The sequence below is a fragment of the Gluconacetobacter aggeris genome, assembly GCF_014174395.1.
Classification (GTDB): Bacteria; Pseudomonadota; Alphaproteobacteria; order Acetobacterales; family Acetobacteraceae; genus Gluconacetobacter; species Gluconacetobacter aggeris.
Genome location: NZ_JABEQD010000005.1, coordinates 167,901 through 223,465 on the forward strand (window position 1 = coordinate 167,901; position 55,565 = coordinate 223,465).

A 55,565-nucleotide genomic window follows, 5' to 3' on the forward strand; every position below is an offset into this window, starting at 1 on the left:
GGCCATGTCCACGTTGCGGCCCAGCTCGTGCAGGCTGGTCACGCCGTGCTCGCGGATGCCGCAGGGCACGATGCCCTCGAAATGGGCCAGATTCGGCGCCACGTTCAGCGCCACGCCATGCCAGCAGGTCCAGCGCGTAACCCGGACGCCCAGGGCCGCGACCTTGCTTTCGCGCCCGGTGAGGGGATCGACGACCCAGACGCCGATTCTGTCCGCGCGCCGTTCGCCCGTCACGTCGAACCGGCGCAATGTCCGGATCAGCCATTCTTCCAGCGCATGGACATAGGCGCGCAGGTCGCGTGCCGGCACCGTGCCCTGCTGGCTGGTGAGGTCCAGCATTACATAGGCCACCCGCTGGCCCGGACCGTGATAGGTCCATTGCCCGCCCCGGCCGGCGGCATGGGTGGGGAATCCGGAGGGATTGAACAGATCTTCCTGCCGGGCCGATGTGCCGGCCGTGTAGGTGGGGGGATGTTCCAGCAGCCAGACCCGTTCGGGCAGGCTGCCGTCGCGGATTCCCGCCACCTGTCGCTCCATCCCGGCGATCGCGTCGGGGTAGGGAACCGGTACCCGGCTTGAATTCCACAGAATTGTCTTTTCGGTCATTGCCCCTCGAACCTGCATCGTCTATACGGCCTTCCGTCACACGGTATCGCTCAGGCGGTAACCGATGTCACGGTGCGGTCGTGGCGGAATGGTAGACGCGCAAGCTTGAGGTGCTTGTGGGGGCAACCCCGTGGAAGTTCGAGTCTTCTCGACCGCACCAATCGACAGGCCGGCATGGCCGGCAACGATTGGTTCTCAGCTGAAATCAGAGCGAAATGCGACCTCCACCATCTCGGTGGCAGCCCGTCGGCGCGTGCTGTTTTATGGCGCTCTCATGTGGCATGATGGCCGGCCGAAGAGGCCTGGGAGGGGCAGCCTTCTGGCCCATCGTCTTATTTTGCCTCACTTAAGTCATTTTTTTTTACCATTTATCAGTTAGAACGAAATGCGGGCACGGTCGTTGTTTTCATACGCCGCGACCGTTCGTGATGCGTGCGTGTGCTCTGAATTTCAACGATGGATCGAAGGTAACGCTTGTGATCAAACCCTTGCGAAAAGCCGTGCTTCCGGTCGCCGGCCTCGGCACCCGTTTCCTCCCGGCGACCAAGGCCATGCCCAAGGAAATGCTGACGGTCGTCGACAAGCCGCTGATCCAGTATGCCATCGACGAGGCCCGTGCCGCCGGTATCGAGGAATTCTGCCTGATTACCGGCCGGGGCAAGGATTCGCTGATCGATTACTTCGACGTCGCCTTCGAGCTGGAAACGACGCTGCGCGAACGCAACAAGCAGGAAGCGCTGGACGCGCTGGCGCCCAGCAGCATCGCCGCCGGCGCGCTGATTGCCGTTCGCCAGCAGGAGCCGCTTGGCCTGGGTCATGCGATCTGGTGCGCGCGCAGCTTTATCGGTGACGACCCGTTCGCGATTCTGCTGCCCGACGATCTGGTCAAGAGCAGCGTGCCGTGCCTGAAGCAACTGGTGGATGCCTATAACCGGACCGGCGGCAATGTCGTCGCGGTGAGCGAAGTCCCGCGCGAGCATACCAGCCGCTATGGCATCCTGAAGACGGGCAAGGACGATGGCCGTATCGTCGAGGTGACGGGACTGGTCGAGAAGCCCAAGCCCGAGGAAGCGCCGTCCAACCTCTCGATCATCGGGCGCTATGTCCTGACGGCCGACGTCATGAAGCATCTGGCCAAGCTGGAGCGCGGTGCGGGCGGCGAAGTGCAGTTGACGGATGCGATGGCCAAGGTGATCGGGCATGTTCCCTTCCATGGCCTGCGCTATGAGGGTCAGCGTTTCGACTGCGGCAACAAGCTGGGCTATCTGGAGGCGCAGATCGCCATGTCGATCGATCGGCCGGATCTGGGCGATTCGGTGCGTGCGTTCCTGAAGAACTATATCGACGCGTGATGGTGGCGTTCGCGCACGGCTTCGATTCCACGAGCCTGCGCGAATACGATATCAGGGGAATCGTCGGAAAGACCCTGCATCCGCGTGATGCCTATGCGATCGGACGGACGTTCGGCAGCATGGTGGCACGAGCGGGCGGTCGGACGATCGCGGTCGGCTATGATGGCCGGCTATCCTCTCCCGAATTGGAGGCCGCCCTGGTCAGCGGGGCTGTCGCCTCGGGTGTTGAAGTGCTGCGCGTCGGTCTCGGGCCGACGCCGATGCTGTATTTCGCGTCCACCGTCATGGACGCTGACGGCGCGGTCATGGTGACCGGCAGCCATAATCCGCCCGATCATAACGGGTTCAAGATGATATTGGCGGGCCAGCCTTTCTTCGGTTCGCGCATCAGGGAGCTGGGGGATCTCGCGGCATGTGGTGACGTGGTGCCCGAACGTGCCGGCAGCGTGCGGGATGTCGATATCCGGCAGGCCTATGCCGCGCGTCTGGCGCGCGACTGGGATGGTGGCGCGCGCCGGCTGAAGATCGTCTGGGACAATGGCAATGGCGCCGCCGGCGAGGTCCTGGCGGAACTGGTGCGGCAGATCCCCGGTGAGCATACGATCCTGAACGGAGCGATCGACGGCCGCTTTCCGGCCCATCATCCGGACCCGACCATTCCGCGGAACCTTGCCCAATTGACCGCCGCCGTGCGCGACACGGGTGCCGATATCGGCATTGCCTTCGATGGCGATGCCGACCGGATCGGGGTGGTGGACGACAGGGGCGAGATCCTGTGGAGTGACCAGCTTCTGGTGCTTCTGGCGCGCGATGTGCTGCGTGCCCGGCCGGGCAGCACGGTCATTGCCGATGTAAAGGCCAGTCAGGTTCTGTTCGACGAGGTGGGCAGGGCGGGTGGACTGCCGCTGATGTGGCGCAGCGGCCATTCGCCCATCAAGGCCAGGATGGTGGAAACCGGCGCGCCTCTGGCCGGCGAGATGTCGGGCCATATTTTCTTTGCCGACAGATGGTTCGGGTTTGACGACGCGCTGTATGCGGCGGTTCGCGTGCTGGGAATGGTGGCCCGGATGGAAACGACGCTGTCTGCGGCGCGCGAGACTCTGCCCAGGATGGTCAGCACGCCTGAACTGCGTTTCGACTGTCCCGATGCGCGCAAATTCCTGGTGATCGAGGATGTGGCGGCGCGGTTGGCTGAAGAAGGCGCCGACATGTCGACGATTGACGGCGTGCGGGTGAACAGCGCGGATGGATGGTGGCTGCTGCGGGCCTCCAACACCCAGGCCATGCTGGTGGCGCGAGCGGAAAGCGCAACCCAGGAGGGGCTGGAACGACTGAAGGCGGCCCTGACCGCGCAACTGGAACGCGCAGGCGTGGCGGCGCCCGATTTCGCTGGCGAAGGACACTGAGTGGGACGGGTCTCCGGCCTTTGAATATCTCGGCGCAGGCTGGTAACCTGTCTGGCAGCCGGTTTCCGGAGGCTTATGTCGCGTGACCGATGTGCTGCCTTTTCGTTCGTTCCTGGAGCCGGGGCAGTTCGTCCGCCATCCGGATCATCCGGAATGGGGAGTGGGCCAGGTGCAGTCGGCCATTGCCCATCGGGTTACGGTCAATTTCGAGGATCAGGGCAAGGTGCTGATCGATGCGTCGGTCGTCATGCTGACGGTCATTTCCTGAAGGGTAGGCATGGGTACGCCGTTCCTCGATTCTCTCGGCCGGACCGTTACTTACCTGCGGGTTTCCGTCACCGACCGGTGCGACATGCGCTGCGTGTACTGCATGGCGGAAACCATGTCGTTTCTGCCCAAGGCCGAAATCCTGACCTATGCGGAACTGGAGCGGCTCTGCGCCGCTTTCATCCGCAGTGGCGTGACACGGCTGCGCGTCACCGGGGGCGAGCCGCTGGTGCGGCGGGATATCGGCAGTTTTTTCCAGACGATGGGGCAATGGCTGAACCGGACGGGCGGGGACGGCCATCTGGACGAACTGACCGTAACGACCAACGGGTCGCGGCTGGCGGAGCATGCCGACATGCTGGCCCGGTCGGGGGTACGGCGTGTCAATATCAGCCTGGATTCGCTTGATTCTGAAAAATTTCATCGCATCACCCGGCGCGGCAATCTCGATCAGACGCTGGCGGGTGTCCGCGCGGCGCGTGCGGCCGGGCTGGCGATCCGCATCAATACGGTGGCGATGGCCGGGGTGAATGACGACGAGTTCGATACGCTGCTGGCATGGTGCGGCGAAATCGGCGCCGATCTGTGCCTGATCGAGACCATGCCGATGGGCGAGACGGGCGAAGACCGGTCCGATCGGTATCTGCCATTGTCGAGCGTGCGCGCCGACCTTTCGCGGCGCTGGACGCTGGAGCCGCTGGCTGAGCGTACAGGAGGGCCGGCGCGCTACCTGCGGGTGCAGGAGACCGGGCGCAGGTTGGGGCTGATCACCCCGATGACCCATAATTTCTGTGAAAGCTGTAACCGCGTGCGGCTGTCCTGCACCGGGCAACTTTATCCGTGCCTGGGGAACGAAGGGGCAACGGACCTGCGGCAGCCCCTGCGGGACGGGGCCAGTGATGCCGACCTGCTGCGCCTGGTGCAGTCGGCCATCCTGCGCAAGCCGAAGGGGCATGATTTCGTCATCGGACGGCGGGTGGACGACCCTGCCGCCATACGCCGGCATATGAGTGTGACCGGCGGTTAATCCGATTGGGGACATGCCTCCAATCGATCAGAATTATTTTTTATATTCAGTAGATTATTCCATTTTCTTTATCGCATCCTCAAGCGATATCGAAAAGGCGCCGGGCTGCAGGGGCTGGGGTTGGCTGTCTGCCGGGGCCCAGCCGGTCATGATCGCCACGCGTAGCGGGACGGACAGATGCGCATCGTCGGCCTCCGGCGTCAGGCTGGCGAGGGCGGCGGGAAACAGTTCGGGGCGCGGACTCTGCCGGCTGCGCAATCTCAGGGCATTGGTCTCGCCGGCCGCGCGCAAATCGCATAGCAGGGCCATGGATGAGCGATAGGCCAGGGTCAGCGTCTCCACATCCGCGACCGGCAGGGCGAAGCCCGCGCGCTGCAGCAGGGATGCGCAGTCCCTGAGGTCCGGGAAGGGCGATACTCTTGGTGCGGCGCCCCCGGTCAGCGCGCATTCGGCCTCGGTCAGGGCTCGGCGCAGTTCTCCCAGGGTCGGCAGGACGGGGATGCTGGCCAGGAACAGCCCGTCGGGCTTCAGCGCGTGGCGGATCTGCGCCAGCGCGCCGGGCAGGTCGTTGACCCAATGCAGGGACAGGTTGGCGACGACCAGGTCGAAGGTACCGGGGCCGAAGGGCAGCCATTCCTCGTCCGCGCACAGGACCGTTCCGCCGTTCACCTGTGCCATCTTCGGGGAGAGGTCGCACGACACGACGCTGTCGATCCCGCGTGCGCGCAACTGGGCCCCCACCACGCCACGGCCACCGATATCCAGCGCCGCGCTGAAGCGGTAGGTCGTGTCGTCCAGCCGGTCCAGGAGCCTGTCCGCGACTTCCTGCAGGACGGGGGCCACCCTGTGCACCAGCGGGGCGGCGCGATCGCGGTGACGGCGCACGGCGGCACGGTCGAAAATCACGGGATCGTTCATGGGGTGCATGTGCCCTTCCGGATCGGCGATGCCAATGGCACCTTTGCGTGATGGTTGGCACGACAGGCGATGCGGGGGAAACCCGATCAGGACGGGGCGGGGCAGGCGGCCTGCCGCGACGCATGGCCGGGCGTGTGCTCGATATGCTTCTGCCACCCGACTGCCCAGCCTGTCACCAGCCGGTCGACCGCGCCGGCCTGTTGTGCCCGGACTGTTTCCGCTCGATGCGCTTCATTGCCGACCCGTGCTGCGCGCGGTGTGGCCAGCCCTTCGCGGCATCGGCCCCCGGTGGCGCGGGCCGCGTCTGTGCCCCGTGCCTGGATGCGCCGCCGCCGTGGCGATCGGGCCGGGCGGCACTGAGCTATGACGAGTGGTCGCGCCCCCTGATCCTGCGCCTGAAATACGCCGATCGCACCGATCTGGCCCCCCTGCTGGCGCGGCATATGGTGCGTGCCGGTCGCGACCTGCTGGGTGAGGCCGATCTGCTGGTGCCGGTGCCGCTGCACAGGGGCCGCCTGTTCCGCCGCCGCTACAACCAGGCCGGGCTGCTGGCGGGGGCGATCGGCCGGATCGCGCACCTGCCGGTGCTGCCGGATGCGCTGGTTCGCGTGCGGAAGACGCCGGCGCTGGCGCGGCTGGGAGCGGGCGCGCGCCAGGAGGTATTGCGGGGGGCGATCGCCGTGCGGCCGTCGCGCCGGGAGCGTCTTGTCGGCCGGCGGATCGTCCTGATCGATGACGTGATGACGACGGGGGCGACATTGGGCGCCTGTGCGCGGGCTGTGCTGGCGGCCGGCGCGGCATCGGCGGACGTGCTGGTCGCCGCCCGCGCTCCGGACCCGGCGCGGGCCGACGCGAACGGTTGGAGGGCATCTGTCGGGTAACGGTATAGTGCCGGGGCACAAATGCGCTATGTCTTCAAAATCGGTTACTTTCCTTGTTCGAGGATCGGAATGCCCAGCATCGAAGTCTATACCCAGCCAGGCTGCCCCTATTGCGTTCGTGCCGTGCGCCTGCTGCAGCAGAAGGGCGCGCATTTCACCGAAATCCGGGCCCTGCACGGCACGGCCGAGCGGCAGGAGGCCAGGGAGCGGTCTGGCGGCCGGACAACCGTGCCGCAGATCTTCATCAACGGGCAGCATATCGGCGGCTGCGACGACCTGATGGCGCTGGAACAGCGGGGCGAACTCGATCCGCTGCTGCGGGCGGCCTGACGGGGCATCGGGGGGTAGCGTGATCTGCTATCAGCTGCGGTGCGGCGCGGGGCATGAATTCGAAGGCTGGTTTCCCGGCAGTGCCGCGTTCGACGATCAGGCGTGCCGGAACCTTCTGTCCTGTCCGCAATGCGGCACGTCCGATGTCGCGCGTGCCCTGATGGCACCGGCCGTGCGGACCGCGCCGGCCCGCGTGCCGGAGGGGGAGCGGCCGCGCCCCGAGGCAGGGGCGGCCGTTCCCGCCGCGATGATGGCCGCGATGCAGCGCCTGAGACAGTATGTCGAGGAACGATGCGAGAATGTCGGCGCTAAATTCGCCGATGAAGCGTTGAAGATCCATCGCGGGGATGCCGAACAGCGCGGCATCTACGGGCAGGCATCGGAAGAAGAGTGCGATCGCCTGGCCGATGAGGGAGTCGAGATCATGGCCATACCATGGGTTCCGCGTGCCGACGGCTGATCGCACGCAGGGACGGGGACCGGAGCCGGGGGCCGGAAGCAAGATGGAACGCATGCACGACAGAACAAGCCGATGGGCTGGCATGATCCCATTCCCGCAAGGGCGGCGTCATGGATTGCGGCTGTTGGCAGCCCTGGGAGGGCTGGCCCTTCTGGCGTCGAATCCGTGGCCGGCGGGCGCGGCGGAGGTTACCGCGGCGCGGGACGCATCGCCCGTGCTCGGGCAATGGGAAACGCGGGAGCATGACGGCGTCTTCGAGATCAAGCCCTGTGGTGGCGAACTGTGCGGCCGGCTGGTTGGCATGCGCTATACGGGCGAGATTCCGAAGGCCAAGGACGGGACATCGGAATGCGGCCTGCTGATGCTGACCGGATTCGTTCCTGATTCGGACGATGCCGGGCGCTGGAACGGACATATCCTCGATCCCGATAGCGGGAAGGTCTACCAGGCGCAGATCTGGTCGCCCCGCGATGGTGTGCTGAAACTCAGGGGCTATGTGGGCATTCCTCTGTTTGGCGAAACCCACACCTGGGCACGCTATGGCGGCACGATCGGAGCGCGCTGCCAGATGCCGTGAGCCGCCTCTTTCTCAACGGAATTCGTGAGCGACATGAACCCATTCATTTCACGACGCGCCCTGCTGGCCGGGCTGGCCGCGTCGGGCATTCCCCTTGCCGCATCGTGGCCTGCCCGGGCCGCGATCCCGGCCAGGGCGCGGACATTGTGCTATATTGGCGGCTACAACAAACATGCGCCGCCCGGAGGGGCGGGGAATGGGCAGGGTATCGCGCTCTTCGAGATGAACCCGACGACCGGCGCGCTGGCGCCGGTTTCGACCTTCACGGATATTGCCAGCCCGTCCTTCATTACCCTGTCCGCCGACCATCGCTTCCTGTACGCGCTGAGCGAGATCGACGATTTCAACGGCAAGCATGACGGCAGCGTCACCGCGTTTGCGGTCGACCGGCTGTCGGGCGAGCTGACTCGGCTGAATGTCGTGTCGTCGGGCGGGGCGGTGCCGTGCCATCTCAGCGTCCATCATTCCGGGCAGTACGTCCTGGTGGCCAATTATGTCGGTGGCAGCGTGGGCGTCCTGCCCATCCGTCCGGATGGCAGCTTGGGCGAACCGACGGACATCGTACGGAATTCCGGCCCGCGCATGCCGGAACGGGCACAGGACAATCCACCGGGTAATTTCGCGGTCAGCGACCATTCCGGGCCGCATGTGCATATGGTGGCCAGTGACCAGTCGGGGAATTTCGTCCTGGCCTGCGACGCCGGGCTGGACCGGGTCTATGTCTGGACGCTGGATCTGGCGACGGGCAAGCTCAAACCCGCCGCGAAGCCCTTCCTCTCGCTGATGCCCGGATCGGCCCCGCGCCATTTCTCCTTCAGCCACGATGGGCGGACGCTGTACATCCTGTGCGAACAGGATTCCAAGATTGTCGTCGCCGCGTTCGATCCCGCGACCGGCACGATCACCCCGCAGCAGCGGGTCAGCACCGTCACCTCCTATTTCCAGGGCAGCACGCTGGCGGCGGGAATCCTGCTGTCACCCAACGGCCGGTATATCTATGCATCGAACAGGCTGGGGGATTCCCTGGCCGTCTTCCGTGCCGGCCCCGATGGATTGCTGACCCTGGTCGACGAAGTCTGGATGCATGCCGATTACGGGCGGGCCATGATGTTCGACCCGTCCGGCACGTTTCTGTTCTGCGCCAACCAGCGCAGCGATTCCGTCACGTCGTTCCGTGTCGACCCCGAAACCGGCGCGCTGGATTTCACCTGGCACTTCACCGCCGTCGGCAGCCCCACCACCTTCGCGTTCTTCCAGCTTTAACCGGACGCGCCGGAGCCGGGATATTATCCCGGCACGGCCAGGCTGGCGATATAGTTGACGCCGAGGTCGCGGCTTTCGCGCCAGCCGGTCAGGCCGGGTGTCATGCCAGCGATGTCCGATACCCGCAAGCCTGCCTGGCCGGCGAAGGTGCCGAGTTCGGCCGGCGTGATGAATTTCCGCCATTCATGGGTGCCGACGGGTAACAGGCGCAGGATGTATTCCGCGCCGATCTTTGCCGTCGCCAGCGAGCGCAGCGTGCGGTTCAGGGTCGAGACGATGATGATGCCGCCCGGTTCCACCATGTCGGCCAGCAGGCGCAGGAAGGCAGCGGGATCGGCGACATGCTCGATCACTTCCAGCGCCGAGACCGCGTCGAAGCGCGCCCCTTCGGCCCGCAGATCCTCGGCACTGCCGGCGCGATAGGCGAGGCGGCCCGCGCCGGACGGCAGCGGGTGGGCCTGCGCATGGGCGCGCGCGGCCTCGATCGCGGCCTCGGATGCGTCCAGGCCCAGCACGTCATAGCCCATACGGGCCAGCCCCTCGCTGGCCAGGCCGGCGCCGCAGCCGATATCCAGCAGGCGGGTCACGGGCGCGGATTCCCCGGCGCGCGGTGCCGGCAGGTGGCGCCTCGCCCAGTCCAGGCGCAGGCCGTTCATGGCATGCAGGGGCCGCATCGGGCCGGACGGGTCCCACCAGCGATCGGCCAGGGCGCTGAAGCGGGCGATTTCGTCCGGAACGACGGACGGGCCGCCCGAATGGACCGAATCGTTGACCTGCATGGCGTCAGCACCTCCACATCTGGCTTCTCCCGCTGGACGGCGCAGCGGGGGAAGGGTATGTGACGCGCCTTGCAGATAACCGCAATGCCCCGTCCGCTGCCCCAGCGGCCCCAGACGGGCTGGAACGGCCCCCGCGCCGAACTGGAGAGCCCTTTCGATGTCCCGTCATACTCCGCGGATCGTCATGAAATTCGGTGGCACCTCTGTGGCCGACCTCGACCGAATTCGCGCGGTGGCGGAAAAAGTACGCAAGCAGGTCGAGGCGGGATGCGAGGTCGCGGTGGTGGTCTCGGCCATGTCCGGCGTCACCAACCAGTTGGTCGGCTATTGCCAGTCGCTGTCGCCGCTGCACGATGCCCGGGAATATGACGCGGTCGTCGCCACCGGCGAGCAGGTCACCAGCGGCCTGCTGGCCATTGCGCTGCAGACGATCGGGGTCGAGGCCCGGTCCTGGCTGGGGTGGCAGATCCCGCTGCGCACCGATGCGGCGCATGGCAAGGCGCGTATCGGCTCGATCGACGGCGATGCGCTGGTGGAACGCATGCAGGCCGGCCAGGTGCCGATCATCGCCGGCTTCCAGGGCGTGGCCCCCGACGGGCGCATCACGACGCTGGGGCGCGGCGGGTCCGATACCTCGGCCGTCGCCATTGCGGCCGCCATCGGGGCCGACCGGTGTGATATCTATACCGATGTCGACGGGATCTACACGACTGACCCGCGCATTGTTGCGAGGGCACGGAAGCTGGATAAGATCACGTATGAGGAAATGTTGGAGCTGGCGTCGGTCGGGGCGAAAGTCCTGCAGACCCGCAGCGTCGAGCTGGCAATGAAGGAACGGGTGCGCGTGCAGGTGCTGTCGAGCTTCGTCGATGGCCCGGCCCCGTCGGAAGGCAACCTGCCCGGATCATTAGTGGTGGATGAGGACGAGATCGTGGAAAAGGAACTGGTCGCCGGCATAGCCTATTCGCGCGACGAAGCGAAGCTGTCGGTCCGGCGCATTCCGGACCGTCCCGGGATCGCGGCCGCGATCTTCGGCCCGCTGACGGCGGCGAACGTGAATGTCGACATGATCGTGCAGAGTACCGGCGCCGACGGCCTGACGAACATGACCTTCACCACCTCCAGGACCGATCTGGCCCGTGCCATCCAGTCGCTGGAAGCGTCGCGGGATGTCATTCAGTACGGCGAGCTGGTGACGGATGACGACGTGGTGAAGATCAGCGTCGTCGGCATCGGCATGCGTTCGCATGCCGGGGTGGCGAACCTGATGTTCCGTACCCTGTCGGACCGCAACATCAATATTCAGGTCATTTCGACCAGCGAAATCAAGGTCTCGGTGCTGATCGCCGCGGAATATGCCGAACTGGCCGTGCGGGCGCTGCATACGGCCTACGGCCTCGACGCGGCCTGATGGCGATGGAGATACGCGTGACGCAGCCGGTGGGCGACGCGAGGCAGCGGGAAGCGGCCCGCGCCCGCCTGGACCGCCTGTGGGCGCCCGGCACGCAGTTCCTGGGGAGCGAGGTCGCGATCCTGGGTGGCGCCATGTCGTGGGTCAGCGAACGGAACCTGGTCTCGGCCATTTCCAATGCAGGCGGTTTCGGCGTGCTGGCCTGCGGGGCGATGGAGCCCGACCGCCTGGCCGAGGAAATCGCCGCGACCCAGGCGCTGACCAGCCGCCCCTTTGGCGTCAACCTGATCACGATGCATCCGCGCCTGGACGATCTGGTCCAGGTCTGCCTTGCGGCCGGTGTGTCGCATGTCGTGCTGGCCGGCGGGATTCCGCCCGGCCCGGCGATCCGGGCGCTGAAGGATGGCGGGGCGAAGGTCATCGCCTTTACCCCGGCGCTGGTCCTGGCCAAGCGGCTGGTGCGCATGGGCGTCGATGCGCTGGTGATCGAGGGGGCGGAGGCCGGCGGGCATATCGGGCCGGTGTCGCTGACCGTGCTGGCGCAGGAAGTGCTGCCCCATATCCGCTCGGTTCCCGTATTCGTCGCGGGCGGGCTGGGGCGGGGTGAGGCCATCCTGTCCTATCTGGAACAGGGTGCGGCCGGTGCGCAGCTCGGCACGCGTTTTGCCGCCTCGACGGAAAGCATCGCCCATGAGCGTTTCAAGGCGGCCTTCGTGCGGGCCAATGCGCGTGACGCGGTGACGTCGGTCCAGCTTGACGAGCGTTTCCCGGTCATTCCGGTGCGCGGCCTGTCGAACGAGGGTGGGCGGGCGTTCCTGCGCCATCAGGCCGAGACGATTCGCCGCTATCTGGACGGGGAACTGACCAAGGAAGCGGCCCAGCTCGATATCGAACATTTCTGGGCGGGTTCGCTGCGCCGGGCGGTGATCGAGGGCGACGTGGAAAACGGCTCGGTCATGGCTGGCCAGTCGGTCGGCATGATCACGTCGGTTCAGCCTGTGGCCGCCATCATCGCCGAGCTGGTCGAGCAGGCCGTCGATGCCCTGGTGCGACGCGATGAGGCCGCGGGTGAGCCGTGAGTGACGAGGACGCCCGGACGACGCTGAACGATTCCGGTGCCAGGGCCCCCACGGGGGCGGCTGGCGTTGGACCGGCCCTGCGGGCGCGGCGCGAGCAGCTTGGCTGGGCGCTGCCCGACGTCGCGACCTGGCTGCGGATACGCCTGTCGTTTCTCGAGGCGATGGAAGAGGGGCGGGTCAAGGACCTGCCGGGAAATGTCTATACGCTCGGCTTCCTGCGCACCTATGCGCAGGCGCTGGGCCTGGATGCCGACGCGGTGGTCACGCGCTTCAAGGCCGATGCGCGGGACAGCATCGACTGCAAGCCCGAACTTTCCTTTCCGGCCCCGGCATCCACTGGTGCGATACCGGTCGGCGTCATGGTGCTTCTGGGGGGGGTGATCATCGTGCTGGCCTATGTCGGCTGGTACCGGATGACCGACGGGCAATCCGCGCCGCCGCAACCCGTTCCCTCGGTTTTCTCCGCCATTCCGGGCATGACGCGCCAGGCGCCGACCTCGCCGCAGGTCGCCTCGGTTCTGCCGCCGGAACGTGCGCCCATTCCGCCGCGACCGCTGCCGGAGCCGGAGAAATCGGCGATCACCGATGGGGATATTCCCGCGGAGCCCACGCCGGTGCCGGGCAGCCAGGTCGAGCAGGGCGCGTCTCCGGCCGCGCCTGTTGCCGTACCGTCCATGACCCAACCTGCCGCGCCGGGCACGGCGCCGGCCGCCGTGATGCCGGCTCCGGCGCAGGCCCCAGTTCAGGCCCCGGCGGCTGCCGCGCCTGCCGGGCAGATCGTCCTGACCGCCTCGGCCCAGACCTGGGTGCAGGTCAGGGTTGCTGGTGGGCCGGTGATTTACGACCATGTCCTGCAGGCCGGCGAGAGCTGGTCCGCGCCGCGGGACAAGACGGATCTTCTGCTGACGGTCGGCAATGCCGGCGGGCTGGTGGTCAGCGCCGATGGCGTGACGACCCAGCCTCTGGGCAGGAACGGCGCGGTGCGCCGCAATCTGCCGCTGACGCGCGATGCCGTTCGCAGCGGCAGCATCGTGGCTGCGCTGCCTGCGCCGGCGGTGCGCCCGGCCCAGGCGGCGCCCCCGGAGCGGGTGGACGGCGCGGGGCATCCTGCGGCGCCGCTGCCCGCGCCTGCGAAAAGCGGGGAGTAAAAGGGCTGGGACCGGCTGCGGCCGGTCTGGCCAAACCGAACGGTTTTTGGCAGGAAGCATGCACGGAAAGGCGGCGCGCCGTCATGCCGGCGGATAGAACAATGTTATCATCGCCTCATCCGGAGGGCAGACAATGAGCAGCTATCGTCCCTATCAGTATATCGAACGGCGCAAGTCGCGGCAGATCCATGTCGGCAAGGTGGCGGTGGGCGGCGACGCGCCGATTTCCGTCCAGACCATGACCAACACGCTGACGACCGATGCCGAGGCGACGATCGCGCAGATCCGGCGGGCAGAGCTGGCAGGCGTCGATATCGTGCGCGTGTCGTGCCCCGACGAGGAGAGCACCGCCGCGCTGGCGGAGATCGTGCGCGAGGTCAATGTGCCGATCGTTGCCGACATCCATTTCCACTACAAGCGCGCGATCGAGGCCGCACAGGCCGGCGCGGCCTGCCTGCGCATCAATCCGGGCAATATCGGCAGCGCGGAGCGCGTGCGCGAGGTGGTGAAGGCGGCCAAGGATTATGGCTGCTCGATCCGCATCGGCGTGAATGCCGGATCGCTGGAAAAGCATCTTCTGGAAAAATACGGTGAGCCCAACCCGGACGCGCTGGTCGAAAGCGCGCTGGAGCATGCCAAGATCCTGGAAGACCATGATTTCCATGAATTCAAGATCAGCGTGAAGGCATCGGATGTCTTCCTGGCCGTTGCCGCCTATCAGCAACTGGCCGAGGTCTGCGACCATCCGCTGCATATCGGCATCACCGAGGCGGGCAGCAAGCGGGCCGGCACCGTCAAATCCTCGATCGGGCTGGGCAACCTGCTGTGGGCCGGCGTGGGCGACACGATGCGCGTGTCGCTGTCGGCCGAACCCGAGGAGGAAGTGCTGGTCGGCTGGGATATCCTGAAGTCGCTGGGCCTGCGCCATCGCGGCGTGAAGATCATTTCCTGCCCGTCCTGCGCGCGGCAGGGCTTCAACGTGATCCAGACCGTGCAGACGCTGGAAGATCGTCTGGCGCATATCCAGACGCCGCTGACGCTGTCGATCATCGGCTGCGTGGTCAACGGGCCCGGTGAGGCGCTGATGACCGATATCGGCGTGACCGGCGGTGGCTCGGGCCGCCACATGGTCTATGCCGCCGGCCGGCAGGACCATACGATCGCGGCGGATTCGATGATCGACCACATCGTCGACATGGTCGAGAAGAAGGCCGAGATCCTTCGTGCCGAGGAAGAGGCCGCGAAGGCGGCGGAGGCGGTCGTCGCCGCCCAGTAAGGACGCGTCCGGCCGGCAGGGCCGGGCCTGCAAAACCTGCCGTCCTTTACTGTGTTCCGTCCCGTTCGGGACGGAACACATATGAGATCTAGAAACAGGAACATCGATCCGTGAGCAGCCTGCAACCCGTCCGTGGTACCCATGACCTGATCGGCGAGGGGCAGCGGCGCCATGCCCATGTGGTCGATACCGCGCGGCGCATCGCGGGCCTGTATGGTTTCGATGAATGGTCCACCCCGATCTTCGAGGATACGCGGGTCTTTGCGCGCTCGCTGGGCGATACGTCCGACGTGGTGTCGAAGGAGATGTATTCCTTCGAGGACCGGGGCGGCGAATCCCTGACCCTGCGGCCCGAGGGCACGGCGGGCGTGTGCCGCGCCCTGGTGACCAATGGCCTGACCCAGTCCCTGCCGCAGAAAGTGTTCTATGCCGGGCCGATGTTCCGCTACGAGCGCCCGCAGAAGGGACGGTATCGCCAGTTTCACCAGATCGGTGCCGAACTGATCGGCGCGGCCGAACCGCTGGCCGATGCCGAAGTGATCGCGATGGGGCGCGATATCCTGAAGGCGCTGGGCATTGCCGACGATACGGTGGTGGAACTGAACACGCTGGGCGATACGGAGAGCCGCGCCGCGTGGCGTGCCGCGCTGATTGCCTATTTCACCGAATACAAGGACCAGTTGTCCGACGACAGCCGCGCCCGTCTGGAGCGCAATCCGTTGCGCATCCTCGACAGCAAGGCGCCGCAGGACCGGGCGCTGGTGGCCGATGCGCCGCTGATCGGTGCCTTCCTGACCGACGAAGCTCGGACCTTCTGGGACGATCTGCGCTCGGCGCTGGATCTGCTGGGCGTGCCGTTCCGCGAGAATCCGGGCATCGTGCGCGGTCTGGATTATTACGGACACACGACCTTCGAATTCGTGACCGAGAAGCTGGGCACCCAGGGCACGGTGCTGGCCGGCGGCCGCTATGACGGGCTGGTGGCCGAAATGGGCGGCCCGCGCACGCCGGCCATCGGCTGGGCCGGCGGGATCGAACGGCTGGCCCTGCTGCTGGATAGTGCGCCGGCGGCGCCGCGCCCGGTGGCCGTGGTGCCGATGGGCGAAGGTGCTGGCGGCGCGGCGGTGATGCTGTTGCAGGCCCTGCGCGCCCATGGCGTGCGGGCGGAAATCGCCTATCGCGGCAATGCCAAGCGCCGGATGGAGCGGGCGAACCGGATCGGCGCCACCCATGCGGTGCTGATCGGCGATGACGAGGTGGCGCGCGGCGTGGCGCAGGTGAAGGCGCTGGATGAAGGGTCGCAGAACGAGCTGGCGCTGGACGCGGTCGCACCCTATCTGGCCGGGGCGGCTGGCCGCTAAGCCATGAGTCTCGACGACAGGCTGGACCGGATTGTTGGCCGGGCGGAAGAGTTGCAGGACATGCTTGCCCAGGGGCTGGTAGGCGAGGCGTTCAGCAAGGCATCGCGCGAATATGCCGAGCTGGAGCCCATCGTCAGCCGCATCGGTGCGCTGCGCCAGGCGGAGCGGGAGGCGCTTCAGTCCGAATCGCTGCTGGCCGATCCGGAAATGCGCGAACTGGCCGAGGCTGAACTGGGCGAATTGCGCGGCCGGATCGTGGAACTGCGCCAGGATATCCGCATTGCCATGCTGCCGCGCGATGAAGCTGACGAGCGCAGTGCCATCCTGGAAATCCGTCCCGCCGCCGGCGGGGACGAGGCGGCCCTGTTCGCCCGGGAACTGTTCGACGCCTATCGCCGCTATGCCGCCCTGCGCGGCTGGCGTTTCGAGGTGATGGAGTTCGACGAATCGGAACTGGGCGGCCTGCGCGAAGGGATCGCCACCATCGCCGGGCGGGGCGTGTTCGCTCGCCTGAAATACGAATCGGGCGTGCATCGGGTGCAGCGCGTGCCTGCCACCGAGAACCAGGGGCGCATCCATACCTCGACCGTGACGGTCGCCATGCTGCCCGAGGCGGGCGAGGTCGACGTCCAGATCAACGACAGCGACCTGCGCATCGATGTCTACCGGGCTTCGGGCGCCGGTGGGCAGCATGTCAACAAGACCGAGAGCGCGGTGCGCATCACTCATCTGCCGACCGGCGTGGTGGTGGCGATGCAGGAAGAAAAGAGCCAGCACAAGAACCGTGCCAAGGCGATGAAGATCCTGATGTCGCGCCTGTACGAGCGCGAGCGCGCCACCGCCCATGCCAGCCGCGCCGCCGACCGCAAGTCACAGGTCGGCACCGGGGACCGGTCGGAGCGCATCCGGACCTATAATTTCCCGCAGGGGCGGGTGACCGACCACCGGATCAACCTCACGGCCTACAAGATCGACCGGGTGATGCTGGGTGAGCTCGACGAATTCATCGATGCCCTGATCCAGGACGAGCAGGCCAGCCTGCTGGCCGCCGAGGGCCTGTAAACGCGCGCCGGATCGTCACCTGCGCGCGTTTACAGTCAGCTTCTCAAGACGTGGGAACGGAGCAGATCGAGGACCGGCCGGGCTGGCGTTCGACCACCGTTGGGTCGTCCGGGTCGGCGAGGTAGAATTCGGTGAAGTTGCGGGTGCCCAGCGCGTTCAGCGTGCGCCCGTCCGGATGATGCAGCATGCCGCCGCCATTGACCTCGTGCGTTTCCGTCCGCCCGTCGGGCGTGCGTATGGTAATTTCGCCGCACAACGCATAGGTGTGGTTGACGCGCCCGGCCGCGGTCTCGACCTGGACGGCGCGTTGCGGCACCGTTGCATCGAGGCGGATCGTGGCGGCAAGCTGTTCGTCGACATATAGGCGGGAGATCTCGGAAATCTCGTTATCCGCGCGGCCGTCGACGACGGTGAAGGTGCCCGCCCGGGCAGAGCGGGCCGCCGAGGCCAGGACCGCGCCTGCCCCCAGAAATACAAGGATTTTCCATGAACGAGACTGCGGCATCATGGTGCCAGAGTAGGACGGATGTCGCCTGAAATGAAAGAGGACGTGCTGGCCGTGCCGGGAGAGGGTGCCGATCTGCGGACATGCCTCGGCTGGGGCGGGGCGCAATTGCGTGACGCCGGCGTGGACGATCCGCGTCGTGAGGCGCGGCTGCTGATGGCCCATGTCCTCAGGACCGATCTGGCCGGCTTGCTGGCCCGCGAGCGGATCGGCGATTCCGAGCGGATTGCTTTCCTGTCGGCAGTGCGGCGCCGTGCGGCGCGCGAGCCGATGGCGCATATTACCGGCCGGGCCGGATTCTGGTCGCTGGAACTGGAAACCTCGCCCGCGACGCTGATCCCTCGTGCCGACAGCGAAACGCTGATCGAGGCCCTGCTGGATTATCGTCCCGCGCGCGAACAGGTCGGCAGCGTGCTCGACCTGGGAACCGGGACCGGGTGCCTGCTGCTGGCGGCGCTGAGCGAGTATCGCGGGGCATGGGGCGTGGGCGTGGATATCGCGCCCGATGCCGCGCGCCTGGCCGCGCGTAATGCCCGGCAGGCGGGGCTGGATGGACGGTGCGTCATGCTGGCGGCCGACTGGGCATCGTCGATTCGGGGGACGTTCGATGTGGTGTTCAGCAATCCGCCCTATATCCCGCGTGGCGATCTGGCTGGCCTGATGCCCGATGTGCGGGAGTACGAGCCCGCCCGCGCGCTGGATGGCGGCAGGGATGGGCTGGATGCCTACAGGGCACTGACGGAGGCCTTACCCTTGCTTCTGGCGCATGATGGGGTTGCTATTTTCGAGATCGGGATCGGGCAGGAGCATAGCATGCCGTCCCTGGCGCGGCAGTCCGGGCTGGAAATCGTGGATATCCGCGCCGATCTGGGCGGCATTCCGCGTGCTGTACTGATGCGGCATCGGCGAGATGCGTGAAAAACCATTTGGCAGACCGGATATAAGGGCATAGATTGGCGATGGAATGCGGGCGGGGGTTTTTACCTTTCCGAGATGCCGCGTACCGATCCTGAATGCATGAAAACGGAAATGACCGCACGGATGCGTGCAGGGGCCCGGGTCGTTGTATCATGCCGCAGGGTCAGATGCCGGGCTGCATGCCAGGCGCTCAGAATGACAATAGGGGATGGTTGGCCCCGGCGGTCGCAGGCAAATGGCGGCCGTTAACAGGAAAGTGCTGCGACAGCTTATGAACATGAAACGCATGCGGGGCCGGCACCATCGTTCGGGCGGCAGCAATGGCGGAAGTGTACGCCAGCAGAACGGCCAGATCCCCCTCAATCGTAACCATGTGTTCGACAGTAATGGGCCGGATCTGCGGATTCGCGGCACCGCCCAGCAATTGTTTGAAAAATACCTGCAGCTTGGGCGCGATGCCAGCGGCGCGGGCGACCGCGTGATGGCCGAGGCCTATTTCCAGCATGCCGAACATTATTTCCGCATCCTGAACGCCATGACCCAGGCGGCGCAGCAGAACCAGCAGGAACGCCAGGAGCGGCATGCCCGCCAGCGCCCCATGGCGGTGAGCGAAGGGGATGACGCGGCCGAGGAAGGTGCCGAGGAAACGGCTTCTGAAAAAGCCCGTCCGGGATCGGACACGGAACTGGCGCCGGTCGAAGCCTGATTTGTCGCGGGACCGGCGGTCGGCCGCCGGTCCAAGCGCCTATCGTGTCACGGGGCGTCGGCCAGGACGGTGCGAATGGCGCCTGTCAGCCGTGCGAGTTCCGGCTTTGTCACCGTGAAGGCCGGCGTCAGATAGACGATCGAACGGAAGGGGCGCACCCAGACGCCCTGTTCGACCAGCCTGGCCTTCAGGCGGTTCATGTCGTTGATGCGGTCCAGTTCGACCACGCCGATCGCGCCCATGACCCGAACGTCACGCACGGCGGGCAGGTGACGGCAGGGCTCCAGTTCGTCGCGCATCTGGGCCCCGATCGCCGCGACCTGTTCCAGGCGCGGTTCGCGCTCGAACAGGTCCAGCGACGCATTGGCGCAGGCGCAGGCCAGCGGATTGGCCATGAAGGTCGGGCCGTGCATCAGCGCATGCATCGGGTTATCCGACAGGAAGGCCGCGAAGACGTGGCGCCGCGCCACGGTGGCGGCCAGCGGAACCGTCCCGCCCGACAATGCCTTTGAGAGTGTGAGGATGTCCGGTACGATATCGGCCTGCTGGCAGGCGAACATCGTGCCGGTACGACCGAAGCCGGTAAAGATCTCGTCCAGGATCAGCAGGACGCCATGCCGGTCGGCGATGTCGCGCAGGCGCCGCAGGGTTGCGGCGTCATGGAACAGCATGCCGCCCGCGCCCTGGACCAGCGGTTCGACCAGGATCGCGGCCACGCGCCGGCCTTCGGTTTCCATCAATTGTTCCAGCGCGGCGGTGGACTGATCGTCACGCGGCAAGTCGGTGATGAAATGCTGGGGCAGGATGCCGGCGAACAGGCTGTGCATGCCTTCTTCCGGGTCGCACACCGCCATCGTTGCCAGCGTGTCGCCATGATAGCCGCCGCGAAATGCGACCAGGCGGGTGCGCCCCTTCTGGCCCCGGTTCAGCCAGTATTGCATCGCCATCTTGATCGCGACCTCGACCGCGACCGAGCCGGAATCGGAAAAGAAGACGCGCTCCAGATCGCCCGGCAGCAGATCGGCCAGTCGGTGCGCCAGGCGCAGCGCGGGCTCATGCACCAGCCCGCCGAACATGACATGGGGCATGCGCGTGAGCTGCTCGATGGCCGCCTGGCGGATATGCGGGTGATTATAGCCATGGCAGGCAGTCCACCAGGATGCGATGCCATCGACCAGCTCCCGCCCGTCGGCCAGGCGAATCCGGCACCCTTCCGTCGATGTCGCGGGCAAGGGGGGCGAGACCGTCTGCATCTGGGTATAGGGGAGCCAGATATGCGGCAGGCCAGCTTCGAACCAGTCCGGTCCGGTCATGGGCTTTACTCTCCTTGCCGGGACGGCAGACTGGAATTGACCGGGTTCGTGGGGTCCGGCACAAACCATCGCTTCATGACCCGTTTCGATCCATTTTTCCAGACCGCGCTGGAGGGACTGTCCCGCCGGCATCTGCGGCGTGAACTGCGGCCGCTGGAACGCGACGGGCCGGTGATCGTCCGGCGCGACGGCGGGACGCTGCTGAATTTCTCGTCCAACGATTATCTGGGCCTGTCCGTCCATCCGGCCCTGAAGGCGCGGTCCATCGAATGGACGCAGCGTTTCGGCACCGGCAGCGGGGCGTCGCGCCTGGTGACGGGCACCAGCGAACAGCATCGGCTGGTCGAAGAGAAGCTTGCGCGCTTCAAGGGCACCGAGGCGGCGTTGCTGCTGGCATCGGGATGGCAGGCCAATGCCGCGATCCTGCCCGCCCTGTTTCGCCTGTCGATGGAAGCGACAGGCGCGCCGGCGGTGGTCTTTACCGACCGGCTGAACCACGCCAGCCTGCATCACGGCTGCCTGGCGGCCGGTATCCGCCAGATCCGCTTTGCCCATAATGATCTCGGCCATCTGGAGCAGGCGCTGGAGCGCCATGGGGGCCAGAAGGGCCTGCGCTTCATCGTTACCGAAAGCGTGTTCAGCATGGATGGCGACCGTGCCGATATCGCGGCCCTGAAGGCGCTGGCCGATCGGTACGACGCCTTCCTGTATCTGGACGAGGCGCATGCGACCGGGGTGCTGGGGCCGCAGGGCAGGGGCCTCTCCGCCGAAACCGGGGGCGTGGACCTGGTGATGGGCACGTTCAGCAAGGGGCTGGGCGGGTTCGGCGCCTATGTCGCCGGTTCGCGCGCGCTGTGCGACTGGCTGGTCAGCACCTGCTCGGGCTTTATCTATACCACCGCGATGCCGCCCTCCCTGCTGGGGGCGATCGACGCGGCGCTGGACCTGGTGCCGACGATGGATGCCGAGCGTCGGCACCTGGCGGCGCTGGCGGCGCAATTGCGGACGGATCTGGCCCGTCGGGGCTGGTCCACAGGCCTGTCCTCCACGCAGATCGTGCCGGTCATGGTCGGTGATGCGGAACAGGCGCTGGCTCTGGCCCGCACACTGGCCGCGCAGGGGGTGCTGGGCGGTGCGATTCGGCCGCCGACTGTCCCGCCCGGAACGGCCCGCATCCGGCTGGCATTGAGCGCGGCTCATGATGCCGGGATGCTCGACCGTCTGCTGCGGGCGCTCGACGAGGGGGGACGGGAGCATGGCATTGTCCGATGATCCGGCGCCGACGGGGCTGTTCCTGGTCCATGGCTGGGGCTTCACGCCCGATTTCTGGCAACCGACCCTGGCGCGACTGGGTGGGGTCGAGGCGATGGCTCTGGATTTCGGCTTCTTCGGCCCCCCGCGTATGGCGGCGCGGCCGTCCGGACGCCATGTGGCGGTCGGTCATTCGCTGGGTGCGCTGTGGCTGCTGCTGAACCCGCCGGCCGATTGCGCCGGCATGCTGCTGATCAACGGTTTCGCGCGTTTTGGTGCCACGGCCGATTATCCGGAGGGGATTCCGCCCCGCGTGATCGAACGCATGGTGCGTGGGCTGGACCATCATGCGGACGACGTGGTCGCCACCTTTCGCGGCCGGGCGGGAATCGCGACGCCGGCGCCGGGCCCTGCCCAGGCCGAGCGGCTGGCCCGGGCACTGGCGTTGCTGCGCGATGCCGATGCGCGCGACTCACTCGATGCGGAGTCGGGCGACGCGGAATCGGGCGATGCCGAATCGAACGCCGCTCTGCCGCCGATTCGCGTTCTGGCGGGTGGGCAGGACCCGATTGTTCCGCCTGCCATGACCGAGGCCGGTTTCCGCGGCCGCGTGCCGGTCGAATGGGTGGAGGATGGGGGGCATCTGCTCCCGCTGACTCATCCTGACCGATGTGCCGCCGCGATTGCCGGCCTGATCGCGGAAGCGGGGCGGCGATGACCGTGCGCAAGCAGCAGATCGCCGCCCGTTTCGGTGCCGCCGAAACCTATGACGATGCGGCGCGGGTGCAGCGCCTGGTCGCCGAGCGGCTGGCTGAGCGAATCGCCGCCGCGGGCATCGCGCCTGCCCGCATCCTGGAACTGGGATGCGGCACGGGGCTCCTCAGCCAGCATCTGCGCCGCCTGTTTCCGCATGCGGACCTGACGGTGAGCGATCTGGCGCCGGAAATGCGCGACCGCGCCTGCCGCCGGCTGGAGGGCATGCACGGGGAGGGGAATGTGCGCGCCCTGGTGCTGGATGCCGAGGCGCCGGAAGCGGCGGGCGAGGGGTATGACCTGATCTGCTCCAGCCTGTCGATGCAATGGTTCTCGGACCGCGCGGCGACACTGGGGCGGCTGGCTGCCATGCTCGTGCCCGGTGGCATGATGGCGTTCTCCACCCTCTGCGCGGGCAGCTTCGCCGAATGGCGGCGTGTCCATGCGGCGGCCGGGCTGGACTGTGCGATCCCGGCCTATCCGGCCGCGACGCAGCTCGAAGCCGAGTGGCCGCCGACCGGCCGGGGCTCGTGGCAGGTCGAGACGATTCTCGATCGGCCGGAGACGGCGCTGGCCTTCGTGCGCGAACTGCGCCAGATCGGCGCATCCGTGCCGCGCGAGGGCACGCGCCCGGTTGCGCCGGGGGCGATGCGCCGGCTGCTGCGGGATCTGGAGACGCCGTCGGGTGTCACGACGAGCTATATGGTCGGTTATGGCCTGTTTCGGGCGCCCGTCCGTCGGGGAGTCTTCGTGACGGGCACGGATACCGGTGTCGGCAAGACGCTGGTTTCCGCCTGTCTGGTCCACGCCTGGGCGGCGGAATACTGGAAGCCTTTCCAGACCGGGATTGCCGAGGACATCGCCGACAGTGTGACCGTGGCGGCGCTGGCCGGGCTGGAACCGGCGCGCATCCATCCGCCGGCCTCCGTGCTGTCGGCCCCGCTTTCGCCCTTCGATGCCGCCGAGCGGGAGAATATCGTGCTCGATACGGCCGGGTTGCGTCTTCCCGAGCCGGGGAGCGCGCAGCCGCTGGTGGTGGAAGGAGCGGGTGGGGTGATGGTGCCGGTGGCGCCGGATTGCATGATGATCGACCTGATCGCACGCTTCGCATTGCCGGTGGTGCTGGTCGCGCGCAGCCAGCTTGGCACGATCAACCATACGCTGCTGACCTTGCAGGCCCTACGCCAGCGGGGAATCGCCATTGCCGGCGTGGTGCTGAACGGCCCGCCATCGCCCGAGGCGCGGCGGGCGGTCAGCCTGTTCGGTGGTGCGCGGGTACTGGCGGAATTCCCGCATCTGGACCGGATCGGCCCGGCGCAAATCGAGGAATTGGCCCGGCTGCTGCCGCCGTTCGGGCGCCTCTAGGTCAGTAGCGGCGCAGCAGCCCGACCAGAGAGCCCTGGATACGCACCCGGTCGGACGGCACGATGCGCGATTCGTAGCGCGCGTTGGCGGGCTCCAGGGCGATGGTGCTGCCGCGCCGGCGGAGCCGTTTCAGCGTGACTTCCTGGTCGTCGATCAGCGCCACCACGATCTGTCCGTTATCGGCTATGTCGCCGCGACGGATGATGACGGTGTCGCCATCGAGAATCCCGGCCTCGATCATCGAATCGCCGGCGACTTCCAGCGTGTAATGATCGCCACGGCCCAGCAGGTTCATCGGTACGGAGACCTGTGCCCCGGTCTCGCGCAGTGCCTCGATCGGCTGGCCGGCGGCGATACGGCCGTAGAAAGGCAGGCTGACGGCATCGGCGTCGGTCGCGATCGGCGCGCCGGCCAGCCGGCCGGCGAAATCGCCCTTGATGACGTTGGGCACGAAAGAATGATCGGCCGGGTCGGGGGAAAGCCTGGCGGGAGCAGCCTCTTCCTGAGAGGCTGGGGGAAATGCCATCTCCGGCAGGCGCAGCACCTCCAGCGCGCGGGCGCGATGATGGCGGCGTTGCAGGAAGCCGCGCTCCTCCAGCGCCGAGATCAGCCGGTGGATGCCGGATTTCGACCGCAGGTTCAGCGCATCCTTCATCTCGTCGAAGGAGGGCGAAAACCCCGTCTGCTTCAGGTGCCGGTCGATGAACAGCAGCAGTTCATGTTGCTTGCGCGTCAGCATTGGCACCCCGTGACCCAAATCGTTCCGTCAGTCGGCCGATCCGTTGTCAGCAGAAGGGAACAAACAGGAAACCGCCTTGTTGTGTTCTATATTGGTTCACGCCCGGCCGTCAATATCATTGCCGTAACCAAAAATGGAGCGGTCAGATTGCCAGCATGTCCAGCCTGACCACCCGGCAGGGCTCGCCCGCCCGTGCCGGTGGGGCGTGCGGCGGGCGCAGGATCAGGGCCTGGCTGCGGGCCAGGGTGTGCAGCATCGCGGAATCCTGGCGGCTGAAGGCGGTGGCCAGCAGCCTGCCATCCGGGGCGCGGGACAATGTTGCGCGCAGATAATCGGCCCGGCGGTCATTCTCCGGCAGGTCGCCGCCCAGGATCGCGACATCTTCGGGCAGGCTCCGTTCCGCATGGCCTGCCAGCGCGCGGATCGCCGGCAGGGCGAAGACCAGGCCGCAGACCAGGGCCGCCACCGGATTGCCGGGCAGCCCCAGGACGGAGACCCGGCCGATCCTGCCATGCATCAGCGGCTTGCCGGGGCGCATCGCGATCTTCCAGAAATCCACCGTCAGTCCGATCCGTTCCAACCCCTGCTGCACCAGGTCGTAGCGGCCGACACTGGCGCCCCCGGCGGTCAGCAGCAGGTCGGCGGTTTCGATGCCGTGCGCCAGGCGGGCGATATCGGATACGGTATCCCGCGCGGAGGGCAGCATGACCGGCACGCCGCCACAGGCGCGCACCAGGGCGGCCAGCATCGGGGTATTGGAGTTGGCAATGCCGCCCGGCGCGATCGGGTCGCCCGGCAGCGCGATTTCATCGCCCGTGGACAGGATGGCGACGACCGGGCGGCGACGCACGGCAACCCAGGCATGGTTCGCCGCGGCGGCCAGCCCGATATCCCGCGCCGTCAGCGCGCGCCCGGCGGGGACGACGACCTGGTCCACGGCGAAATCCTGGCCGCGCCTGCGAATATGCTGCCCAGCCCCGGGAGGAACGGCGACCGTGACGGTGCCGCCGTCTTCCTGCGCGTTCTCCTGGATCAGAATCGCGTCGGCGCCATCGGGGACGACGCTGCCGGTATAGATCCGCACGGTCTCGCCCGGCCCGACCCGGCCGGGAAAGGGATGGCCCGCCGGGCTTTCGCCCACCAGCGACAGGGTGCCGCCGGGCGCGCAATCGCCCGCCCGGACCGCGTAGCCGTCCATGGCCGAGACGTCGGCTGGCGGGTTGTCCAGCCGGGCCGCGATATCGGCGGCAGCGATTCGCCCCCAGGAATCGGCCAGGGGTACCAGCTCCGGCCCCGTGGATACGAGGTCCGCCAGGATACGCGCCTGGGCTTCGGCGACACTCAGCATCGGTCCCAATCTCCCCCATTCGACGGTCATGCGCACATATCTGCTCGATTCGTGCGACTAACGCTTGACCTCAGGGCTCTGTATGCGCATTTTCCGCCGACTTGAACCACTGCTGCACCTGATTGTTCCAGCAGCGGCGGAGCAGTGCTGAGGATTCCATGGCCAAGACCAACACCATTCAGATCAAGCTCGTCTCGTCGGCAGACACCGGGTATTTCTACGTTACGAAGAAGAATGCCCGTGCCCAGACCGGCAAGCTCGAAATGCGGAAATACGACCCCGTTGCGCGCAAGCACGTGGCCTTCCGCGAAGCGAAGATCAAATAATCCGCCCTATCCCGCGCATTGCGCGCGGGATAGGCACGCAGAAAGGCCGGGTACCCTGAGGGTGCCCGGCCTTTCTGCGTTTCAGCCTTTCTGCGTTTCAGGGAGCTGGCTGGACAGGTGCGCTACGGTCAGAACAGCCGGTCGTGCTGACCGTAGGGGATGACCAGTTCGCCGGGGCGGGCCAGGTTCAGCATCGCGCGCGACCGCTCGTCCAGCGTGTCGCGGTCCAGCGCCTTTTCCTTCAGTCCGCTGACCCGGCGCGCCCAGGCATTCTGTTCCGAGACAGCGTCGACCTGTGCGGCGCGGGCTTCGTCCAGCAGGCGCAACTGCGCCTGGTAGCTGTGGATGCCATGGTCGCCCTGCATGGCGTTTACGCCGAAATAGGCGGTCAGGCCGATGAACAGGGAAGGGGGGATGACCATACGGAGGGTCCGCCGCACAATCCGGCCGATCTGCATGGTCCGTCTCTCTCCGTTTCAGCAGGGCGCCAATAAATACATCTGCACTATTCCCGATTCGGCGGCGGCGGGAAACTGTTTTCCTCGTCATGCCGCCGAATCGGGTCATGTTGCGTGATCAGGCGGTCTTCAGGATCGTCCGGCCAGCATAGCGGGCGGCGGTGGCCAGCTCGTTTTCGATGCGGATCAACTGGTTGTATTTCGCGGTCCGGTCGGAACGCGACAGGGAACCGGTCTTGATCTGCCCGCAATTGGTGGCAACCGCCAGGTCGGCGATGGTCGAATCCTCGGTCTCGCCGGAACGATGGCTCATGACGGCGGTGTAGCCCGCGCGATGGGCCATCTCGACGGCTTCCAGCGTCTCGCTCAGCGTGCCGATCTGGTTCACCTTGACCAGCAGCGAATTGGCGACCCCGGCCTTGATGCCGCGACGCAGGCGCTCCGGATTGGTCACGAACAGATCGTCACCGACGAGCTGGACCGTCTTGCCCAGCGCCGCGGTCAGGGCGGCCCAGCCTTCCCAATCGTCTTCCGCCAGCCCGTCCTCGATCGACACGATGGGGTAGCGGGCGGCGAGGTCGGCCAGGTAGCCGATCATGCCGGCCGAATCCAGGCTCTTGCCTTCCCCTTCCATGACATAGCGGCCGTCGCGGTAGAATTCGGTCGCGGCGCAGTCGAGTGCGAAGGTCACGTCCTCGCCCGGGCGGTAGCCTGCGGCCTCGACGGCCTTGGTGATGAAGCCCAGCGCCTCGTCGGCCGATTTCAGGCCGGGGGCGAAGCCGCCCTCGTCGCCGACATTGGTGTTGTGGCCCGCCGCCGACAGGTTCTTCTTGAGCTGGGCGAAGATCTCGGAACCCACGCGCACCGCGTCGGCCAGCGTGGGCGCGCCCACCGGCTGGATCATGAATTCCTGGATGTCGATCGGATTGTCGGCATGCTGGCCGCCATTGACGATGTTCATCATCGGCACGGGCAGGGTGCGGGCGTAGACGCCGCCGACATAGCGATAGAGCGGAACCTGCAGTTCCTCGGCCGTGGCCTTGGCCACCGCCAGCGACACGGCCAGGATCGCGTTGGCGCCGAGCCGGCCCTTGTTGGGGGTGCCGTCCAGATCGATCATCGCTTCGTCGATCGCGACCTGATCCGACGATTCGGCGCCCTGCAGGGCTTCGCGGATCTCGCCTTCGATATTCTCCAGCGCCTTCAGCACGCCCTTGCCGCCGTAGCGGGACTTGTCGCCGTCACGCAGTTCGACCGCCTCATGCGCGCCCGTCGACGCCCCGGACGGAACAGCGGCCCGGCCTTTCGCGCCGGATGCGAGTTCGACATCGACCTCCACGGTCGGATTGCCACGGCTGTCCAGGATTTCACGCGCGACGATATCGACGATAGCACTCATGGATCTGCTTCCTCGGTTTATGACTATTGGGCCCGTTGCAGGTCTGCCGCGACGTGCAACGGCGATCGGGGTGTCCTCGCGGCCATCCCGATATGCCAGACAAGATTCTTCTGCCACCTGTGATCGGTATCATGGGCAGGCGGCCAGCCGCGCGATAATAGCAGGGCGGGAGGAAGATAAACATGAAACGCCTGCCGCTTCCAACGGTTCTGATGGGAATTGTCAGCCCCGTTCCGGCCATCATCTTCGCGGTGGGAAGCCTGTTCTCCACCTCTGCCGTGCCGGGCATGACCATGGGACTGGTGGAATATGCCGCCCTGCTGCTGGCTTTCAGCGGTGCGGTCCATTGGGGGCTGGCGCTCGACCGGCCGACCCTGATCATGGGGGCGCGCCGCGACGCGCGGGGAGACAGGCAGCGGCTGGTACGGGGCGCCCTGCCGCTGCCGGTCGGCTGGCTGGCCTGCCACGCGACCTTCCTCGGCCATGTCACGATCGGGCTGGCCGTGCTGCTGGCGGGGTTCTTCGGGCTGTTCCTGGCGGAGCGGGCGGCGTGGCGCAGGGGTGAGCTGCCGTCGGGCTATCTGGCCCTGCGGCTGTGGGTCACGTCCGTGTTCATGGCCTGTCTGGGGCTGGCGATGCTGACACGCATCGCCTGATCCCGACAGGCCATGGCCACGGGTCAGAGATCCTTGGTCAGGCAGTCGTAGCGTACCAGGCGCTCGATCAGGGGCTTCATGTCCCGGATCGGGATCATGTTCGGGCCATCGCTGGGGGCCTGATCCGGGTCCTGATGGGTTTCGATGAAAACGGCCGCCACCCCGATCGCCAGGGCCGCGCGGGCCAGGATGGGGGCGTATTCGCGCTGCCCGCCCGATGATCCGCCCAGGCCGCCCGGCTGCTGGACCGAATGGGTGGCGTCATACACCACCGGATAGCCGGTCTCGGCCATGATCGGCAGGCCGCGCATGTCGTTGACCAGCGTATTGTAGCCGAAGCTGGTGCCGCGCTCGCACAGCATGATCCGCTCGTTGCCGGTCGAGGCGATCTTGGCCGCGACATTCTTCATGTCCCACGGCGCCAGGAACTGCCCCTTCTTGACGTTGATGGCGGCCCCGGTCTCGCCCGCCGCCAGCAGGAGGTCCGTCTGGCGGCACAGGAAGGCCGGGATCTGCAGCACGTCGACGGCCTCGGCCACCGGCGCGCATTGCTCGGCGGCATGCACGTCGGTCAGGACCGGGACGCCGAATCGCTCGCGCACGCCGGCCAGGATCTCGAGCCCTTTCGCCATGCCGACCCCGCGTGCCGCACCGATGCTGGTGCGGTTCGCCTTGTCGAACGAGCTTTTATAGATCAGGCCGACTCCGGTTTCGCCCGCGATCGTCCACAGCGCCTCGGCCATTTCCATGGCGTGGGCTTCGGATTCGATCTGGCACGGGCCGGCGATCAGGACGAAGGGCCGGTCGTTGCCGACCACAAGGTCCCCGATCGCGACCGGGCGGGGCGCCGTCATACCAGCCGCATCTTCTTGACCGCCGCGCCGACGAAGCCGGAGAACAGCGGATGCGGATCGAACGGCTTGGAGAGCAGTTCGGGATGGTACTGCACGCCGATGAACCAGGGATGGTCGGGATATTCGACCACTTCCGGCAGGATATCGTCGGGCGACATGCCCGAGAACCGCATGCCGGTTTGTTCCAGCTTCTCGCGGTAATGGACATTGACCTCGTAGCGATGGCGATGCCGCTCGCGGATATCGGTCTGGCCGTAGATCTCGGCCACCCGCGACCCGTCGGCCAGCTTGGCGGGGTAGGCGCCCAGGCGCATCGTCCCGCCCAGCTCCCCGCCTTCCCGCCGGCGCAGCAATTCGTTGCCACGGGCCCATTCGGTCATCAGGCCGACCAGCGGTTCGTCCGTCGGGCCGAACTCGGTCGAGGAGGCATCGGGCAGGCCCGCCAGGTTGCGGGCGCACTCGATGACCGCCATCTGCATGCCGAAGCAGATGCCCAGGAACGGGATATTGTGCTCGCGCGCGAATCGCACGGCCTGGATCTTGCCTTCCGCGCCGCGCTCGCCGAATCCGCCGGGCACCAGAATCGCATGGACGTTGTGCAGGGCCTCGAGCGCGTCTTCCGATTTCTCGAAGGTCTCGGCCTCGACCCAATCCAGCTTGACCCGCACCCGGTTGGCGATGCCACCGTGCAGAAGGGCCTCGATCAGCGACTTATAGGCGTCCAGCAGGGCCGTGTATTTACCGACGACCGCGATCCGGACCTCGCCTTCGGGGTGGCGAATCGCGTCCAGCGCCCGGTGCCAGCGCGACAGGTCGGGCTCCTGGTCGAAGGGCAGGCCGAAATGGCGCAGGACCTCATTGTCCATGCCTTCGGCATGGTACGAGATCGGGCAGGCGTAGATCGTGTCGACATCCAGCGCCGCGATCACGGCCTGGGGGCGCACATTGCAGAAATTGGCGATCTTCCGGCGTTCGGTATCCGGAATCGGCCGGTCCGACCGGCACAGCAGCATCTGGGGCTGGATGCCGACATTCTGCAGTTCCTTGACGGAATGCTGGGTCGGCTTCGTCTTCAGTTCGCCGGCCGAGGGAATCCACGGCAACAGGGTCAGGTGGACGAACATCGTCTGCCCGGTGCCCAGATCGTTGCGCAACTGGCGAATGGCTTCGAGGAAGGGCAGGCTTTCGATATCGCCCACCGTGCCGCCGATTTCGACCAGCACGAAATCCAGGTCTTCGGTGCCCGCGACCACGGCTTCCTTGATGGCATCCGTGATGTGGGGGATGACCTGCACCGTGGCGCCCAGATAATCGCCGCGTCGTTCGCGCGCGATCACGTCCGAATAGATCTGGCCGGTGGTGGCGTTGTCGGCCCGTGTGGCATGCACGCCCGTAAAGCGTTCATAATGCCCGAGGTCGAGATCGGTCTCCGCGCCGTCATCGGTCACGAAGACTTCGCCGTGCTGATACGGGCTCATGGTGCCCGGATCGACGTTGAGATAGGGGTCGAGCTTGCGTAGCCGGACCCGGTAACCGCGCGCCTGCAGCAGCGCCGCGAGGGCTGCGGAGGCAATGCCTTTACCGAGGGAGGAGACCACGCCGCCAGTGATGAATACATACCGCGTCATGGATGGCCTCCCTACACCGTTTCGACCTGCCGGGCAAAGCGAATAACGGCGCCTCTGCCCTGATAGAAAAAAGGCTGCCTTCCCACAGGAAAGGCAGCCGATCGTTCAGTGCGTAGCCGCTGGCGCCGCCGGCGGAGCCGCGGGCAATGCCGGGGCGGATGTCGCGGCAGCAGGGGCCGGCGGCTGGGCCAGGATATCGTGGCCGCTACCGGTCGAGGCACCGCGGTTCAGCACCGCCAGGGTCAGCGACAGCAGCATGAAGATGCCGGCCAGGACCGACGTGGTGCGCGTCAGCAGGTTGGCCGTGCCGCGGCCGGACATGAAGCTGCCCATGCCCTGGCTGCTGCCGATTCCCAGGCCACCGCCCTCGCTGCGCTGGATCAGGACCGTTCCGATCAGGGCCAGGGTGACGAACAGATGCAGAAAAAGCAGGACGGTGATCATTCTCGACTTCCGATAGGGCGGCGCAGACCGACCGTTTACAGGTCTATGGCGGCGCGGACAATCGGCAGAAACGCGTCGGCCTTCAGGCTGGCGCCGCCCACCAGCGCGCCGCCGACCTCGGCGATCGGCAGGATGGTGGGGGCCTCGCGCCCGCTGACGGAGCCACCATAGAGAATCCGCGTGGTCTTTCCCGTCTCGCCGAACTGGCGTGTCAGTTCGGCGCGGATGAAGCCCATCATGTCCGCGATGTCCTGGGGCGATGCCGGCACGCCCGAGCCGATGGCCCAGACCGGCTCGTAGGCTACGATGCCGTTGAAATTGTCGGGCAGCGAGCCCTTGATCTGCCAGCCGACGACATCCTGATATTCGCCGGCGGCCCGCTGGTCGGCGCTTTCGCCGATACAGACGATCGGCGTTAGGCCGGCGTCCATCGCGGCCACGGTCTTTTCGCGTACCGTCTCATCCAGTTCGCCATGCTCGCGCCGCCGTTCGGAATGGCCGAGAATGACATATTCCACCCCGAACTCGGCCAGCATGGCGGCCGAGATGTCGCCGGTATGCGCGCCTGAGGGCGCGTGATGGCAATCCTGGGCACCCAGCGCGATGCCGGTGCCCTTCAGCAGGGGGGAAAGGGCTCCAAGCTGGGTGAAGGGCGGGCAGACCACGACCGGCGGCGGGTTGGCAATGGCCTTCAAACCCTGGGCGATGGCGCTCACGAGGTCCCGCGAGGGGGCGTCCAGCCCGTTCATCTTCCAATTGCCGACGATCATCTGCTTCATATGGCTTGCCCCCTTGATCTTATATCGTGGGGCGGTCGAGCCGCCCGGTTGCCGATACCGTACACCATGCGTGCCGCACCAGCACAATGGCCACGCGCCAACGCTGTGTCCGCGCATAGGGTTCTGGTCAATCGCGGGGTGTATCCCTATGGTGCCCGGCCGAATAAGGCGGCCGGACGGCCGCCATAGTCGCTTGTGCCGCCTTCGTCCGGATATTGTCGTTCATGATTTCCTTCCTGCGTCACGTCTTCGTCGATTCCTGGCTGGGTCGCGTCATTGCCGGCCTGCTGTTCCTTGCCTTCGTCGGCTGGGGGGTGGGCGATGTCCTGTCGAATATCGGCAGCCAGCGCGCCGACATCATCGTGCGGGTGGGCAGCCAGACCGTCACCACCAACGATTTCCTTTCGGCAGTGCAGAATGAATTGCAGCAGGTCGCCCGCCAGGCTGGCGTGGGCGATCCGTCCCAGCTACCGGTCGCGACGCGGCGCCAGGCGGCTGAACAGGTGCTGCAGCGCCTGATGATGCAATCCGAAATCACGCTGTCGGCCGACCGTCTGGGCGTGACCGTTCCGGACGATGCGCTGCGCGAGGAAGTGTTCGGACTGCCGGCCTTCAAGGGGCCGGACGGGCGATTCGACCGTAAGCTGTTCGATTCGCGCCTGCAGCAGATCGGCATGACCGAGGCGCGCCTGCTGGAGCTGATCCGGGCCGACCTGGCGGTGCGCGCGCTGATCGAACCGATCCAGAACGGTGCCCGCGCGCCGGAAGTCATGGTCCGCCAGGCGTTCGATTTCGATGCGCAGACCCGGACCATCGACCTGGTCCGCTTTCCGCTGACTGTCCAGGCGGCGCCGGAGTCCGATGCGGCGCAGCTGCACCGTTTCTACGACAATCATCCCTGGCTGTTTCAGACGCCCGAATACCGCCATGCGCGGGTGGTCGTGCTGTCGCCCGACAGCGTGGCCCAGTCGGTCGAGATCCCCGATGCCGAGCTGAAGCGGCTGTATGAGGCCGAGGCGTCGAAATACCACGTGCCCGAGACCCGCAGCGTGCAGATCGTGACCGCGCCGAGCCAGGCCCGTGCGCAGGCGATCGCCGACCAATGGAAGGCGGGTGCCGATTGGGGCCGCATCCAGGCCGATGCCAAGGATTCCGCCACGGTGCAGATGGACAATGTCCGCCAGGCGGGGATTCCCTCGGCGGGTCTGGCGAAGCTGGTCTTCGGTGCGACGCTGTCCGACCTTCAGGGGCCGGCGCAGGTCGATACCGGCTGGGTCGTGTTCAAGGTCACGCTGATCACGCCGCCGCACGATACCGATTTCGCGACGGCGCGGCAGGAGTTGCGCGAGCAGGTGGCGCGCGGCCAGGCTGCGGAACTGATCGGCCAGCGCGTGCAGAAGCTGCAGGACGCGATTGCCGGTGGCGGGCTGGACCATATTCCCGACAATCTGGGGGCGGCGGCCATCGCCGGCACGCTGGACGCGCGGGGCATGACCCAGGGGGGTGAGACGGCGCCGATCCCGGCATCTCCCGCCCTGCGCCAGGCCATCGTCGAGAAGATCTTCAGCGCGGCGAAGGGGGCGAACCCGACGCTGGTCCAGGGGCCGGAGAATGGCTGGTTCGCGGTTGCGGTCGACAGCATTACGCCCGCCCAGCTTCAGCCCTTCGATGCGGCATCCGCCCAGGTGCGCGCCGCGTGGAATGACGAGGCACGCCGCCATGCGGCCAACGTCGCGGCCACCGCGCTGTATCTGGCCGCCAAGGCGCATGGCGGCGTCTCGGCTGCCGCCGGGGGCCAGCAGGTCGAGCATCCGGCGCCACTGGCGCGCGGGCGGGCGGTGGACGGCGTGCCCGACGAACTGGCGCGCCTGATCTTCCGCTTCGACAAGGCCGGGCAGACGGCCATGCTGGATGGCGCGGACGGTTTCTATGTCGCGACGCTGACCGCGATCACGCATCCCGATCCCGCCACGCAGGCGATGCAGGTCGGCCGCATCCGCAGCGGCCTGTCGCAGGCTCTGGCGGACGATATCGGGATGTCCTACGCCGCAGCCCTTCAGCAGGTGGTCAAGCCCAAGACCAATATGAGCGCCCTGAAATCAGCCCTGTCCTCGGTCACCGGGACGGGCGGCGCCGGAGACACCAGCCCGTGACGACCATCATTCAGACCATTCCCGCCGCGCCGACCCTTGCGGAACGCGACGCGGCTCTGTCCGCCCTGCGACAGGGAGAGGGCAGTGTGGTCTGGAGCGTGGAGGCCGCCGACCTGCTGACGCCGGTCGCCGCCTATATGCGTCTGTCGCGCCTGGCCGGCGCCACGGATGCCAGCCAGGCCCGCAATGCCTTTCTGCTGGAAAGCGTCGAGGGCGGGGTGGCGCGCGGCCGCTATTCGGTCATCGGCCTGCTGCCGGACCTGGTCTGGCGCTGCCATGACGGGAAGGCGGCGATCAACACCGCGCCGGCTGCCGACCCGGAACGCTTTGCCCCGGTGGCGGAGGCGCCGCTCGATTCGCTGCGCGCGATCATCCGGGGCAGCCGGATGGTCCTGCCGGCGGGGCTGCCGCCGATGACGGCCGGCCTGTTCGGCTATCTGGGATACGACATGGTGCGGCAGATGGAGCATCTGCCGAATACGCCACCCGACGATCTCGACCTGCCCGAGGGGGTGATGATCCGTCCCGGCCTGTTCGCCATCTTCGACACCGTGCGGGACGAGCTGATCCTGGCCGCGCCGGTGCGGCCGAGCCCGGATCGTGCGCCCGAGCAGGTGTGGCAGGCGGCGGAAGACCTGATCGCGCTGGCGCGGCGCACCCTGTCGGAACCATTGGCGCTGCACGAGATCCGGCCGGACTATACCGGCCCGCTGGAGCCTCCGCGTTCGAACTTCACGCGCGAGGCGTTCTGCGACATGGTTCGGCGCATCCAGGAATATATCGCCGCCGGCGATGCCTTCCAGGTCGTGCCCAGCCAGCGTTTCTCGACCCCCTTCACCCTGCCGCCGCTGGCACTGTACCGGTCCCTGCGCCGCATCAATCCGGCGCCGTTCCTGTTCCATCTGGCGTTCGACGGGTTTACCCTCGTCGGTTCCTCGCCCGAGATCCTGGTGCGCCTGCGCGATGGGCGGATGACGGTGCGCCCCCTGGCCGGCACCCGGCCGCGGGGCCGCACGGCGGAAGAGGATCTGGCACTGGAGCGGGACCTGCTGGCCGACCCGAAGGAACTGGCCGAGCATCTGATGCTGATCGACCTGGGTCGCAACGATGTCGGGCGGGTCTGCGCGATCGGCAGCGTCAAGGTCACGGAGAAATTCGTGATCGAGCGGTTCAGCCACGTCATGCATATCTCGTCGAATGTCGAGGGCGAATTGCGGCCGGGGCTGGAGGCGCTGGATGCGCTGGTCGCGGGGTTCCCGGCCGGCACGCTGACCGGGGCGCCGAAGATCCGGGCAATGGAGATCATCGACGAGGTCGAACCGACCCGGCGCGCGACCTATGCCGGGTGCATCGGCTATTTCGGCGCGAATGGCGAGATGGATACCTGCATCGGCCTGCGGATGGCCGTGGTCAAGGACGGGCAGATGCATGTGCAGGCCGGCTGCGGCGTAGTGGCCGACAGTGTGCCCGATGCGGAGTACGAGGAAACGCAGCACAAGGCCCGCGCCCTGTTCCGCGCGGCCGAGGCGGCGGTACGGTTCGCGCGCGGCGGCAACGTGGACTGACCGCCTCATCCAGCTCGGTCATAAAATTACACGCTCCGCCCTTGTTTTCGTAACAAACAACCCATTTTAACACGATATGTATTATTTCGACGAAATTTTGAACTGTTGTTTGACCGGACTGGAACAGAAGGCCATCATGTCGCCATGATCCTGCTGATCGATAATTACGACAGTTTCACCTTCAATCTCGTCCATTACCTGGGCGATCTGGGGGAGGAAAGCGACGTACGCCGCAACGATGCGCTGACGGTCGATGAGGCGATGGCGCTGAAACCCGAGGCGATCGTGCTGTCGCCGGGCCCCTGTTCGCCCAACGAGGCCGGGATCTGCTGCGACCTGATCCGCCGCGCGGCCGGGCATGTGCCCATTTTCGGGGTCTGCCTGGGCCACCAGGCCATCGGGCAGGTGTTCGGCGGTACCGTGGTCCGGGCGCCCGTTCCCATGCATGGCAAGGTCAGCCCGGTCTTTCATGATGGCAGCGGCGTGTTCGAGGGGTTGCCCAGCCCCTTCCAGGCAACCCGCTATCACAGCTTGACGGTCGATCCCGCTACCCTTCCGCCCGAGCTTGTGCCCGTTGCGCACACCGAGGACGGCGTCATCATGGGGCTGCGCCACCGTAGCCTGCCGGTATTCGGGGTCCAGTTTCATCCGGAGAGCATCGCGTCGGAGCACGGGCACGCCATCCTGGCCAATTTCCTGGCGATCGCGCGCGGGCTCAATACGCCGCGAAAGGCGGCCTGACTGAAGATGGATGGCACGCCGTCCCTGCCTGTCGCCCCAGCCGACGCCTTTCGGGCCCTCCTGAGCCGACTGGCGCGCGGCGAGACCCTGAACGAGGCCGACGCCGAACAGGCTTTCGGCCTGATCATGGATGGCGGCGTGCCCGACATGCTGATCGCGGCATTCCTGATGGCGCTGCGGGTGCGGGGAGAACAGCGCGCCGAACTGCTGGGGGCGGTGCGCGCCGTGCGTGCGCGCATGCGGCGGGTGGCCCCGGTGCCGGCGGGCACGATCGATGTCTGCGGAACCGGCGGCGACGGGCTGGGCACGCTGAATATCTCCACCGCCGTCGCCTTCGTGCTGGCAGCGCTGGGTGTGCCGGTGGCCAAGCACGGCAACAAGGCCCTGTCGTCACGGTCGGGCGCGACCGACGTGCTGGGCGCGCTGGGCGTTCTGTTGTCGGACGATCCGGCCGTGATCGCCGCGCGGCTGAACGATAACGGCCTGGCCTTCATGGCGGCGCCGTCGCACCATCCGGCCATGCGCTATGCCGCGCCCGCGCGCACGGCGCTGGGGGTACGGACGCTGTTCAACCTGATCGGTCCCCTGAGCAATCCGGCGGGTGTTACGCGCCAACTGGTGGGGGTGTTCGATCGGTCGTGGCTGCGCCCGGTCGTCGAGACCTTGCAGCTTCTGGGGTCGGAGCGCGTATGGGCCGTCCATGGAACATGCGGCGTGGGCCAGGGCGTGGACGAACTGACGCTGGCAGGCCCCACCGCGATCGTGGCGTTGCAGGACGGGGTTCTGTATGATTTCACGCTGGAACCCGCCGATGCCGGCCTGAAGCCGGCGCCGATTTCGGCGATTACCGGTGGAGGGCCGATGGAAAACGCGGCCGCCCTGGAGGCTTTGCTGGCCGGGGCCCACGGGGCCTATCGGGACACCGTTCTGCTGAACGCGGCGGCGGCGCTGCATGTCGCCGGCCGTGCAGACATTCTGAAAGAAGGAAACGTGCAGCCCGCATCGCTGCGGGCATTGGTCGCTGACGCGGCCCGTGTTCTGGATGACGGATCTGCACTGGCTGTTTTGAAATCCGCGCGCGGCGGCCGGCCGTCCGCGCGGGACGAATTCATACAGGGTTGATCATGAACGATACCGCGACGAATCCCGCTCAGAACGAGTGCGGCACCGCCTCGGACCCGGATGGGCTTCCGGATGTCCTTGCGCGCATCTGCGCCCGGACCAGGGTCGATGTCGCGCAGCGGGCGACCGTCACCCCTCTGAAAGAGATTACGGCCCGGGCCCGTGAGGTCACCACACCGACCCGCGGTTTCGGCCAGGCGCTGAAGCAGCGGACGGCGGACCGCCAGATCGGGCTGATCGCGGAAATCAAGAAGGCCTCGCCCTCGGCCGGCATCCTGCGTCCCGACTATGATCCCGCCGGCATCGCGGCCGAATATGAGAAGGCGGGTGCTGCCTGCATCTCGGTCCTGACCGAGGGATCATGCTTTCATGGCTGTGCGGAGGACCTGCAGCGGGCGCGCGATGCCTGTGCGCTGCCGATCCTGCGCAAGGATTTCATCCTCGATCCGTGGCAGGTGCATGAAAGCCGCATTATCGGTGCGGATTGCATCCTGCTGATCCTGGCGGCCCTGACCGACAGCGAGGCGGCGGAATTGCTGGATATCGCGCGCGGGCTGGACATGGACGTGCTGGTCGAGGTGCATGACGAAGCCGAGCTGAACCGGGCGCTGGCGCTGGATACGTCGCTGATCGGGATCAATAACCGAAATCTCAAGACATTGAAGACGGATCTTGAGACGACGCTTCAGCTTGCGCCGCTGGTTCCGCCGGACCGGATCGTGGTTTCGGAAAGCGGGATCGGCACGCATGAGGATGTCGTCCGACTCAACGATATCGGGGCCAGTGGTTTTCTGGTCGGCGAAAGCCTGCTGCGTCACCCGTCGCCGGGTGAGGCGGCCCGCATTCTGCTGGGCGGCGCCTGAACCATGCCGATTCAGGGCGGCCTGACCCATCTGGATGCAAATGGTCACGCCGTGATGGTGGATGTGGCCGACAAGGCGGTAACGGTGCGGCAGGCGGTCGCACGCGGGCTGGTCACCATGCGGCGGGAAACGCTGGATCTGATCCTGTCGGGCGGCATGAAGAAGGGCGATGTTCTGGCTGTCGCGCGTATCGCGGGCATCATGGCGGCCAAGAAGACGTCGGATCTGATTCCCCTTTGCCATCCGCTGGCCCTGAGTTCCGTGCGCGTGGAACTGACCCCGACCGAGGATGGAAGGGGGATCGAGATCGAGGCCAATGTCGGGACGGCCGCGCAGACAGGGGTGGAAATGGAGGCCCTGACGGCGGTCAGCGTCTGCGCCCTGACCCTTTACGATATGTGCAAGGCTGTCGACCGCGACCTGACGATCGAGCATATCCGCCTGATCACGAAATCCGGTGGACGCTCGGGGCTCTATCAGCGCGCGGAAGTGGAGAGGCCGGGTCAGGCGCCTGCCGCAGGCTGAAAGAAGAAACCGCTCTGCGGCATCGCACGATGCTCGCAATCGGCGCGGACGCATGACCGGCAGCCAGGGCCGATCGAGATGAATGTGCGCGGATCGTGCAGGTTCAGCATCGACGAATAGACGACCTCGTCCGCATGGGCGACGGAGCAGCCCAGCACGATCGCGCGTTTCGGCTGGCGGTCGAAGAACGACTGAGGGTGGGAGACGACAGCCCGCGCCACGCTGATGAAGAGGCCGCCTTCAGTGTCCTGCGAAATCTGGATGATCAGCTTTCCTGCCGCCGAGAAACTTTCGAAGACGTTCCAGCGTGGGCACAGTGCCCCGAAGCGGGCGCGGCTGAAGCGGTTGGCGCTGTAGCTTTTCAGCACGTTGCCCGCCACATCCGCCTTGATGAAATAGAATGGAACGCCCTCCGCGCCCGGACGCTGGAGGGATGAGAGCCGCTGGCATACCTGCTCGAAACTGGCCGAGAAGGTCGTTTGCAGGCGATCGAGATCGTGTTTGAAGGCCTTGGCTTTTGCGGCGAACAACTCGTACGGCATGATAAGTCCGCCCGCGAAGTAATTGGCCATGGCCGCGCGGGCGATCGAGCGCGTGTTCTCGTCCGACAGGAGCGGGTGGCGTGCGGCCTCGTCGATCAGCGTGGAATATCCCAGTTGGGCGACCAGCCGCGCCATGCAGAATGTCCGGGTGGGGCCGGGCAGGCCGGGCACGAAGCGGGCGGTTTTTTCAGTGCTGTCGAAATGGCATGGGCTGCTGTTGGCGACGGTGGGTTCGGCCGGCGTGGTGGAGACCGTGACGCCGAAGCGGTCACGCAGGTGGCGCTCCAGTCCGGTTCCGATCGTATCCGTGTCCAGCCGCCCGGTTTCGTACAATTGTTCGGCCGTGCGGTCGAGCGTGTCGAAATAGTTCCGTTCCGCCTGCACCCAGTCGCCGACGATCTCGTAGGCCGACGAGAGTTTGGACCATGCGGAGGCACGCTCGGCTTCCGTCCGTTTGTCCGGCTGGGTCTCGCTCCCCTGCTCGTGCATGGTCCTGACCGAACGATAGAGTTCCAGAAACATCTTCACGAAGGCGGGATTGTCCCTGATGGCGCCATGGATCTCGCGTTCCGGTAGCGAGGAGCGGAACATCGGGTCGCTGGATGCCTCCCGCAGAAGGCGGAGCATCCGGATCTCGCCGTCATCGCCGAAATAGCTCGGGGCGACGGAGAACATGTCGCACAGCGTCACCAGCAATCGCGTCGGGACCGGCTTGGCGTTGTTTTCGATCTGATTGAGGTAACTCGCGGAAATGGCCAGGCGTTGGGCCATCATCCTCTGCGAGATCGCATTCGCGATCCGCAATGCACGCACGCGGTTGCCGCAAAACATCTTTCGACCGCTGGTGTCGCTCACGTTCACTCCGTTTACCATACGCGTCCGGTTTGTTTCCGACCTTACACCTCTTTCCGCCTTTGAGGACGGGTCTCCGCACGGTAAAAAGGCAGCGAATATCGTAAATCTGCCGTCGGATTCCGCCATCGCCGTCGCATGTCGGCCTATCGGGAAAATCTGCATCCCCGATCCGTAAACACGGCAAATTGAGTGAACATCACCAGACCGGAGCGCCAGAGGGCGGGACAACCATCCCTCGCTGGCGCCGCGGTGCGCGAAAAAGGGAGAGAAACCATGGGCGATAAGAAACCGTCCGGCACTGGCGCGGGCGTCTCCAATCCCGACCGGAACAATGCGATCTTCACCACGGACGAGCTGAAGCACGCTTTTTACGACATGGTGCTGATCCGCCGGTTCGAGGAGCGTGCGGGCCAGTTGTATGGCATGGGCCTGATCGGCGGCTTCTGCCACCTGTATATCGGCCAGGAAGCCGTGGTCGTCGGTGTTCAGATGGAACTGAGGCAGGGCGACAAGCTGATCACGTCCTATCGCGACCATGGGCAGATGCTGGCCGCCGGCATGGACCCGCGCGGCGTCATGGCCGAACTGACGGGGCGCGAGGGCGGCTATTCCCGCGGCAAGGGCGGGTCGATGCACATGTTCTCGCGCGAGAAGAATTTCTATGGCGGCCACGGGATCGTCGGTGCCCAGGTGGCGCTGGGAATCGGTCTGGCCTTCGCGAACAAATATCGCGGCACGGACGAAGTCTCGATCGCCTATTTCGGCGAGGGGGCGTCCAACCAGGGCCAAGTCTATGAGAGCTTCAACCTGGCGGCCCTGCACAAGCTGCCCTGCGTGTTCGTGATCGAGAACAATCATTACGGCATGGGCACCAGCGTCGAGCGCGCCTCGGCGTCCAAGGAACTGTGGCGCAATGGCGAGCCCTGGGGGATTCCGGGGCGCAAGGTCGACGGCATGGATGTCGAGGCCGTGCGTCAGGCCGCGCGCGAGGCCGTGGAATATTGCCGTGAGGGCAAGGGGCCGTTCCTGCTGGAAATGGCGACCTATCGCTATCGCGGCCATTCCATGTCCGACCCCGCGAAATATCGTCCGCGCAGCGAAGTGGACGAGATGCGCAAGAACCATGACCCGATCGACCGGGTGCGTCGTGAACTGCTGACGCTCGGTGTCGAGGAGGCGGAACTGAAAGCACTTGAGGACAAGGTGAAGGCGATTGTGGCGGATGCAGCCGATTTTGCGCAGAGCAGCCCGGAACCGGATCCGTCGGAACTGTGGACCGACGTGCTGGTGGAGGGCTGAACGATGACCACCCAGATCCTGATGCCCGCTTTGTCGCCGACCATGACCGAAGGCAAGCTGGCCCGCTGGCTGAAGACGCCTGGCGACCATATCGCCGCCGGCGACGTGATTGCCGAGATCGAGACCGACAAGGCGACCATGGAAGTCGAGGCCGTCGATGAAGGCACGCTGGCCGACATCCTGGTGCCCGAAGGCACCGAGCATGTGGCGGTGAACACGCCGATCGCGAACCTGCAATCGGAAGGCGCGGATGCCGCGCCGGCGGCGGCGCCAAAAGCGGCTGCACCGGCCGCGGCGCAGACCGCACCGGCAGTTCCGGCCCAGGCGGCGCCGGCGGCGCCGACGGTCGCGCCCGACAAGGAGTGGGGCGAGACGGTCGAGATCACGGTGCGCGAGGCGCTGCGCGACGCGATGGCCGCCGAGCTGCGGCGGGATGACGATGTGTTCCTGATCGGCGAGGAAGTCGCGCAGTACCAGGGGGCCTACAAGGTCTCGCAGGGCCTGCTGGACGAATTCGGCGAGAAGCGCGTGATCGACACGCCGATCACCGAACATGGCTTCACCGGCATGGCCGTCGGTGCCGCGCTGACGGGGCTGAAGCCGATCGTGGAATTCATGACCATGAATTTCGCGATGCAGGCGATCGACCACATCATCAATTCGGCGGCCAAGACGCGCTATATGTCGGGCGGCCAGATTTCCTGCCCGATCGTCTTCCGTGGCCCGAACGGTGCGGCCGCCCGCGTGGGGGCCCAGCATTCGCAATGCTATGCGAGCTGGTATGGCCATGTGCCTGGCCTGAAGGTGGTGGCGCCCTGGTCCTCGGCCGATGCCAAGGGGCTGCTGCGGGCGGCGATCCGCGATCCGAACCCGGTGATCGTGCTGGAAAACGAGATCCTGTACGGCCAGAAGTTTCCGTGCCCGGTCGATGACGAGTTCATCCTGCCGATCGGCCGCGCGAAGATCGAGCGCGAGGGGGCGGACGTAACCATCGTCGCCTTCTCGATCATGGTCGGCACGGCGCTGGAAGCCGCCGCGATCCTGGCCGAGCAGGGGATTTCGGCCGAGGTGATCAATCTGCGGACCATCCGTCCGCTGGATACGGAGACGATCGTCGCCAGCGTGAAGAAGACCAGCCGTCTGGTCTGCGTCGAGGAGGGCTGGCCCTTTGCCGGTATCGGCGCGGAGGTGGCGATGCAGGTCATCGAACATGCGTTCGACTATCTCGACGCCCCGCCGGCGCGGGTTGCCGGCGCCGACGTGCCGATGCCCTTCGCCGCCAATCTGGAAAAGCTGGCCCTCCCGAACCCGACCTGGGTGGTGGATGCGGTCCGCAAGCTGGTCTGAGGAGCACGCGCCATGTCCGTGAACATCCTGATGCCGGCTTTGTCGCCGACCATGACCGAGGGCAAGCTGGCCCGCTGGCTGAAAAAGGAAGGCGAGGCCATCGCCTCCGGCGACGTGATCGCCGAGATCGAGACCGACAAGGCGACGATGGAGGTCGAGGCCGTCGATGAAGGCACGCTGGGGCGCATCCTGGTTGCGGCCGGCACCGAAGGCGTGAAGGTGAATGCACCGATCGCCATTCTGGTGGCGGAAGGCGAGGCGGTACCCGATGCGGCGCCGGCTGCCGCCGCGCCTGAGGCGGCCCCGGCCGCCCCTGTGGCGACGCCGGTTGCGACGCCTGCCGCGCCGGTCGCCGCACCAGCCCCGGTCGCCGAGGTTGCGCCGAAGGCTGGGCGGGTCTTTGCCTCGCCGCTCGCCCGGCGCATCGCGGCCCAGAAGGGTATCGACCTGGCCCAGGTGATGGGTAGCGGGCCGAATGGGCGCATCGTGCGCCGCGACATCGAAGCGGCCTTGGGCGCGCCGGCTGCCGCGCCCGCCGCGCCCAAGGCGGCGCCGCAACCTACGCCGGCGGTGGCGATCGACGTGCCGCATACGCTCGTGCCGAATTCTTCGGTGCGCAAGGTCATCGCGCGCCGGCTGACCGAGGCGAAATCGACCATTCCACATTTCTACGTCGCGATGGACGTGGAACTGGATGCGCTGCTGGCCCTGCGTGCGCAGCTCAATGCGTCCTCGCCGGCCGAAGGGCCGGGGGCGTTCAAGCTGTCGGTCAACGATCTGCTGATCAAGGCCGTCGCCGTCACGCTGCGGCGGGTGCCGAAGGTCAATGCGTCCTACACCGAGGATGCGACCATCCTGTATGACGATGTCGATATCTCGGTCGCGGTGTCGGTTCCCGACGGGCTGATCACGCCGATCATCCGCAATGCCGACCGCAAGTCGCTGAGCCAGATCAGCAACGAGGCGAAGGAGCTGATCGCCCGCGCCCGCGCCGGCAAGCTGAAGCCGCACGAATTCCAGGGCGGCTCGTTCTCGATCTCGAACATGGGCATGTACGGGGTCAAGGCGTTCTCGGCCATCATCAACCCGCCGCAGGCCGCCATCCTGGCCATCGCGGCGGGCGAGAAGCGGGCGGTGGTGAAGGGGGATGCCATTGCGATCGCCACCGTCATGACGGTGACGCTGTCGGTCGATCATCGCGTGGTCGACGGCGCGCTGGCGGCCGAATGGGTGGCTGCCTTCCGCGCGGTGGTCGAATCGCCGCTCAGCCTCGTGGTCTGAACCGAAGTGGCCCGGTTCGTCCGGGCCACGGACCTTTTCTGAACCGGCATCCTTGCGGCCGGCGCCTGTCCGGCCGCCACCTGCTCCGGGAACGTACATCAATGAACAAGACAGAATTCGATCTCGTCGTCGTCGGCGGCGGCCCCGGCGGGTATGTCGCCGCGATCCGGGCCGCGCAGCTTGGGCTCAGGACTGCGTTGGTCGAGGCCAATCATCTGGGCGGCATCTGCCTCAACTGGGGCTGCATCCCGACCAAGGCGCTGCTGCGCGCGTCCGAGATCAATCACCTGCTGCATCATCTGGGCGATTTCGGCTTCGCGGCCGACAATGTGCGTTTTGACCTGCAAAAGGTGGTCAAGCGCTCGCGCCAGGTTGCCGGGCAGCTTTCCTCCGGCGTCGGGCACCTGCTGAAGAAGAACAAGATTGCGGTCTTCGACGGATTCGGGGCGCTGGCGGGCAAGGATGGCAGTCGCCGCCTGCTGTCCGTTACCAAGGACGGCAAGCCGGTTGCGACGCTGAGTGCGAAGAACGTCATCCTGGCGACCGGTGCGCGTGCCCGGGTGCTACCGGGGCTGGAGCCCGACGGCAAGCTGATCTGGTCCTATCGCGAGGCGATGGTGCCGACCGAAATGCCCAAATCGCTGCTGGTGATCGGCTCGGGCGCGATCGGCATCGAATTCGCCTCGTTCTACCGCAACATGGGCGCCGAGGTGACGGTCGTCGAAGTGCTGGACCGTATCCTGCCGGTCGAGGACGAGGAAATCAGCGCCCTGGCGCACAAGGCGTTCGTCAAGCAGGGCATGACCATCCTGACGGGTGCGAAGCTCGGGCCCATCACCAGGGGCGCCGACAATGTCAGCCTGTCGGTCGAAGCCGGGGGCAAGACGCATGCCATCACCGTCGATCGCGTGATCTCGGCCGTGGGCATTGTCGGCAATGTCGAGAAGCTGGGCCTGGAAGGCACCGCCGTCACCGTCGACCGGACGCATGTGAAGGTCGATGCGCAGTGCTTTACCGGCGAGCCGGGCGTCTACGCCATCGGCGATCTGGCCGGGCCGCCCTGGCTGGCGCACAAGGCCAGCCACGAGGGCGTGATGTGCGTCGAGGCGATCGCCGGGAAGCATGTCCACCCGATCGACCCGCTGAACATTCCCGGCTGCACCTATTGCCGCCCGCAGATCGCCTCGGTCGGGCTGACCGAGGCCCGCGCGAAGGAAGCCGGGCGCAAGGTGCGTGTCGGCCGCTTCCCCTTCATCGGCAATGGCAAGGCCATTGCGATGGGCGAGCCCGAAGGGCTGGTCAAGACGGTGTTCGATGCCGAAACCGGCGAACTGCTGGGCGCGCACATGATCGGCGCCGAGGTGACGGAAATGATCCAGGGCTATGTCATTGCCCGGACATCGGAACTGACCGACGCGGAACTGAAGGAAACGGTCTTCCCGCATCCCACCATCTCGGAAGCGATGCATGAGGCGGTGCTGGCCGCCTATGACGGGGCATTGCATATCTGAATGGAGAGGCCGGGAGGCCGCTCCTGAGCTTTTGATCGCGGACGCGCGGGCAGGGGGGATGTTCGCTTGACGCGCCCCCCCGCGACGTTCCACTTCTGGCTGTCCGTTTGCTTTATGGGTTCTGCCGTATGTCCACGCGTCTGGTGATCGACCACAGAAAAGGCGGTGCGCTGCTCCGCCATCCCGAGAAGGCGCATCGCCCGGACAATCCCATCGCCCGCAAGCCGGAGTGGATTCGCGTCAAGGCGCCGAACCACCCCGTCTATCACGAGACCCGTGCCCTGATGCGCGAGCAGAAGCTGGTGACGGTGTGCGAGGAAGCGGCCTGCCCGAATATCGGCGAATGCTGGTCGCAGCGCCACGCCACCATGATGATCATGGGCGAGATCTGCACCCGCGCCTGTTCCTTCTGCAATGTCACCACCGGCATGCCCAACCCGCTGGACGAGGGCGAGCCCGAGCGCGTGGGCGAGGCCGTGGCCAAGCTTGGCCTGCGCCATGTCGTCATCACCTCGGTCGATCGCGATGACCTGCCCGATGGCGGGGCCGCGCATTTCGCCCGCGTCATCGCCGCGGTGCGTGCGGCGTCGCCCAGCACCACGATCGAGATCCTGACCCCGGATTTCCTGCGCAAGCCTGCGTCGCTGGAAGTGGTCGTGGCGGCGCGCCCCGACGTGTTCAACCACAATCTGGAAACCGTGCCACGGCTGTACACCTCCATCCGCCCCGGCGCGCGCTATTATCAGTCCTTGCGGCTGCTGGATGACGTGAAGCGCCATGATCCGTCGATCTTCACCAAATCCGGCCTGATGGTCGGGCTGGGCGAGGAACGGCCCGAGATCCTGCAGGTGATGGATGACCTGCGGGTGGCGGATGTCGATTTCATCACGCTGGGCCAGTATCTGCAGCCGACGGTGAAGCATGCGCCGGTGAAGCATTTCGTCACTCCGGACGAATTCGCCGATTATGCCGCCATGGCGCGGGCCAAGGGCTTCCTGCAGGTCAGCGCCTCGCCGCTGACCCGTTCGTCCTACCATGCCGATTCCGACTTTGCCGAACTGCGCGCGGCGCGCGAGGCGAAGCTGGCGGCGGCGCGGAGCGGGGCGGAGCGCGCCTGATGCCGACGCATGCGGAACGCCGCCTGATTGCCTACGCGCCGGAGCAATTGTTCGACCTTGTGGCCGATGTCGGCAAATATCCGCAGTTCCTGCCCTGGTGCGCCGCAGCCCGCGTGCGCACCCGCACCGCGACCGAACTGGTGGCGGACCTGACGATCGGCTTCGGCCCGTTTCGTGAGACCTTTACCAGCCGGGTGGACCTGGAGCACCCGACACGCATTCGCGTCCGCTACGAAAAGGGGCCGTTTCGGTACCTGAACAATGTCTGGACCTTCATGCCGGATGCGCGGGGCTGCCAGGTCGATTTCTTCGTCGATTTCGAATTCCGCTCGCGCCTGCTCCAGGCCGCGATCGGGGTGGTGTTCAACGAGGCGGTCCGGCTGATGGTCTCCGCCTTCATCCGGCGCGCGCGCGATATCTATGGGGCCCCCGTCACCGACAAGACATTGGCGCAGCCCACAAATGCGCAGCCGGCCGGAACCGGAGGCGCCTGAGGAGCGTTGGCGTTCCGTCAGGCGAATGATGGCCCTGTGCCGTCATGACGCCGCGTGCCCGAATATGGGCGCGTTCCAGCCTTTGGAGGAACGATCGTGATGAAATTGTCTTTCGGTCCGATGATTGTCGCCACGGCCCTGGTCGCCGGCACACCGGCCCTCGCGGAACCCCATCACCATCATCATCACCATAAAGACCACCATCAGGAAGCGGCCATGGGCTCCCCGACGACCGAAGACCTGAATGCCAAGAGCCTTGCCAATGCCCGCGCCGACACCCCGCCGGCCCCTGAGGCGTCGGTTCCGCCGGGCAGCATGCCGGCCGCCCCCATGATGTCGCCCCCCATGATGTCGGCGCCCACCGCGACAGTCCCGTCCGGGACCGGCACCGTCGCGCCGCCGATGCCGCCGGTCCCCTCGATGCCGGAAAGCTCGCCCCAGTAAGCTCGATAATCCCGTTCATCCCGGGCAGCCCACAGGTGCATGGTTTCAGTCAGATGTGCATGTGGGCGTCCGTCAGATCGGCCAGCAGGTCCAGCGCCTGCGCGACCGCCTGACTGCGGACGGCTTCCCGGTCGCCTGCGAACTGACGCGATATCGTGCTGCCTTCGCCGTCGCGTCGTATGGCACCGAACCAGACCAGTCCGACCGGTTTTTCCGCCGAACCGCCGCCGGGACCGGCTATGCCGGTAATGGCGACCGCGAGGTCGGCGTCCGGCGCGTGGGCCAGCGCCCCCCGTGCCATGGAAGCCGCGACTTCGGCGCTGACCGCGCCATGATGGGCCAGCAGTGCGGGCGGAACGCCCAGCAGCGCGGTCTTCATCGCGTTCGAATAGGTGACGAACCCGCCCTCGACCATGTCGGATGATCCGGCATGGTGGGTCAGCGCGGCGGCGACCAGGCCGCCGGTGCAGCTTTCGGCGGTGACGGCGCGCAATCCCGCATCGCGCATCCGCCCCAGCACCTCGGCCGCGCGGGCCAATATCTGTTGGTTCAGCATGGACGTCATGGGTACCCCATTATGCGTTCAGGCCAGGAGGATCAGCATCCGCGCGCCGGCCAGGATGATCGCCGCGATCAGCCCTGCAACGATGTCGTCGCCCATGATGCCCACTGCGTCATGCCGCCGGTCGAACCAGCCGACGGGGCCGGGCTTGGTGATATCGAGCAGCCTGAACAGTGCGAACGCCAGCAGCAGCCACAGGATGCCGAGCCGATCGGGCCAGAGCGGGTCCACCTGCATGGGGCCGAACGCCAGGGGAAACATGGCGATCCACATGCCCGCGACCTCGTCGATCACGATCCACTGATGGTCCTCGCCGTCGCTGACCCGTGCCGTGGCCGCATATCCGACGGCACAGCACAGCAGGATCGCAACACCCAGAACGAGAGGGTGGGGCAGGAACAGCAGGCCGCAGACGAGAGCCGCCAGCGACCCGACGGTTCCGGGGGCAACGGGAGAAAAACCGCAGCCGACGAAACTGGCGACAAGGCGGGCAGGATTCATGGGGGCGCCTCCGATCGGGATTCGGAGGCCAGAGCCTGGTAAATGGCCAGGTTTTCCTCCACGCGCTGGATATAGCTTCGGGTTTCGGCAAACGGAATGCTCTCGATCCAGTCGAGCATCGCCGTGGGCGTGGGATCGGCATGCGCCGGATCGCCGACCGAGGCCAGCCATTCGTCGGCCCGGTGCGGCCCGGCATTGTAAGCCGCCAGCACATAGGGAATCGCCCCGTCGAACTTGCGCATCAGCCGTGACAGATAGGCCGTGCCGATTCGCATGTTCAGCGCCGGATCGGTCAGGCTGGCGCCGGTCAGCGTGCCGGTCGCAAGCCCGGCCCAGCGCGAGACGTCGCGCGCCGCCGCCGGCAGAAGCTGCATCAGGCCATAGGCGCCGGCCGGGCTGACAATGCCGGGATCGAAGCTGCTTTCCTGCCGGATCACGGCCATGACGAAGCCCGTGGGCAATCCCTGTTCGATGGCCGGGAACGGCCTGGGCCAGCCCAGCGGCAGCAGGGCGATACCATCGCGGCCCGCGCGGCGGGTGATCGCCACTGCCACGTCGGGCATGCCCAGCCGCACGGCGAGCATCGCGGCGAGGGCATGGCCGGCCGCCTTGTCCCAACGCGTATCCTGCAACAGCACGAAATCACGCGCATGGGGCAGATCGCCCCGGGCCGCCAGCAGGCGGGCCGCCTGGACCAGGTCGCTGGCTTCGAAGCGGCTCATGTCCTCGTTGCTCCAGACCGGCATGGGCACGCTGCCCAGCCGGGCGCGGACCAGCGCGCCGGACCGTTCGGGAAACAGCAGGGGGCTGGCCGCGTCTCCGTCCAGCCGCGACAGCGCCATCTGGCCGTAGAAGGTTCCGGGCATGGCGGCGGCCTGTTCCCATTCCCTGCGGGCGCCCGGATTGTCGCCGGCTTCCTCCAGCGCGCGGCCGGTCCAGTACAGGCCACGGCTGCGCGTGATCAGCGAGCGGGAGGCGCAGAGCGACCGGAAGCGATCGGCCGCCTGCCTGGGATCATGCAGGCGGCGCAGCAGGATCCAGCCGGCCAGGAAATCGGCATCATTGCGGGCGGCCGGGCTCATGTCGTCGGTCGGGACCGCCAGGGCGAGCGCCTCCTGGTCCCGGCCGGCCAGGAGCATGTCGTGGGCCAGCGTGTCCCGCTCGCTCCAGAAGGCGGGCAGAGGCAGGCGCCGTTCGGCCGCGAGGCCCGATCGCGGCCAGAGTGACGCGGCTTCGTCAACCTGTCCGGTCCGCCGCAGCCAGCGCAGCCGGTCCAGCACCAGCACCGGATCATCGGCCAGGGCGGGCGGAACCGTCGCCAGCGCGGACGCTTCGGCACCCGGTCCGGAATCCGGCCGCGCCGTCCGCAGGGCCAGCCGGGCGAGTGCCAGGGCCCGGCGCGGGGACGGCAACCGCCCGGCCTGCCTGCGGGCGGCGTCCGTATGGCCGTCCAGTTCCTGGCGGTTGAACCGCCGCCACTGGTCGTCTGCCGTCAGGGCGGCACCGAAGACCGCGAGGAAGGGTTCTTCATCGGCGGCGCGGTCTATCCCCGCGACCCAGGCCTGCCGGGCACGGTCCGCCAGGCCGGGCGGCGGAGCGGGCAGGCGGGCACAGGCCAACAGGGCGGGGGCGGACGTCAGCGAAAGCGTGGTGCAGGCCCGGGCCAGCCCGCTGTCATTCGCCGGTGCCTGGACCATCAGCGCCTGGACGCGCGCCAGCATGACCGGACGGCGCGGCCAGGACGGCTGCCGGTCGAGGAAGGCCAGATATTCGTCGATACTGCCGCCTTCGGGGGAAAGCAGCCGCAGATAGGTCTCGACCCGCGCCGCCACATCTCCCGAGGCCGCAGACAATGTCGGCGCGGCGGCGATGTCGCTGGCGATATCGCGGGCGGCAGCGGGGAACGCCAGGCCCACAAGGGCTACCAACGCCGCCATTCCCACCGTGCGTCCCCTGGGGCGCGACGGGCGACGCGGGGCAGTCGAAAGGGCGAATGGCGGCATGGCGGGCCTCATGTCAGCAGGCGCGACGGGCGGGGTGCGCCATCATGACACGACATGCCAGATTTCGCCGCCGCCCTTGACGATCAGCTCGATCGCCACGGCCAGCACGATCAGCAGCCCGACCCAGGCGATCCACCGGAAGCGTTCCAGCAGCCGCGCGATCAGCGAGGCCGCGACGGCCATCATCAGCACCGAAACCGCCAGCCCGGTGATCAACACCCAGATATGCTTGCCCGCTGCCCCGGCCACGGCCAGCACGTTATCCAGGCTCATCGACAGGTCGGCCACGATGATGCGGATGATGGCGGTGCGCAATGCGCCGGGCGGAGCGGTGTCGGATGGCGCGGGTGCCTCCTGGTGGCACAGTTCGCGGAACATGCGCCAGCAGACCCACAGCAGGAGGATACCGCCGGCCAGGGTCAGGCCGATGATGGCCAGCAACTGCACGGCGACGATCGCCAGGCCGACGCGAATCAGCGCCGCCGCCGCGACGCCGGCCAGGATGGCCCGCCCCCGCAGGGGATGGGGCAGGCCGCGCACGGCCAGGCCGATCACGACGGCATTGTCGCCGGCCAGAGTCAGATCGATCAGAATGACCTGCAGAAGCGAGGCCAGGGCGGATAGGGTGAGGATGGTCGCGCTCCCGATGGAAATGTCCGTCGGCCCGTCTCGTCGGCCGATGCCGCGCGATGTTGATCATTCCCGCCGCAACCGGGCAAGAGGCACCCCGCTTTCGAAGGAAGACGCGGCGCGGGAAATCGGCTAAAGGGGCAGCCCCGTCCCCGGAGCAGATCGTCCTTGACCCGGGATTGCCGCATGACGTGAACGATGCTGCCGAACAGCGTCTGGTCGAAGAGAGAAAGCCGAGCACGATGGTCCCGCGTTATACCCGTCCCGCCATGGCCGCCATTTGGGCCCCCGAGAACCGGTATCGGATCTGGTTCGAAATCGAGGCTTTGGCATGCGAAGCCATGGCGCAGTACGGCGGCGTGCCGGCCGAGGCCGCGCGCGTGGTGCGCGAGAAGGGCGATGCCGCGATGGCCGCGTTCTCGCAGGCCGACCTGGACCGTATCGACGAGATCGAGGCCGAAACGCGCCACGACGTCATCGCCTTCCTGACCTGGCTGGCCGAAAAGATCGGCCCGGAAAGCCGCTTCGTGCATCTGGGCATGACCTCGTCGGACGTGCTGGATACCTGCCTGTCGGTGCAACTGGTCCAGGCGACCGACATGCTGCTGGCGGATCTGGACGCCGTGCTGGAGGCGCTGAAGCGCCGGGCGTTCGAGCATAAATACACGCTGACCATCGGGCGCAGCCACGCGATCCATGCCGAGCCGACCTCGTTCGGCCTGAAGCTGGCGGGCCATTACGCCGAATTCGCCCGCAATCGCGAACGGCTGGTGCGTGCCCGCGCCGAAATCGCCACCTGCGCCATTTCGGGTGCCGTGGGCACCTATGCGCATGTCGATCCGCGCGTCGAGACCTTCGTGGCCGAGAAGCTGGGACTGGAGCCCGAAGGCGTTTCGACCCAGGTGATCCCCCGCGACCGCCATGCCGCCTATTTCTGCACGCTCGCGGTCATTGCCAGCGGCATCGAGCGCCTGGCGATCGAAGTGCGTCACCTGCAGCGCTCCGAAGTGCGCGAGGCCGAGGAGTTCTTCCATCCGGGCCAGAAGGGCTCGTCGGCGATGCCGCACAAGCGCAACCCGGTGCTGTCGGAAAACCTGACCGGCCTGGCGCGGCTGGTGCGCGCCCATGTGATCCCGGCACTGGAGAATGTGGCGCTTTGGCACGAGCGCGACATCAGCCATTCGTCGGTCGAGCGGAATATCTGCCCCGACGGCACGATCGGGCTGGATTTCGCGCTGGCCCGTCTGGCCGGCATGATGGACAAGCTGGTGGTCTATCCGGACCGCATGCTGGCCAACCTGGAGAGCCTGGGCGGGGTCGTGCATTCCGGCGAGGTTCTGCTGGCTCTGGCACGCGCCGGCATCCTGCGCGAGGACGCGTACCGGATCGTCCAGCGCAACGCCATGGCGACCTGGACCCGGCTGGGCGAGCCGGATGGCCGCACCTTCCGCGAGAATCTGGACGCCGACCCCGAGGTGGCGGGCCGCGTGCCGGCCGAGGTGCTGGATGCGGCGATGAACAGCGATGCCCATCTGGGCGCGCTGGATCACAGCTTTACCCGCGTCTTCGGCGAAGCCGGCCCGGCGCGCGGCTGAGGTTCGGGAGGAGGCAGAGACCCGAATGTGTACGATCGTCCTGTCCTTTTCCCCCGGTTCCGCCTGGCCTCTGCTGTTCGGCGCCAACCGTGACGAACGGCTGGACCGCTCGTGGGACGCACCCGGCCGCCATTGGCCGGATCGCCCCGCGGTGGTCGGGGGGCGGGACAGGCTGGCCGGCGGGTCGTGGCTGGCCCTGAATGATTCGGGCGTCGTTGCCGGCGTGATGAATCGCGTGGGCAGCCTGGGGCCGGCGCCGGGCAAGCGTTCGCGCGGCGAACTGCCCCTGCTTGCGCTGGAACACGCCACGGCCGCCGAGGCCGCGCGGGCGATCGGCAATCTGGATGCCGGCGCGTGGCGGTCGTTCAACATGGTGGTTGCCGATCGCAACGATGCCTATTTCATCTCCGGCCTAGGCTATGCCACGCCGGAAGTCAGGGCGCTGGAACCGGGCACCCACATGGCCGCCACGACCGAGCCCGACGACATGTCCATTCCCCGGATCGGACGGCACCTGCCGCGCTTCCGCGAGGCCGGGCGCCCGGTGCCACCGGACTGGACCAGTTGGACGCGCCTGATGTCCGACCGTTCGCTGCCCGCCGGCAGCGAACTGAACATTCCGCCGCGCGCGGGATTCGGCACATGCAGCTCATCGCTCATCGGCCTGCCGGCCGATCCGGCCGGTGCGCCGTCCTGGTATTTCGCCGCCGGCGCGCCGGATCGTGTGGGCTATGCGGCGGTGGATCTGCCAGCCGCCTGAGCGACCGGCGACGCCGTCATGGCGCGCCATCAAGGGAATGGTATCTTCCGCGATCAATCATTGCTATGAGGCAGTCGCATTCCAGGGGCCCTGACCGGGCCCCATATCGGACGGCATGCAGGACATGCCTCCATCAGCCGCATGAAGGACGAGTATGGCCCGCCGTCGTCAGCTCTACGAAGGAAAAGCCAAGATCCTCTTCGAGGGTCCGGAACCCGGGACGCTGGTCCAGTATTTCAAGGACGACGCCACGGCCGGAAACGGGGCGAAGAAGGGGATCATCACCGGCAAAGGCGTGCTGAACAACCGCATCAGCGAACATCTGATGCTGCGTCTGCACGATATCGGCATCCCGACCCATTTTATCCGCCGCCTGAACATGCGCGAGCAGCTGATCCGCGAGGTCGAGATCATCCCGCTGGAAGTCGTGGTGCGCAATGTCGCCGCCGGCAGCCTGGCGAAGCGGTTGGGCATTCCGGAGGGCACGCGCCTGCCGCGCACGATCATCGAATATTACTACAAGAACGACAGCCTGAACGACCCGATGGTCAGCGAGGAGCATATCACGGCCTTCGACTGGGCCTGCACCCATGATCTGGACGACATGGTTGCGCTGACCATGCGCACGAACGATTTCCTGACCGGACTGTTCGTCGGCATCGGCATCACGCTGGTCGATTTCAAGCTGGAGTTCGGCCGGCTGTGGGAAGGCGACGAGATGCGCATCGTCCTGGCGGACGAGATCTCGCCCGACAATTGCCGCCTGTGGGACGCAAAGACCAGCGAGAAGCTGGACAAGGACCGCTTCCGGCGCGACCTGGGCCGTGTCGAGGAAGCATATCAGGAAGTGGCCTGGCGGCTCGGCATCCTGCCCGAGGCCACGAATTCCGACATGAAGGGGCCGGAGGTGATGCAATGAAAGTACGCGTGACGGTCATGCTGAAGGACGGCGTGCTGGACCCGCAGGGCAAGGCCGTGGGCCATGCGCTGCATGTGCTGGGCTTCGGCG

57 protein-coding genes and 1 tRNA gene (2 of these 58 cut by a window edge) are annotated in these 55,565 nt (G+C 66.8%); 40 read left to right on the forward strand and 18 right to left on the reverse strand.

What is annotated here, in order from left to right; genetic code table 11:
* Window positions 1–624, reverse strand: partial view of a lipoyl(octanoyl) transferase LipB gene (gene lipB, locus HLH36_RS09670; protein ID WP_182986180.1) — the 5' portion only. 75 nt of this gene lie to the left of the window's left edge; only the first 624 of its 699 coding nucleotides appear in the window; it begins with the start codon at window positions 622–624; its stop codon lies off the left edge, out of view.
* A gap of 56 nt (window positions 625–680) precedes the next feature.
* On the opposite strand from lipB, the gene HLH36_RS09675 reads away from it, so the two are divergent.
* The 5 genes from HLH36_RS09675 to moaA all read left to right on the forward strand — a co-directional run bounded on the left by HLH36_RS09675 (window position 681) and on the right by moaA (window position 4,658).
* Window positions 681–766, forward strand: a tRNA-Leu gene (locus HLH36_RS09675).
* A gap of 268 nt (window positions 767–1,034) precedes the next feature.
* Window positions 1,035–1,958, forward strand: coding sequence for a UTP--glucose-1-phosphate uridylyltransferase GalU (gene galU / locus HLH36_RS09680; protein WP_182986181.1), 924 nt, complete (start codon window positions 1,035–1,037; stop codon window positions 1,956–1,958).
* Between the two features lie 2 nt (window positions 1,959–1,960).
* Complete coding sequence (gene pgmG, locus HLH36_RS09685) at window positions 1,961–3,364, forward strand: phosphoglucomutase/phosphomannomutase PgmG (RefSeq protein WP_182986269.1); 1,404 nt, start codon at window positions 1,961–1,963, stop codon at window positions 3,362–3,364.
* Window positions 3,365–3,446: 82 nt separating this feature from the next.
* Window positions 3,447–3,632, forward strand: coding sequence for a DUF3553 domain-containing protein (locus HLH36_RS09690; RefSeq protein WP_182986182.1), 186 nt, complete (start codon window positions 3,447–3,449; stop codon window positions 3,630–3,632).
* A gap of 9 nt (window positions 3,633–3,641) precedes the next feature.
* Window positions 3,642–4,658 (forward strand): GTP 3',8-cyclase MoaA, encoded by a 1,017-nt coding sequence (gene moaA, locus HLH36_RS09695; RefSeq protein ID WP_182986183.1) that lies wholly within the window; start codon window positions 3,642–3,644, stop codon window positions 4,656–4,658.
* A gap of 54 nt (window positions 4,659–4,712) precedes the next feature.
* Here moaA and HLH36_RS09700 read toward each other — a convergent pair whose 3' ends face one another.
* A complete protein-coding gene (locus tag HLH36_RS09700) occupies window positions 4,713–5,585 on the reverse strand; it encodes a methyltransferase domain-containing protein (protein WP_182986184.1) in 873 nt (290 codons plus the stop codon).
* A 41-nt stretch (window positions 5,586–5,626) separates the two neighbouring features.
* Here HLH36_RS09700 and HLH36_RS09705 point away from each other — a divergent pair, with 41 nt between their 5' ends.
* The 5 genes from HLH36_RS09705 to HLH36_RS09725 all read left to right on the forward strand — a co-directional run bounded on the left by HLH36_RS09705 (window position 5,627) and on the right by HLH36_RS09725 (window position 9,087).
* Window positions 5,627–6,457, forward strand: a complete 831-nt coding sequence (locus tag HLH36_RS09705) for a ComF family protein (protein WP_246376660.1) — start codon at window positions 5,627–5,629, stop codon at window positions 6,455–6,457.
* A gap of 69 nt (window positions 6,458–6,526) precedes the next feature.
* On the forward strand, window positions 6,527–6,787 hold the full coding sequence (gene grxC / locus HLH36_RS09710; RefSeq protein WP_182986185.1) for a glutaredoxin 3: 261 nt from the start codon (window positions 6,527–6,529) through the stop codon (window positions 6,785–6,787).
* 19 nt (window positions 6,788–6,806) lie between these two features.
* Entirely contained in the window at window positions 6,807–7,247 is a 441-nt protein-coding gene (locus tag HLH36_RS09715; RefSeq protein WP_182986186.1) for a DUF1178 family protein, read from the forward strand.
* Window positions 7,248–7,290: 43 nt separating this feature from the next.
* A complete protein-coding gene (locus HLH36_RS09720) occupies window positions 7,291–7,824 on the forward strand; it encodes a DUF2147 domain-containing protein (protein WP_408871873.1) in 534 nt (177 codons plus the stop codon).
* A 33-nt stretch (window positions 7,825–7,857) separates the two neighbouring features.
* Window positions 7,858–9,087, forward strand: coding sequence for a lactonase family protein (locus tag HLH36_RS09725; RefSeq protein ID WP_182986188.1), 1,230 nt, complete (start codon window positions 7,858–7,860; stop codon window positions 9,085–9,087).
* 23 nt (window positions 9,088–9,110) lie between these two features.
* On the opposite strand, the gene ubiG is transcribed toward HLH36_RS09725, so the two are convergent.
* Entirely contained in the window at window positions 9,111–9,866 is a 756-nt protein-coding gene (ubiG, locus tag HLH36_RS09730) for a bifunctional 2-polyprenyl-6-hydroxyphenol methylase/3-demethylubiquinol 3-O-methyltransferase UbiG (protein ID WP_182986189.1), read from the reverse strand.
* 157 nt (window positions 9,867–10,023) lie between these two features.
* Between ubiG and HLH36_RS09735 the strand changes: the two genes are divergently transcribed.
* From HLH36_RS09735 to prfA, 6 genes are all read left to right on the forward strand, one after another.
* A complete protein-coding gene (locus HLH36_RS09735) occupies window positions 10,024–11,277 on the forward strand; it encodes an aspartate kinase (protein ID WP_182986190.1) in 1,254 nt (417 codons plus the stop codon).
* A 17-nt stretch (window positions 11,278–11,294) separates the two neighbouring features.
* Window positions 11,295–12,356 (forward strand): NAD(P)H-dependent flavin oxidoreductase, encoded by a 1,062-nt coding sequence (locus HLH36_RS09740; RefSeq protein ID WP_338030424.1) that lies wholly within the window; start codon window positions 11,295–11,297, stop codon window positions 12,354–12,356.
* Entirely contained in the window at window positions 12,353–13,504 is a 1,152-nt protein-coding gene (locus HLH36_RS09745; protein WP_338030425.1) for a helix-turn-helix domain-containing protein, read from the forward strand. The genes HLH36_RS09740 and HLH36_RS09745 overlap by 4 nt, the downstream gene beginning before the upstream one ends.
* Before the next feature lie 133 nt (window positions 13,505–13,637).
* On the forward strand, window positions 13,638–14,780 hold the full coding sequence (ispG, locus tag HLH36_RS09750; protein ID WP_182986191.1) for a flavodoxin-dependent (E)-4-hydroxy-3-methylbut-2-enyl-diphosphate synthase: 1,143 nt from the start codon (window positions 13,638–13,640) through the stop codon (window positions 14,778–14,780).
* A gap of 110 nt (window positions 14,781–14,890) precedes the next feature.
* Window positions 14,891–16,141 (forward strand): histidine--tRNA ligase, encoded by a 1,251-nt coding sequence (gene hisS, locus HLH36_RS09755; protein ID WP_182986192.1) that lies wholly within the window; start codon window positions 14,891–14,893, stop codon window positions 16,139–16,141.
* A 3-nt stretch (window positions 16,142–16,144) separates the two neighbouring features.
* Window positions 16,145–17,203 carry a peptide chain release factor 1 gene (prfA, locus tag HLH36_RS09760; protein ID WP_182986193.1) on the forward strand — a complete coding sequence of 353 codons (1,059 nt, stop codon included), beginning with the start codon at window positions 16,145–16,147 and terminating at the stop codon, window positions 17,201–17,203.
* A 43-nt stretch (window positions 17,204–17,246) separates the two neighbouring features.
* Here the strand turns inward: prfA and HLH36_RS09765 are convergent, their stop codons facing one another.
* Entirely contained in the window at window positions 17,247–17,711 is a 465-nt protein-coding gene (locus tag HLH36_RS09765) for a hypothetical protein (protein ID WP_182986194.1), read from the reverse strand.
* Between the two features lie 30 nt (window positions 17,712–17,741).
* On the opposite strand from HLH36_RS09765, the gene prmC reads away from it, so the two are divergent.
* Both prmC and HLH36_RS09775 read left to right on the forward strand, forming a co-directional pair.
* Window positions 17,742–18,626, forward strand: a complete 885-nt coding sequence (gene prmC / locus HLH36_RS09770) for a peptide chain release factor N(5)-glutamine methyltransferase (RefSeq protein ID WP_182986195.1) — start codon at window positions 17,742–17,744, stop codon at window positions 18,624–18,626.
* 271 nt (window positions 18,627–18,897) lie between these two features.
* Window positions 18,898–19,332, forward strand: a complete 435-nt coding sequence (locus tag HLH36_RS09775) for a DUF4167 domain-containing protein (RefSeq protein ID WP_182986196.1) — start codon at window positions 18,898–18,900, stop codon at window positions 19,330–19,332.
* A gap of 47 nt (window positions 19,333–19,379) precedes the next feature.
* Here the strand turns inward: HLH36_RS09775 and HLH36_RS09780 are convergent, their stop codons facing one another.
* Window positions 19,380–20,645, reverse strand: a complete 1,266-nt coding sequence (locus HLH36_RS09780) for an adenosylmethionine--8-amino-7-oxononanoate transaminase (RefSeq protein ID WP_182986197.1) — start codon at window positions 20,643–20,645, stop codon at window positions 19,380–19,382.
* A 75-nt stretch (window positions 20,646–20,720) separates the two neighbouring features.
* On the opposite strand from HLH36_RS09780, the gene bioF reads away from it, so the two are divergent.
* Genes bioF through bioD form a run of 3 tightly spaced genes read left to right on the forward strand, consistent with a single transcriptional unit; the run spans window position 20,721 to window position 24,014 of the window.
* Window positions 20,721–21,917 (forward strand): 8-amino-7-oxononanoate synthase, encoded by a 1,197-nt coding sequence (bioF, locus tag HLH36_RS09785; RefSeq protein ID WP_182986273.1) that lies wholly within the window; start codon window positions 20,721–20,723, stop codon window positions 21,915–21,917.
* A complete protein-coding gene (locus HLH36_RS09790; RefSeq protein WP_182986198.1) occupies window positions 21,901–22,614 on the forward strand; it encodes an alpha/beta fold hydrolase in 714 nt (237 codons plus the stop codon). Before bioF ends, HLH36_RS09790 begins: the two co-directional genes overlap by 17 nt.
* The gene (gene bioD, locus HLH36_RS09795) at window positions 22,611–24,014 is read left to right on the forward strand and encodes a dethiobiotin synthase (protein ID WP_182986199.1); all 1,404 of its coding nucleotides are present in this window, start codon (window positions 22,611–22,613) and stop codon (window positions 24,012–24,014) included. Before HLH36_RS09790 ends, bioD begins: the two co-directional genes overlap by 4 nt.
* A 1-nt stretch (window position 24,015) precedes the next feature.
* On the opposite strand, the gene lexA is transcribed toward bioD, so the two are convergent.
* Together lexA and HLH36_RS09805 are read right to left on the reverse strand one after the other, a co-directional pair.
* Entirely contained in the window at window positions 24,016–24,753 is a 738-nt protein-coding gene (lexA, locus tag HLH36_RS09800) for a transcriptional repressor LexA (RefSeq protein ID WP_182986200.1), read from the reverse strand.
* 142 nt (window positions 24,754–24,895) lie between these two features.
* On the reverse strand, window positions 24,896–26,101 hold the full coding sequence (locus tag HLH36_RS09805) for a molybdopterin molybdotransferase MoeA (protein ID WP_182986201.1): 1,206 nt from the start codon (window positions 26,099–26,101) through the stop codon (window positions 24,896–24,898).
* A 158-nt stretch (window positions 26,102–26,259) separates the two neighbouring features.
* Here HLH36_RS09805 and rpmG point away from each other — a divergent pair, with 158 nt between their 5' ends.
* Window positions 26,260–26,427 carry a 50S ribosomal protein L33 gene (gene rpmG, locus HLH36_RS09810; RefSeq protein ID WP_114728317.1) on the forward strand — a complete coding sequence of 56 codons (168 nt, stop codon included), beginning with the start codon at window positions 26,260–26,262 and terminating at the stop codon, window positions 26,425–26,427.
* A gap of 128 nt (window positions 26,428–26,555) precedes the next feature.
* Here rpmG and HLH36_RS09815 read toward each other — a convergent pair whose 3' ends face one another.
* Window positions 26,556–26,885, reverse strand: a complete 330-nt coding sequence (locus HLH36_RS09815; protein WP_182964513.1) for an FtsB family cell division protein — start codon at window positions 26,883–26,885, stop codon at window positions 26,556–26,558.
* Window positions 26,886–27,003: 118 nt separating this feature from the next.
* The gene (gene eno / locus HLH36_RS09820; protein ID WP_182986202.1) at window positions 27,004–28,284 is read right to left on the reverse strand and encodes a phosphopyruvate hydratase; all 1,281 of its coding nucleotides are present in this window, start codon (window positions 28,282–28,284) and stop codon (window positions 27,004–27,006) included.
* Between the two features lie 182 nt (window positions 28,285–28,466).
* Between eno and HLH36_RS09825 the strand changes: the two genes are divergently transcribed.
* Complete coding sequence (locus HLH36_RS09825) at window positions 28,467–28,940, forward strand: DUF3429 domain-containing protein (protein ID WP_182986203.1); 474 nt, start codon at window positions 28,467–28,469, stop codon at window positions 28,938–28,940.
* A gap of 23 nt (window positions 28,941–28,963) precedes the next feature.
* Here the strand turns inward: HLH36_RS09825 and kdsA are convergent, their stop codons facing one another.
* The 4 genes from kdsA to tpiA form a co-directional block, all read right to left on the reverse strand.
* Entirely contained in the window at window positions 28,964–29,794 is an 831-nt protein-coding gene (kdsA, locus tag HLH36_RS09830; protein WP_182986204.1) for a 3-deoxy-8-phosphooctulonate synthase, read from the reverse strand.
* Window positions 29,791–31,422 carry a CTP synthase gene (locus HLH36_RS09835; protein ID WP_182986205.1) on the reverse strand — a complete coding sequence of 544 codons (1,632 nt, stop codon included), beginning with the start codon at window positions 31,420–31,422 and terminating at the stop codon, window positions 29,791–29,793. The genes kdsA and HLH36_RS09835 overlap by 4 nt, the downstream gene beginning before the upstream one ends.
* A 105-nt stretch (window positions 31,423–31,527) precedes the next feature.
* On the reverse strand, window positions 31,528–31,866 hold the full coding sequence (gene secG / locus HLH36_RS09840; protein WP_182964508.1) for a preprotein translocase subunit SecG: 339 nt from the start codon (window positions 31,864–31,866) through the stop codon (window positions 31,528–31,530).
* A gap of 35 nt (window positions 31,867–31,901) precedes the next feature.
* On the reverse strand, window positions 31,902–32,645 hold the full coding sequence (gene tpiA / locus HLH36_RS09845; protein WP_182986206.1) for a triose-phosphate isomerase: 744 nt from the start codon (window positions 32,643–32,645) through the stop codon (window positions 31,902–31,904).
* 224 nt (window positions 32,646–32,869) lie between these two features.
* Between tpiA and HLH36_RS09850 the strand changes: the two genes are divergently transcribed.
* From HLH36_RS09850 to moaC, 6 genes are all read left to right on the forward strand, one after another.
* The gene (locus HLH36_RS09850) at window positions 32,870–34,798 is read left to right on the forward strand and encodes a peptidylprolyl isomerase (RefSeq protein WP_182986207.1); all 1,929 of its coding nucleotides are present in this window, start codon (window positions 32,870–32,872) and stop codon (window positions 34,796–34,798) included.
* A complete protein-coding gene (trpE, locus tag HLH36_RS09855) occupies window positions 34,795–36,363 on the forward strand; it encodes an anthranilate synthase component I (protein WP_338030427.1) in 1,569 nt (522 codons plus the stop codon). The genes HLH36_RS09850 and trpE overlap by 4 nt, the downstream gene beginning before the upstream one ends.
* 144 nt (window positions 36,364–36,507) lie before the next feature.
* Window positions 36,508–37,104 (forward strand): anthranilate synthase component II, encoded by a 597-nt coding sequence (locus HLH36_RS09860; protein ID WP_182986208.1) that lies wholly within the window; start codon window positions 36,508–36,510, stop codon window positions 37,102–37,104.
* A 6-nt stretch (window positions 37,105–37,110) separates the two neighbouring features.
* Window positions 37,111–38,226, forward strand: a complete 1,116-nt coding sequence (trpD, locus tag HLH36_RS09865) for an anthranilate phosphoribosyltransferase (protein ID WP_182986209.1) — start codon at window positions 37,111–37,113, stop codon at window positions 38,224–38,226.
* A 2-nt stretch (window positions 38,227–38,228) separates the two neighbouring features.
* Entirely contained in the window at window positions 38,229–39,089 is an 861-nt protein-coding gene (trpC, locus tag HLH36_RS09870) for an indole-3-glycerol phosphate synthase TrpC (protein ID WP_182986210.1), read from the forward strand.
* A 3-nt stretch (window positions 39,090–39,092) separates the two neighbouring features.
* Window positions 39,093–39,614: a cyclic pyranopterin monophosphate synthase MoaC gene (moaC, locus tag HLH36_RS09875; RefSeq protein ID WP_182986211.1), complete on the forward strand. Its 522-nt coding sequence runs from the start codon at window positions 39,093–39,095 to the stop codon at window positions 39,612–39,614.
* Here the strand turns inward: moaC and HLH36_RS20180 are convergent.
* Window positions 39,593–41,011 (reverse strand): short-chain fatty acyl-CoA regulator family protein, encoded by a 1,419-nt coding sequence (locus tag HLH36_RS20180; protein WP_182986212.1) that lies wholly within the window; start codon window positions 41,009–41,011, stop codon window positions 39,593–39,595. The genes moaC and HLH36_RS20180 overlap by 22 nt on opposite strands.
* A gap of 273 nt (window positions 41,012–41,284) precedes the next feature.
* Here HLH36_RS20180 and pdhA point away from each other — a divergent pair, with 273 nt between their 5' ends.
* From pdhA to HLH36_RS09915, 7 genes are all read left to right on the forward strand, one after another.
* Window positions 41,285–42,310, forward strand: a complete 1,026-nt coding sequence (gene pdhA, locus HLH36_RS09885) for a pyruvate dehydrogenase (acetyl-transferring) E1 component subunit alpha (protein WP_182986213.1) — start codon at window positions 41,285–41,287, stop codon at window positions 42,308–42,310.
* A gap of 3 nt (window positions 42,311–42,313) precedes the next feature.
* Window positions 42,314–43,657, forward strand: coding sequence for a pyruvate dehydrogenase complex E1 component subunit beta (locus tag HLH36_RS09890; protein WP_182986214.1), 1,344 nt, complete (start codon window positions 42,314–42,316; stop codon window positions 43,655–43,657).
* A 12-nt stretch (window positions 43,658–43,669) separates the two neighbouring features.
* Window positions 43,670–44,938 (forward strand): pyruvate dehydrogenase complex dihydrolipoamide acetyltransferase, encoded by a 1,269-nt coding sequence (locus tag HLH36_RS09895; RefSeq protein ID WP_182986215.1) that lies wholly within the window; start codon window positions 43,670–43,672, stop codon window positions 44,936–44,938.
* 101 nt (window positions 44,939–45,039) lie between these two features.
* Window positions 45,040–46,449: a dihydrolipoyl dehydrogenase gene (lpdA, locus tag HLH36_RS09900; RefSeq protein WP_182986216.1), complete on the forward strand. Its 1,410-nt coding sequence runs from the start codon at window positions 45,040–45,042 to the stop codon at window positions 46,447–46,449.
* Window positions 46,450–46,577: 128 nt separating this feature from the next.
* A complete protein-coding gene (lipA, locus tag HLH36_RS09905) occupies window positions 46,578–47,567 on the forward strand; it encodes a lipoyl synthase (protein WP_182986217.1) in 990 nt (329 codons plus the stop codon).
* Window positions 47,567–48,061 carry a type II toxin-antitoxin system RatA family toxin gene (locus HLH36_RS09910; protein WP_182978532.1) on the forward strand — a complete coding sequence of 165 codons (495 nt, stop codon included), beginning with the start codon at window positions 47,567–47,569 and terminating at the stop codon, window positions 48,059–48,061. The genes lipA and HLH36_RS09910 overlap by 1 nt, the downstream gene beginning before the upstream one ends.
* A 99-nt stretch (window positions 48,062–48,160) precedes the next feature.
* Complete coding sequence (locus tag HLH36_RS09915; protein ID WP_182986275.1) at window positions 48,161–48,505, forward strand: hypothetical protein; 345 nt, start codon at window positions 48,161–48,163, stop codon at window positions 48,503–48,505.
* A 49-nt stretch (window positions 48,506–48,554) separates the two neighbouring features.
* Here HLH36_RS09915 and HLH36_RS09920 read toward each other — a convergent pair whose 3' ends face one another.
* From HLH36_RS09920 to HLH36_RS09935, 4 genes are read right to left on the reverse strand one after another with little or no spacing between them, the layout of a single operon-like run.
* Window positions 48,555–49,061 carry a CinA family protein gene (locus tag HLH36_RS09920; RefSeq protein ID WP_182986218.1) on the reverse strand — a complete coding sequence of 169 codons (507 nt, stop codon included), beginning with the start codon at window positions 49,059–49,061 and terminating at the stop codon, window positions 48,555–48,557.
* A gap of 27 nt (window positions 49,062–49,088) precedes the next feature.
* Window positions 49,089–49,568 carry a phosphatidylglycerophosphatase A family protein gene (locus HLH36_RS09925; protein WP_182986219.1) on the reverse strand — a complete coding sequence of 160 codons (480 nt, stop codon included), beginning with the start codon at window positions 49,566–49,568 and terminating at the stop codon, window positions 49,089–49,091.
* Entirely contained in the window at window positions 49,565–51,571 is a 2,007-nt protein-coding gene (locus tag HLH36_RS09930; RefSeq protein ID WP_246376664.1) for a lytic transglycosylase domain-containing protein, read from the reverse strand. Before HLH36_RS09930 ends, HLH36_RS09925 begins: the two co-directional genes overlap by 4 nt.
* A 42-nt stretch (window positions 51,572–51,613) precedes the next feature.
* Entirely contained in the window at window positions 51,614–52,204 is a 591-nt protein-coding gene (locus HLH36_RS09935) for a YjbE family putative metal transport protein (RefSeq protein WP_182986277.1), read from the reverse strand.
* A gap of 239 nt (window positions 52,205–52,443) precedes the next feature.
* Between HLH36_RS09935 and purB the strand changes: the two genes are divergently transcribed.
* The 4 genes from purB to purS form a co-directional block, all read left to right on the forward strand.
* Window positions 52,444–53,796, forward strand: a complete 1,353-nt coding sequence (purB, locus tag HLH36_RS09940) for an adenylosuccinate lyase (protein WP_182986278.1) — start codon at window positions 52,444–52,446, stop codon at window positions 53,794–53,796.
* Window positions 53,797–53,821: 25 nt separating this feature from the next.
* Window positions 53,822–54,556, forward strand: coding sequence for an NRDE family protein (locus HLH36_RS09945; protein WP_182986220.1), 735 nt, complete (start codon window positions 53,822–53,824; stop codon window positions 54,554–54,556).
* 154 nt (window positions 54,557–54,710) lie between these two features.
* Entirely contained in the window at window positions 54,711–55,475 is a 765-nt protein-coding gene (purC, locus tag HLH36_RS09950; RefSeq protein ID WP_182964489.1) for a phosphoribosylaminoimidazolesuccinocarboxamide synthase, read from the forward strand.
* A protein-coding gene (gene purS, locus HLH36_RS09955) for a phosphoribosylformylglycinamidine synthase subunit PurS (RefSeq protein ID WP_114728364.1) crosses the window boundary here: on the forward strand, window positions 55,472–55,565 show its 5' end (the start). 149 nt of this gene lie beyond the right edge of the window; the window shows 94 of its 243 coding nt (coding positions 1–94); it begins with the start codon at window positions 55,472–55,474; its stop codon lies off the right edge, out of view. The genes purC and purS overlap by 4 nt, the downstream gene beginning before the upstream one ends.

Coding starts and splice junctions, on each gene's coding strand:
- galU (WP_182986181.1), top strand. CDS start 1,035: ATGCGTGCGTGTGCTCTGAATTTCAACGATGGATCGAAGGTAACGCTT.
- moaA (WP_182986183.1), top strand. CDS start 3,642: ATGGGTACGCCGTTCCTCGATTCTCTCGGCCGGACCGTTACTTACCTG.
- HLH36_RS09700 (WP_182986184.1), bottom strand. CDS start 5,585: ATGCACCCCATGAACGATCCCGTGATTTTCGACCGTGCCGCCGTGCGC.
- HLH36_RS09705 (WP_246376660.1), top strand. CDS start 5,627: ATGGTTGGCACGACAGGCGATGCGGGGGAAACCCGATCAGGACGGGGC.
- grxC (WP_182986185.1), top strand. CDS start 6,527: ATGCCCAGCATCGAAGTCTATACCCAGCCAGGCTGCCCCTATTGCGTT.
- HLH36_RS09720 (WP_408871873.1), top strand. CDS start 7,291: ATGGAACGCATGCACGACAGAACAAGCCGATGGGCTGGCATGATCCCA.
- HLH36_RS09725 (WP_182986188.1), top strand. CDS start 7,858: ATGAACCCATTCATTTCACGACGCGCCCTGCTGGCCGGGCTGGCCGCG.
- ubiG (WP_182986189.1), bottom strand. CDS start 9,866: ATGCAGGTCAACGATTCGGTCCATTCGGGCGGCCCGTCCGTCGTTCCG.
- HLH36_RS09735 (WP_182986190.1), top strand. CDS start 10,024: ATGTCCCGTCATACTCCGCGGATCGTCATGAAATTCGGTGGCACCTCT.
- ispG (WP_182986191.1), top strand. CDS start 13,638: ATGAGCAGCTATCGTCCCTATCAGTATATCGAACGGCGCAAGTCGCGG.
- prfA (WP_182986193.1), top strand. CDS start 16,145: ATGAGTCTCGACGACAGGCTGGACCGGATTGTTGGCCGGGCGGAAGAG.
- HLH36_RS09765 (WP_182986194.1), bottom strand. CDS start 17,711: ATGATGCCGCAGTCTCGTTCATGGAAAATCCTTGTATTTCTGGGGGCA.
- prmC (WP_182986195.1), top strand. CDS start 17,742: ATGAAAGAGGACGTGCTGGCCGTGCCGGGAGAGGGTGCCGATCTGCGG.
- HLH36_RS09775 (WP_182986196.1), top strand. CDS start 18,898: ATGAACATGAAACGCATGCGGGGCCGGCACCATCGTTCGGGCGGCAGC.
- HLH36_RS09780 (WP_182986197.1), bottom strand. CDS start 20,645: ATGACCGGACCGGACTGGTTCGAAGCTGGCCTGCCGCATATCTGGCTC.
- bioF (WP_182986273.1), top strand. CDS start 20,721: ATGACCCGTTTCGATCCATTTTTCCAGACCGCGCTGGAGGGACTGTCC.
- HLH36_RS09790 (WP_182986198.1), top strand. CDS start 21,901: ATGGCATTGTCCGATGATCCGGCGCCGACGGGGCTGTTCCTGGTCCAT.
- bioD (WP_182986199.1), top strand. CDS start 22,611: ATGACCGTGCGCAAGCAGCAGATCGCCGCCCGTTTCGGTGCCGCCGAA.
- lexA (WP_182986200.1), bottom strand. CDS start 24,753: ATGCTGACGCGCAAGCAACATGAACTGCTGCTGTTCATCGACCGGCAC.
- HLH36_RS09805 (WP_182986201.1), bottom strand. CDS start 26,101: ATGCTGAGTGTCGCCGAAGCCCAGGCGCGTATCCTGGCGGACCTCGTA.
- rpmG (WP_114728317.1), top strand. CDS start 26,260: ATGGCCAAGACCAACACCATTCAGATCAAGCTCGTCTCGTCGGCAGAC.
- HLH36_RS09815 (WP_182964513.1), bottom strand. CDS start 26,885: ATGCAGATCGGCCGGATTGTGCGGCGGACCCTCCGTATGGTCATCCCC.
- eno (WP_182986202.1), bottom strand. CDS start 28,284: ATGAGTGCTATCGTCGATATCGTCGCGCGTGAAATCCTGGACAGCCGT.
- HLH36_RS09825 (WP_182986203.1), top strand. CDS start 28,467: ATGAAACGCCTGCCGCTTCCAACGGTTCTGATGGGAATTGTCAGCCCC.
- kdsA (WP_182986204.1), bottom strand. CDS start 29,794: ATGACGGCGCCCCGCCCGGTCGCGATCGGGGACCTTGTGGTCGGCAAC.
- HLH36_RS09835 (WP_182986205.1), bottom strand. CDS start 31,422: ATGACGCGGTATGTATTCATCACTGGCGGCGTGGTCTCCTCCCTCGGT.
- secG (WP_182964508.1), bottom strand. CDS start 31,866: ATGATCACCGTCCTGCTTTTTCTGCATCTGTTCGTCACCCTGGCCCTG.
- tpiA (WP_182986206.1), bottom strand. CDS start 32,645: ATGAAGCAGATGATCGTCGGCAATTGGAAGATGAACGGGCTGGACGCC.
- HLH36_RS09850 (WP_182986207.1), top strand. CDS start 32,870: ATGATTTCCTTCCTGCGTCACGTCTTCGTCGATTCCTGGCTGGGTCGC.
- HLH36_RS09860 (WP_182986208.1), top strand. CDS start 36,508: ATGATCCTGCTGATCGATAATTACGACAGTTTCACCTTCAATCTCGTC.
- trpD (WP_182986209.1), top strand. CDS start 37,111: ATGGATGGCACGCCGTCCCTGCCTGTCGCCCCAGCCGACGCCTTTCGG.
- trpC (WP_182986210.1), top strand. CDS start 38,229: ATGAACGATACCGCGACGAATCCCGCTCAGAACGAGTGCGGCACCGCC.
- moaC (WP_182986211.1), top strand. CDS start 39,093: ATGCCGATTCAGGGCGGCCTGACCCATCTGGATGCAAATGGTCACGCC.
- pdhA (WP_182986213.1), top strand. CDS start 41,285: ATGGGCGATAAGAAACCGTCCGGCACTGGCGCGGGCGTCTCCAATCCC.
- HLH36_RS09890 (WP_182986214.1), top strand. CDS start 42,314: ATGACCACCCAGATCCTGATGCCCGCTTTGTCGCCGACCATGACCGAA.
- HLH36_RS09895 (WP_182986215.1), top strand. CDS start 43,670: ATGTCCGTGAACATCCTGATGCCGGCTTTGTCGCCGACCATGACCGAG.
- lpdA (WP_182986216.1), top strand. CDS start 45,040: ATGAACAAGACAGAATTCGATCTCGTCGTCGTCGGCGGCGGCCCCGGC.
- lipA (WP_182986217.1), top strand. CDS start 46,578: ATGTCCACGCGTCTGGTGATCGACCACAGAAAAGGCGGTGCGCTGCTC.
- HLH36_RS09910 (WP_182978532.1), top strand. CDS start 47,567: ATGCCGACGCATGCGGAACGCCGCCTGATTGCCTACGCGCCGGAGCAA.
- HLH36_RS09915 (WP_182986275.1), top strand. CDS start 48,161: ATGAAATTGTCTTTCGGTCCGATGATTGTCGCCACGGCCCTGGTCGCC.
- HLH36_RS09920 (WP_182986218.1), bottom strand. CDS start 49,061: ATGCTGAACCAACAGATATTGGCCCGCGCGGCCGAGGTGCTGGGGCGG.
- HLH36_RS09925 (WP_182986219.1), bottom strand. CDS start 49,568: ATGAATCCTGCCCGCCTTGTCGCCAGTTTCGTCGGCTGCGGTTTTTCT.
- HLH36_RS09930 (WP_246376664.1), bottom strand. CDS start 51,571: ATGCCGCCATTCGCCCTTTCGACTGCCCCGCGTCGCCCGTCGCGCCCC.
- purB (WP_182986278.1), top strand. CDS start 52,444: ATGGTCCCGCGTTATACCCGTCCCGCCATGGCCGCCATTTGGGCCCCC.
- HLH36_RS09945 (WP_182986220.1), top strand. CDS start 53,822: ATGTGTACGATCGTCCTGTCCTTTTCCCCCGGTTCCGCCTGGCCTCTG.
- purC (WP_182964489.1), top strand. CDS start 54,711: ATGGCCCGCCGTCGTCAGCTCTACGAAGGAAAAGCCAAGATCCTCTTC.